This is a genomic window from Nocardiopsis coralliicola (genome assembly GCF_054779695.1).
The window spans coordinates 1-55,802 of record NZ_BAAGXT010000014.1 but is presented as its reverse complement, the minus strand read 5'-3'; the positions used below and the strand labels follow the sequence as shown (position 1 = coordinate 55,802).

General features: G+C 74.5%; 53 protein-coding genes and 1 pseudogene (1 of these 54 running past the window's edge). 21 read left to right on the top strand and 33 right to left on the bottom strand.

The annotated features are described in order from the left end of the window. Positions 1 to 112: the 5' portion of a HelD family protein gene (locus ACYVGT_RS12745; RefSeq protein WP_460857523.1), read on the bottom strand. Its footprint begins 2,102 nt before the window's first position; 112 of the gene's 2,214 nt are visible here — the first part of the coding sequence; it begins with the start codon at positions 110 to 112; its stop codon lies beyond the left edge, outside the window. Positions 113 to 440: 328 nt separating this feature from the next. On the opposite strand from ACYVGT_RS12745, the gene ACYVGT_RS12740 reads away from it, so the two are divergent. The 5 genes from ACYVGT_RS12740 (at position 441) to ACYVGT_RS12720 (ending at position 5,395) form a co-directional block, all read left to right on the top strand. Then, complete coding sequence (locus ACYVGT_RS12740) at positions 441 to 1,160, top strand: MIP/aquaporin family protein (protein WP_460857521.1); 720 nt, start codon at positions 441 to 443, stop codon at positions 1,158 to 1,160. Between the two features lie 194 nt (positions 1,161 to 1,354). After that, on the top strand, positions 1,355 to 1,720 hold the full coding sequence (locus ACYVGT_RS12735; RefSeq protein ID WP_460857518.1) for a hypothetical protein: 366 nt from the start codon (positions 1,355 to 1,357) through the stop codon (positions 1,718 to 1,720). Further along, positions 1,713 to 2,249, top strand: coding sequence for a hypothetical protein (locus tag ACYVGT_RS12730; RefSeq protein WP_460857516.1), 537 nt, complete (start codon positions 1,713 to 1,715; stop codon positions 2,247 to 2,249). The genes ACYVGT_RS12735 and ACYVGT_RS12730 overlap by 8 nt, the downstream gene beginning before the upstream one ends. 35 nt (positions 2,250 to 2,284) lie before the next feature. Further along, a complete protein-coding gene (locus tag ACYVGT_RS12725) occupies positions 2,285 to 3,181 on the top strand; it encodes a sulfurtransferase (RefSeq protein ID WP_460857514.1) in 897 nt (298 codons plus the stop codon). 273 nt (positions 3,182 to 3,454) lie between these two features. After that, positions 3,455 to 5,395, top strand: coding sequence for a S1C family serine protease (locus ACYVGT_RS12720; RefSeq protein WP_460857509.1), 1,941 nt, complete (start codon positions 3,455 to 3,457; stop codon positions 5,393 to 5,395). Positions 5,396 to 5,817: 422 nt separating this feature from the next. Here ACYVGT_RS12720 and ACYVGT_RS12715 read toward each other — a convergent pair whose 3' ends face one another. Next, a complete protein-coding gene (locus ACYVGT_RS12715; RefSeq protein ID WP_460857506.1) occupies positions 5,818 to 6,792 on the bottom strand; it encodes an AraC family transcriptional regulator in 975 nt (324 codons plus the stop codon). Between the two features lie 49 nt (positions 6,793 to 6,841). Between ACYVGT_RS12715 and ACYVGT_RS12710 the strand changes: the two genes are divergently transcribed. Both ACYVGT_RS12710 and ACYVGT_RS12705 read left to right on the top strand, forming a co-directional pair. Next, positions 6,842 to 7,588, top strand: a complete 747-nt coding sequence (locus ACYVGT_RS12710) for an SDR family oxidoreductase (protein ID WP_460857503.1) — start codon at positions 6,842 to 6,844, stop codon at positions 7,586 to 7,588. Positions 7,589 to 8,570: 982 nt separating this feature from the next. After that, a complete protein-coding gene (locus ACYVGT_RS12705; protein WP_460857501.1) occupies positions 8,571 to 9,800 on the top strand; it encodes a glycosyltransferase in 1,230 nt (409 codons plus the stop codon). Here the strand turns inward: ACYVGT_RS12705 and ACYVGT_RS12700 are convergent. From ACYVGT_RS12700 to ACYVGT_RS12690, 3 genes are all read right to left on the bottom strand, one after another. Continuing rightward, on the bottom strand, positions 9,767 to 10,657 hold the full coding sequence (locus tag ACYVGT_RS12700) for a DMT family transporter (RefSeq protein WP_460857499.1): 891 nt from the start codon (positions 10,655 to 10,657) through the stop codon (positions 9,767 to 9,769). The genes ACYVGT_RS12705 and ACYVGT_RS12700 overlap by 34 nt on opposite strands. Before the next feature lie 408 nt (positions 10,658 to 11,065). Next, entirely contained in the window at positions 11,066 to 12,121 is a 1,056-nt protein-coding gene (locus tag ACYVGT_RS12695) for a cation diffusion facilitator family transporter (RefSeq protein ID WP_460857495.1), read from the bottom strand. Between the two features lie 387 nt (positions 12,122 to 12,508). Then, complete coding sequence (locus tag ACYVGT_RS12690; protein WP_460857494.1) at positions 12,509 to 13,516, bottom strand: bifunctional helix-turn-helix transcriptional regulator/GNAT family N-acetyltransferase; 1,008 nt, start codon at positions 13,514 to 13,516, stop codon at positions 12,509 to 12,511. A 535-nt stretch (positions 13,517 to 14,051) separates the two neighbouring features. Between ACYVGT_RS12690 and ACYVGT_RS12685 the strand changes: the two genes are divergently transcribed. The 3 genes from ACYVGT_RS12685 (at position 14,052) to ACYVGT_RS12675 (ending at position 17,336) form a co-directional block, all read left to right on the top strand. Continuing rightward, complete coding sequence (locus ACYVGT_RS12685; protein ID WP_460857491.1) at positions 14,052 to 15,005, top strand: beta-ketoacyl-ACP synthase III; 954 nt, start codon at positions 14,052 to 14,054, stop codon at positions 15,003 to 15,005. A 338-nt stretch (positions 15,006 to 15,343) separates the two neighbouring features. Next, positions 15,344 to 16,198, top strand: a complete 855-nt coding sequence (locus tag ACYVGT_RS12680; protein ID WP_460857488.1) for a siderophore-interacting protein — start codon at positions 15,344 to 15,346, stop codon at positions 16,196 to 16,198. Between the two features lie 757 nt (positions 16,199 to 16,955). Further along, positions 16,956 to 17,336, top strand: coding sequence for a VOC family protein (locus ACYVGT_RS12675; protein ID WP_460857486.1), 381 nt, complete (start codon positions 16,956 to 16,958; stop codon positions 17,334 to 17,336). Positions 17,337 to 17,399: 63 nt separating this feature from the next. On the opposite strand, the gene ACYVGT_RS12670 is transcribed toward ACYVGT_RS12675, so the two are convergent. The 8 genes from ACYVGT_RS12670 to paaA all read right to left on the bottom strand — a co-directional run bounded on the left by ACYVGT_RS12670 (position 17,400) and on the right by paaA (position 23,906). After that, positions 17,400 to 18,629: an AGE family epimerase/isomerase gene (locus ACYVGT_RS12670; RefSeq protein WP_460857484.1), complete on the bottom strand. Its 1,230-nt coding sequence runs from the start codon at positions 18,627 to 18,629 to the stop codon at positions 17,400 to 17,402. Between the two features lie 105 nt (positions 18,630 to 18,734). Then, positions 18,735 to 19,400: a hypothetical protein gene (locus ACYVGT_RS12665; RefSeq protein WP_460857483.1), complete on the bottom strand. Its 666-nt coding sequence runs from the start codon at positions 19,398 to 19,400 to the stop codon at positions 18,735 to 18,737. A gap of 46 nt (positions 19,401 to 19,446) precedes the next feature. After that, positions 19,447 to 19,917 (bottom strand): Uma2 family endonuclease, encoded by a 471-nt coding sequence (locus ACYVGT_RS12660; RefSeq protein WP_460857481.1) that lies wholly within the window; start codon positions 19,915 to 19,917, stop codon positions 19,447 to 19,449. A gap of 62 nt (positions 19,918 to 19,979) precedes the next feature. Beyond that, complete coding sequence (gene paaE / locus ACYVGT_RS12655; RefSeq protein ID WP_460857479.1) at positions 19,980 to 21,119, bottom strand: 1,2-phenylacetyl-CoA epoxidase subunit PaaE; 1,140 nt, start codon at positions 21,117 to 21,119, stop codon at positions 19,980 to 19,982. 67 nt (positions 21,120 to 21,186) lie between these two features. Continuing rightward, complete coding sequence (gene paaD / locus ACYVGT_RS12650) at positions 21,187 to 21,663, bottom strand: 1,2-phenylacetyl-CoA epoxidase subunit PaaD (RefSeq protein ID WP_460857655.1); 477 nt, start codon at positions 21,661 to 21,663, stop codon at positions 21,187 to 21,189. Between the two features lie 107 nt (positions 21,664 to 21,770). Then, positions 21,771 to 22,580: a 1,2-phenylacetyl-CoA epoxidase subunit PaaC gene (paaC, locus tag ACYVGT_RS12645; protein WP_460857476.1), complete on the bottom strand. Its 810-nt coding sequence runs from the start codon at positions 22,578 to 22,580 to the stop codon at positions 21,771 to 21,773. Beyond that, the gene (gene paaB, locus ACYVGT_RS12640) at positions 22,577 to 22,903 is read right to left on the bottom strand and encodes a 1,2-phenylacetyl-CoA epoxidase subunit PaaB (RefSeq protein ID WP_460857474.1); all 327 of its coding nucleotides are present in this window, start codon (positions 22,901 to 22,903) and stop codon (positions 22,577 to 22,579) included. The genes paaC and paaB overlap by 4 nt, the downstream gene beginning before the upstream one ends. Positions 22,904 to 22,940: 37 nt before the next feature. After that, entirely contained in the window at positions 22,941 to 23,906 is a 966-nt protein-coding gene (gene paaA, locus ACYVGT_RS12635) for a 1,2-phenylacetyl-CoA epoxidase subunit PaaA (protein ID WP_460857472.1), read from the bottom strand. 247 nt (positions 23,907 to 24,153) lie between these two features. Here paaA and ACYVGT_RS12630 point away from each other — a divergent pair, with 247 nt between their 5' ends. The 4 genes from ACYVGT_RS12630 to ACYVGT_RS12615 all read left to right on the top strand — a co-directional run bounded on the left by ACYVGT_RS12630 (position 24,154) and on the right by ACYVGT_RS12615 (position 29,810). Then, positions 24,154 to 25,530, top strand: a complete 1,377-nt coding sequence (locus ACYVGT_RS12630; RefSeq protein ID WP_460857470.1) for an AMP-binding protein — start codon at positions 24,154 to 24,156, stop codon at positions 25,528 to 25,530. Positions 25,531 to 25,663: 133 nt separating this feature from the next. Further along, complete coding sequence (locus tag ACYVGT_RS12625) at positions 25,664 to 26,284, top strand: TetR/AcrR family transcriptional regulator (RefSeq protein WP_460857468.1); 621 nt, start codon at positions 25,664 to 25,666, stop codon at positions 26,282 to 26,284. A 184-nt stretch (positions 26,285 to 26,468) separates the two neighbouring features. After that, complete coding sequence (locus tag ACYVGT_RS12620; protein ID WP_460857466.1) at positions 26,469 to 28,919, top strand: hypothetical protein; 2,451 nt, start codon at positions 26,469 to 26,471, stop codon at positions 28,917 to 28,919. 531 nt (positions 28,920 to 29,450) lie between these two features. Next, a complete protein-coding gene (locus ACYVGT_RS12615) occupies positions 29,451 to 29,810 on the top strand; it encodes an STAS domain-containing protein (protein WP_460857463.1) in 360 nt (119 codons plus the stop codon). A 46-nt stretch (positions 29,811 to 29,856) separates the two neighbouring features. Here the strand turns inward: ACYVGT_RS12615 and ACYVGT_RS12610 are convergent, their stop codons facing one another. From ACYVGT_RS12610 to ACYVGT_RS12595, 4 genes are all read right to left on the bottom strand, one after another. Continuing rightward, positions 29,857 to 30,579 carry a M50 family metallopeptidase gene (locus tag ACYVGT_RS12610; protein WP_460857462.1) on the bottom strand — a complete coding sequence of 241 codons (723 nt, stop codon included), beginning with the start codon at positions 30,577 to 30,579 and terminating at the stop codon, positions 29,857 to 29,859. Positions 30,580 to 30,795: 216 nt separating this feature from the next. After that, positions 30,796 to 31,740 (bottom strand): DUF4097 family beta strand repeat-containing protein, encoded by a 945-nt coding sequence (locus tag ACYVGT_RS12605; RefSeq protein WP_460857460.1) that lies wholly within the window; start codon positions 31,738 to 31,740, stop codon positions 30,796 to 30,798. Between the two features lie 82 nt (positions 31,741 to 31,822). Beyond that, the gene (locus tag ACYVGT_RS12600; protein ID WP_460857457.1) at positions 31,823 to 32,482 is read right to left on the bottom strand and encodes a response regulator transcription factor; all 660 of its coding nucleotides are present in this window, start codon (positions 32,480 to 32,482) and stop codon (positions 31,823 to 31,825) included. Positions 32,483 to 32,484: 2 nt separating this feature from the next. Further along, a complete protein-coding gene (locus tag ACYVGT_RS12595; protein WP_460857455.1) occupies positions 32,485 to 33,831 on the bottom strand; it encodes a sensor histidine kinase in 1,347 nt (448 codons plus the stop codon). Between the two features lie 364 nt (positions 33,832 to 34,195). Between ACYVGT_RS12595 and ACYVGT_RS12590 the strand changes: the two genes are divergently transcribed. From ACYVGT_RS12590 to ACYVGT_RS12575, 4 genes are all read left to right on the top strand, one after another. Beyond that, positions 34,196 to 34,603: a TOBE domain-containing protein gene (locus ACYVGT_RS12590; protein ID WP_460857453.1), complete on the top strand. Its 408-nt coding sequence runs from the start codon at positions 34,196 to 34,198 to the stop codon at positions 34,601 to 34,603. After that, positions 34,596 to 35,435 carry a molybdate ABC transporter substrate-binding protein gene (modA, locus tag ACYVGT_RS12585; RefSeq protein WP_460857451.1) on the top strand — a complete coding sequence of 280 codons (840 nt, stop codon included), beginning with the start codon at positions 34,596 to 34,598 and terminating at the stop codon, positions 35,433 to 35,435. Before ACYVGT_RS12590 ends, modA begins: the two co-directional genes overlap by 8 nt. Further along, on the top strand, positions 35,432 to 36,301 hold the full coding sequence (locus ACYVGT_RS12580; RefSeq protein ID WP_460857449.1) for an ABC transporter permease: 870 nt from the start codon (positions 35,432 to 35,434) through the stop codon (positions 36,299 to 36,301). Before modA ends, ACYVGT_RS12580 begins: the two co-directional genes overlap by 4 nt. Before the next feature lie 173 nt (positions 36,302 to 36,474). Then, positions 36,475 to 37,485, top strand: a complete 1,011-nt coding sequence (locus tag ACYVGT_RS12575; protein ID WP_460857651.1) for an ABC transporter ATP-binding protein — start codon at positions 36,475 to 36,477, stop codon at positions 37,483 to 37,485. Between the two features lie 80 nt (positions 37,486 to 37,565). On the opposite strand, the gene ACYVGT_RS12570 is transcribed toward ACYVGT_RS12575, so the two are convergent. The 14 genes from ACYVGT_RS12570 to ectA form a co-directional block, all read right to left on the bottom strand. Then, the gene (locus tag ACYVGT_RS12570) at positions 37,566 to 38,018 is read right to left on the bottom strand and encodes an SRPBCC family protein (RefSeq protein ID WP_460857446.1); all 453 of its coding nucleotides are present in this window, start codon (positions 38,016 to 38,018) and stop codon (positions 37,566 to 37,568) included. Positions 38,019 to 38,078: 60 nt separating this feature from the next. Next, on the bottom strand, positions 38,079 to 39,110 hold the full coding sequence (locus tag ACYVGT_RS12565) for an NUDIX hydrolase (RefSeq protein ID WP_460857444.1): 1,032 nt from the start codon (positions 39,108 to 39,110) through the stop codon (positions 38,079 to 38,081). A 153-nt stretch (positions 39,111 to 39,263) separates the two neighbouring features. After that, complete coding sequence (locus tag ACYVGT_RS12560; RefSeq protein WP_460857442.1) at positions 39,264 to 41,351, bottom strand: RNA degradosome polyphosphate kinase; 2,088 nt, start codon at positions 41,349 to 41,351, stop codon at positions 39,264 to 39,266. Positions 41,352 to 41,607: 256 nt separating this feature from the next. Further along, positions 41,608 to 42,555: a CAAX protease family protein gene (locus ACYVGT_RS12555; RefSeq protein WP_460857440.1), complete on the bottom strand. Its 948-nt coding sequence runs from the start codon at positions 42,553 to 42,555 to the stop codon at positions 41,608 to 41,610. 85 nt (positions 42,556 to 42,640) lie between these two features. Beyond that, positions 42,641 to 43,576 (bottom strand): lysostaphin resistance A-like protein, encoded by a 936-nt coding sequence (locus ACYVGT_RS12550; protein WP_460857438.1) that lies wholly within the window; start codon positions 43,574 to 43,576, stop codon positions 42,641 to 42,643. 266 nt (positions 43,577 to 43,842) lie between these two features. After that, a complete protein-coding gene (locus tag ACYVGT_RS12545) occupies positions 43,843 to 44,301 on the bottom strand; it encodes a flavodoxin family protein (RefSeq protein WP_460857436.1) in 459 nt (152 codons plus the stop codon). 75 nt (positions 44,302 to 44,376) lie between these two features. After that, on the bottom strand, positions 44,377 to 45,183 hold the full coding sequence (ehuA, locus tag ACYVGT_RS12540; protein ID WP_460857434.1) for an ectoine/hydroxyectoine ABC transporter ATP-binding protein EhuA: 807 nt from the start codon (positions 45,181 to 45,183) through the stop codon (positions 44,377 to 44,379). Positions 45,184 to 45,202: 19 nt separating this feature from the next. Next, entirely contained in the window at positions 45,203 to 45,844 is a 642-nt protein-coding gene (gene ehuD / locus ACYVGT_RS12535) for an ectoine/hydroxyectoine ABC transporter permease subunit EhuD (protein ID WP_460857431.1), read from the bottom strand. After that, complete coding sequence (gene ehuC / locus ACYVGT_RS12530) at positions 45,841 to 46,590, bottom strand: ectoine/hydroxyectoine ABC transporter permease subunit EhuC (RefSeq protein WP_460857428.1); 750 nt, start codon at positions 46,588 to 46,590, stop codon at positions 45,841 to 45,843. Before ehuC ends, ehuD begins: the two co-directional genes overlap by 4 nt. A 13-nt stretch (positions 46,591 to 46,603) precedes the next feature. After that, positions 46,604 to 47,503: an ectoine/hydroxyectoine ABC transporter substrate-binding protein EhuB gene (ehuB, locus tag ACYVGT_RS12525; protein ID WP_460857427.1), complete on the bottom strand. Its 900-nt coding sequence runs from the start codon at positions 47,501 to 47,503 to the stop codon at positions 46,604 to 46,606. Between the two features lie 513 nt (positions 47,504 to 48,016). Further along, positions 48,017 to 48,922 (bottom strand): phytanoyl-CoA dioxygenase family protein, encoded by a 906-nt coding sequence (locus tag ACYVGT_RS12520; RefSeq protein ID WP_460857424.1) that lies wholly within the window; start codon positions 48,920 to 48,922, stop codon positions 48,017 to 48,019. A gap of 133 nt (positions 48,923 to 49,055) precedes the next feature. Further along, complete coding sequence (locus ACYVGT_RS12515) at positions 49,056 to 49,451, bottom strand: ectoine synthase (protein WP_460857422.1); 396 nt, start codon at positions 49,449 to 49,451, stop codon at positions 49,056 to 49,058. A gap of 182 nt (positions 49,452 to 49,633) precedes the next feature. Continuing rightward, positions 49,634 to 50,899 carry a diaminobutyrate--2-oxoglutarate transaminase gene (ectB, locus tag ACYVGT_RS12510; RefSeq protein ID WP_460857419.1) on the bottom strand — a complete coding sequence of 422 codons (1,266 nt, stop codon included), beginning with the start codon at positions 50,897 to 50,899 and terminating at the stop codon, positions 49,634 to 49,636. A gap of 91 nt (positions 50,900 to 50,990) precedes the next feature. Next, positions 50,991 to 51,515, bottom strand: a complete 525-nt coding sequence (gene ectA, locus ACYVGT_RS12505; protein ID WP_460857649.1) for a diaminobutyrate acetyltransferase — start codon at positions 51,513 to 51,515, stop codon at positions 50,991 to 50,993. 834 nt (positions 51,516 to 52,349) lie between these two features. Between ectA and ACYVGT_RS12500 the strand changes: the two genes are divergently transcribed. From ACYVGT_RS12500 to ACYVGT_RS12490, 3 genes are all read left to right on the top strand, one after another. Beyond that, positions 52,350 to 52,613, top strand: a complete 264-nt coding sequence (locus ACYVGT_RS12500; protein ID WP_460857417.1) for a WhiB family transcriptional regulator — start codon at positions 52,350 to 52,352, stop codon at positions 52,611 to 52,613. A gap of 81 nt (positions 52,614 to 52,694) precedes the next feature. Further along, positions 52,695 to 53,264 carry a hypothetical protein gene (locus ACYVGT_RS12495; protein WP_460857415.1) on the top strand — a complete coding sequence of 190 codons (570 nt, stop codon included), beginning with the start codon at positions 52,695 to 52,697 and terminating at the stop codon, positions 53,262 to 53,264. A gap of 141 nt (positions 53,265 to 53,405) precedes the next feature. Continuing rightward, entirely contained in the window at positions 53,406 to 54,116 is a 711-nt protein-coding gene (locus ACYVGT_RS12490; RefSeq protein WP_460857413.1) for a copper resistance CopC family protein, read from the top strand. Positions 54,117 to 54,287: 171 nt separating this feature from the next. Here the strand turns inward: ACYVGT_RS12490 and ACYVGT_RS12485 are convergent, their stop codons facing one another. Together ACYVGT_RS12485 and ACYVGT_RS12480 are read right to left on the bottom strand one after the other, a co-directional pair. Continuing rightward, positions 54,288 to 55,049, bottom strand: coding sequence for a PP2C family protein-serine/threonine phosphatase (locus ACYVGT_RS12485; protein ID WP_460857411.1), 762 nt, complete (start codon positions 55,047 to 55,049; stop codon positions 54,288 to 54,290). 260 nt (positions 55,050 to 55,309) lie between these two features. After that, positions 55,310 to 55,802, bottom strand: a pseudogene (locus ACYVGT_RS12480) (hypothetical protein); the annotation flags it as partial.

Below are 55,802 nucleotides of genomic sequence, written 5' to 3'. Positions count from 1 at the left end.
TCGCGCGCAGCGCCTCCCGCGCCGCGGCGAGGCGGGCGCGCTCCGCCCGCAGTTCCGGGGATGCGGTGCTGTCCGGCGGAGCAGCGGGCACGGCAGGAGAGGATTCGGTCACGGGACACCTCTGGATCGGTCCGGGCGGCGGAGCGTGGGTCCCGCCCCGGGACTGCCCCGGTTCGTTCCGATCCTCAGCGCGTCGGTGGAGATCCGCCGCAGCAAAAGAAAGACTTTACGCCGGAACGTGCTGCGCGACAAGAGCGGAATGCGCACCGCGGGGCAGGATGCAGGGACCGGATTCGGTCAGCGAACCGCCGCGGCATCCCCGGTTTCCAGGGCGCAGAGTGACCTGGATAACAATGGAAGAACGACGCCCTCCGCATCCAGGTTTCCGCGCCGCGGAGGGGTATCGGTCGGATATTTCCGGCTTTCGAACGGAGGCGACGGTGACACCCACGACCATCTTCGCGGGCGAGTTTTTCGGAACAGCGCTGCTGGTCCTCTTCGGCGGCGGCGTCTGCGCCGCGCTCAATCTCAACAAGTCCAAGGCCAAGGGGGCCGGCTGGGTCGCCATTGCCTTCGGCTGGGGCTTCGGCGTCATGGTGGGCGCGTATTTCGCCCTGCCGCTGTCCGGCGGACACCTCAACCCGGCCGTGACGGTCGGCCTGGCGGCGTCCACCGGCGACTGGGCCACGGCCCCGATCTACATCGTCGCCCAGATGCTGGGGGCGATGACCGGCGCGGTCGTCGTCTGGCTCACCTACATACTGCAGTTCCGCGAGTCGGACGGGCCCTTCCTCAGCATCTTCTCCACGGAGCCGGAGGTCCGGAACCCGGTCTACAACACGGTGACGGAGTTCGTCGGCACGTTCGCGCTGCTGTTCCTGGTGGTCGCCACCGGGCAGAACGACCAGCTCGCGCTCTCCGGCGTGGGCGTCCTGATCGTCGCGTTCACCGTGGTCGGCATCGGCCTCAGCCTCGGCGGGCCCACCGGGTACGCCATCAACCCGGCCCGCGACCTCGGCCCGCGCATCATCCACCAGCTGCTCCCGATCCGCGGCAAGGGCACGTCGGACTGGAGCTACGCCTGGGTGCCGGTCGTCGGCCCGCTGCTCGGCGGACTCGCCGGCGGCTCCCTCGGAGCAGCAGTGCACGGCATGGTCTGACCGCGGTGCGGTCGGCGACCGCAGCCCTGCGCCCCGGCCCCGCACGCGCTGCGTGCGGGGCCGGGGCGCGTCTGGGCCGAGGTGCGTGCGGGGCATCCTCCGCGCCGTACTACAGTCTGTAGTGCACGGATGTGTCCGGATCCGCCGCGGCTGCGCGGCCGGCCGGGCGGACAGCGATGAACGGGGAGCGGGACTTGGTCGCCTGGTTGACCACCGTGATCGAGGCGGCGTCGCTGGCGATGGCCGTCTGGTGCCTGATCCAGGCGTTCCGCGGCCGCGCCATGATGGTGCCGCACCTCATCGGCATGGGCGTGCTGTGGCTGCTCACCCTCGCCCAGGGGGCCGTCTCCATCACCCAGCTCATCGGCGGCGCGCGCCCCGAGGAGCTCCCCACCTTCATCGGCTACCTCGCCACCGTGGTGCTGCTGCCGCCGGCCTGCGCCACCTGGGGCTTCATGGAGCGCAGCAGGTGGGGGCCGGCGGTGATGGCCTTCGCGTGCTTCATCCTCCCCGTACTCATGGTGCGGCTCGAGCAGGTCTGGAGCGGACCGCATGTCTGACCGCACCGCCGGCGGCTCCGCATCCGGCGGCGCCGGGCGCGGGTCGGCGCTGGACCGGCTGGCCGGCCGCAGCGCGGGCGCCCCGGGCGGCGCCGGCCACTCGAGCCGGAGCGGGCCCGGCCGCGTCCTGGTGGCGGTCTACGCCGTGTTCGCCCTCGCCGCGACAGCGCGGGCCACCGTCCAGATCGTCGGCCGGTTCGACGAGGCGCCGCTGGCCTACCTGCTCTCCCTGGCTGCCGGAATCGTCTACATCGTCGCCACCGTGGGCATCGCGCGCTCCGACCGCACCTCGCACCGGGTCGCCTTCGCCTCCTGCGCGGTGGAGCTGGCCGGCGTGCTCATCGTGGGCACGCTCAGCGTGGCCGACCCCGCGGCGTTCCCGGACGACACGGTCTGGTCGTTCTACGGCAGCGGCTACCTCTTCATCCCGCTGGTGCTGCCCGTGCTGGGGCTGCTCTGGCTGCGCCGGGTCCGGCAGCTCGACGGGGAGCGCGCCGCCGAAGCAGCAGGCGGTTCGGCCGACCTCTGACGCGCCCGCCCCCGCGGGGTTCTAGGGTTTTCGGCATGACCGAGCAGACCGACCTCGCCCTCCCGCCCGTCGCCGCAGTCGGCGACCTGGAGCGGAGGCTGGCCGAACATCCCCTGGACACCGCAGTCGTCGACGTGCGCTGGTACCTCGACGGCCGGTCCGGCCGCGACGCCTACCGGGCCGGGCACATCCCCGGAGCCGTCTGGGCCGACATCGACACCGACCTGGCCGCGCCCGCAACCGCGGACGGCGGGCGGCACCCGCTGCCCGACCCCGAGGCATTCGCGGCTGCGCTGGGCCGGCTGGGCATCGGCGACGACACCGCCGTGATCGCCTACGACGACGCAGGCGGCTCCACTGCGGCCCGCCTGGTGTGGCTGCTGCGCGTCCTCGGCTCACCGGCGGCCGTCCTCGACGGCGGGCTGGCCGCCTGGACCGGCGCGCTGGAGACCGGGGACGCGGCCGCGCCGCTGCGGGCCCGCACCCCGCAGCCCTGGCCCGCGGAGCGGTTCACCGACACCGCCCGGCTGCGCGCCGAATCGGACGCGCGCAGCGCGGGCGGTGCGGGTGCACCGCTGCTGCTGGACGCGCGCGCCGATGGCCGCTTCACCGGCGCGGAGCCCGCCCCGGTCGACCCGCGGCCCGGCCATGTTCCGGGCGCCTCCGGCGCGCCCTGGCAGGGCAACCTGGACGCCGACGGGCGCTTCCTGGCACCCGCCGCACTGCGCGAGCGGTTCGCGGCCCTGGGCGCCGACACCGCCGGCACGGTCGCGGCCTACTGCGGCTCCGGGGTGACGGCCTGCCACGACCTGCTCGCCCTGGAACGCGCGGGCTACACCGGCGCCCGGCTCTACCCCGGCTCGTGGAGCGCGTGGGGCGCCGACCCGGAGCTGCCCGCCGAAACGGGCGACGGGCGGGGCCGGGCCGTCTGACGGGGCGGCTGCGTCCGCCGCGGGCCCGCTCGTCCAGCCGGGCGGATGTGCTGCAGGTCTGCACCGCGTGGCCTCGGGACCGTGGGTCGGTGAGCGGCCACGCGGTGGTCTATGCGGCAGGGTGCCGCGTTCACCATTGTTCGTCACCTTCGTTCCGCAATGAGCGCGGCGCGCCGAAGGCCCCTCGAAACCACGCCTATCCGGCGTCTCACCGGAATCTAACCCTGTCGTCGCATAATCGATGGAGGAAGGTACAGAGACCGGAGGGACACGATGAGCGCGACGGACGGTAGCGACCGCAGCGGGCGCGCCGGGGAGCACCCCGAGCCGACCGCGCCCGAGGGGGCGCCGCACGCCGAAGGGGCGGTCCCGGCGGAGTCCGCTGGGGCGGCGCCCGGCGGCGCCGGCCTCTCCGGGCCAGACGTTTCCGAGGCCGAGTCCGGGCCGCCGCAGCCGGCCGGGGCAGCGGCGTCCGCCGATGACGGGCACGCCGGGGAGCAGGCGGCCGGCCCGGCGCCTGAAGCAGAGGCGTCCGGGGACAGCGCGCCTGCCCCCAGCGGCCCCGAGGGAACCGGCCCCGCACCCTCCGCCGCGGAGCCCGCCCCGGAGACGGGCGCGGCAGCGGCGGGCCCGGCCCATCCGGGCACCGGTGCGGGTTTCCCGGCCGAGGAGCAGCAGCCTGGCGCGGGTGCCGCGGGGGCGCACCCGCAGGGCGGGCCCGGTGGTCCGGGCGCTCCCCCGCCGTGGGGAGCCACTGTTCCGGGCGGCGGCTCGGGGGCGCCGCAGCCGGGCGCCGCAGCCAGCACGGGAGTCTTCGCCGCCCCGGGCCCGCCCGGTACGGGCACTCCCCAGCACGAGCAGGCGTGGAGCGGTCCGCCGTCCGGAGCGCACGCGCACCCCGGCCACACTCCGCCTCCAGGCCACCCGGGCGGCGGCTACAGCCCCGGCCCCTTCGGCCCCGGACCCGCGCAGTTCGAGCAGGGCGGGTTCGGCCCGGCCGGCCCGCCGCCGCCCTGGGGCCCGCCCGGCGCAGCACCGCCGGGAGACGGCGGGGGCCCGAAGCGCTCCCGCTCCGGCACGATCGCGATCGCGGCCGTCACCGCCCTGGTGACCAGCCTCATCGTCGGCCCGGCCGCGGCGGTCGCGACCAGCGCCCTGGCCGGCGGGTCGTCCCCGATCAGCTCCCTCGCCGACGGCGGGCAGGCGGAGTCGGTCTCCACCGGCAGCGTCAGCAAGGTCGCCGAGAAGGTGCTGCCGAGCGTGGTGTCCATCGACTCCGGCGGAGCCGGCGGCAGCGGGGTGGTGATCAGCTCGAACGGGCAGATCCTCACCAACGCCCACGTCGTCGCGGGGGCCGAGGGCGACACGGTCGCCGTCCAGTTCAACGACGGGACCGAGGCCGAGGCGAAGATCCTCGGCACGGATCCGGTGTCCGACCTGGCGGTGATCGAGGCCAGCGGGGTCAGCGACCTGACGCCGGCCACCCTCGGCAACTCCGACAAGGTCGAGGTGGGCGCGGACGTCGTCGCCATCGGCTCGCCGCTGGGCCTGTCCGGCACCGTCACCTCGGGCGTGGTCAGCGCAGTCGACCGTCCGGTCAACACCGGCAACGCCGAGGGCGAGCAGCAGCCGCAGGACCCGTTCGGCGGTCAGGGCGGCGGCGGTGGCGGTGGCGGCGGCGGTCAGCAGGGCGAGCCGCAGACCCAGACGTCGACGGTGATCAGCGCGATCCAGACCGACGCCCCGATCAACCCGGGCAACTCGGGCGGCCCGCTGATCAACATGAACGGCGAGGTCATCGGCGTGAACACCGCGATCGCGGGCACCAGCTCCGGCCAGGGCGAGGCGGGCTCCATCGGGCTCGGCTTCGCCATCCCGGCCAACCAGGCCAAGCCGATCGCGGAGCAGCTCATCGAGTCGGGCACGTCGTCGTATGCGGCGATCGACGCGACGGTGTCCGGCGTTGAGGGCAGCACCGGGGTGCGCATCGTCGAAGCCGGCAAGGACGGCGCCGCGGCCGAGGCCGGGCTGAAGGACGACGACGTCATCACCACCCTCGAGGGCGCCAAGGTCGAAGGCCCGGACGACCTCATCGCAAAGATCCGCTCGCACCGCCCCGGCGACACGGTCGCCATCGGCTACGAGCGCGACGGCAAGGAGCAGGAAAGCGAGGTCACCCTCTCCGAGCAGTCCCTCGACAGCATCGGCGACTAGGGCGTATCGGGTGGGCACCCGTCCTGCTGCGCGCCACCCGCCCACCGCGGCCCCGACCAGTCGGCCCGCGGGCACCACCCGGAGGCCGGGCCCGTACGGGTCCGGCCTCCGCTGTGCGCTGTTCGCGGGCCGGGGCGGCTGGGGCCGGGCCCGGCCCGTGCTCTCCCCTCTCCTGGCGCGGATCGACCGGCAGTCGACCATGCGCGGGACCGGTCCAGCAGGGCGCGCCTGCCCCGCTCATCCGGCATCGTGCGGTGGATCGCGGGCCACAGGCCCTCTCGGTCCAGGCCGGAGACCAGCGGTGCGCGGTGGCACGGGTGGTTCCGGACAGGCCATCGGCCTTCCGCGGGGCACCCTGATGCCCGGACGGGCAGCACCGCAGCCGGCACGGCTCCGCAAAACGTCCGGTGTTCCACCGCGCCCTAGCGCGCTGCGAGGGCCGCTCCGTCGCGGCGGGCCTGCTCTCGGAACTGCCGCGGGGAGGAGCCGACGACTCGGCGGAACGCGGTACTGAAGGCGCTTTCGGACTCATACCCGGTCGCCGCGGCAAGCTCGGATATGGACGACGAGCCGCGGAGCAGGGCGTCGCGGGCCAGGCTCATCCGCCACTCGATCAAGTACTCCAGCGGCGGCCGGCCCACCCGCTGCTTGAAGGAGGCGGCGAATGCGGAACGGGACATGTTGGCCAGCCGGGCAAGTTCGGCGAGCGACCAACGCCGTGACACATCGGCGTGCATGGCGCGCATCGCCACGCCGATGCGGTCGTCGGTGAGCGCTCCCAGCCAGCCGACGGGACGCTCCGTCCGGTTCGCGTGCGCGCGCAGCATGTGCACGAACAGAATCTGAGCCAGATGGTCGAGGACCAGCGAGCTGCCGGGGCGGTTGGCCGCGAACTCGCTCACGAGCAGTTGGCTCAGATATCCGAGCAGTTCGCCCTGCGGGTCGGTCGCGCGGACGTGGACCAGGCGGGGAAGGGCGTCGACCACAACGGACGCGTCGGCATCGTCGAAGGCGAAGTGGGCCCGGCACACGTACGTCTCGGCTCCGCCGTCGTCCGCCACGGTCACCACCTGTGCTCCGGCCAGGTCGAGCGAGGCCGCGGCTCGCGGTTCGGCCCCCAGCCCGCTGGCCAGCGCGTAGGACGGGGGGTCGCCCAGCAGGTAGAAGTCTCCCTGGCGCAGCAGCACCGGCTCGCGGCCCTCGATGGCCAGCCAGCACTGGCCGATCGCGACCACGCCGATCTGGACGTGCGGGAACGGCTCGAAGCGCACCGCCCACGGACCCGTGCCCCTGAGGCCGCCATGGTGGAAGCTGCGCGGACGCAGGAGGCCGGCCGCATCCGCAATCGGGTCACCGGCGGCGGCACCGACCCGCCTGGACGGTCCGTAAAGATTCACGGACTAAACATTATGGAAGATACTTTCGGCGTCAAGCATGCTTGACTGCATGAACACCACCGCGAAGCGAACGGCCCTGGTCACGGGCGCCAACAAGGGCATCGGCCTGGAGACAGCCCGGCAGCTGGCAGAGGCCGGGTATTCCGTCTGGATCGGTTCGCGCGACCGCAACCGGGGACGCGCCGCAGCCGAGGAACTCTCTGCCCACGGCGCGGTGCGCGTCGTCGCACTCGACGTCACCGACGAGAACTCCGTCCGCTCCGCCGCGGCCGAGATCGGGGCGGCGCACGACTCCCTCGACGTACTGGTCAACAACGCCGCCACCGCTCAGGTCGAAGGCGAGGGGCCACCCAGCTCCGTTGCCCTCGAGACGGTCCGCGATGACCTCGAAGTCAACTTGTTCGGCCCGCTGCGGGTCACCCAGGCCTTCCTGCCCCTGGTCGAGAAGTCGCCCGAGGGCCGCATCGTCAACGTCAGCACCAAGATGGCCTCCCTGAGTCCGCTGACCGATCCCGAGAGCATCCAGAGGACCACCCAGAAGGCCTTCCCCATCTTCGCCTATCCGGTCTCCAAGACCGCCCTGAACAGCCTCACCGGTTGGCTCGCCGCCGAACTCGCAGACACACCGGTCAAGGTCAACTCGGTCTGCCCGGGCGTCAACCGGACCGACATGAACTCCGACCCCTCCGGCCAGCATCCCTCCGAGGGAGCCAGGGTCGCCGTGCGCGCCGCCATGCTTCCCGCCGACGGGCCCACCGGCAGCTTCTTCGACATCGACGGTCCCGCACCCTGGTGAACAGGGCCTCTGCCAGGTCCGGCGCTGTCAGTTCATTCCGAGTTCTTCATCGCGGGTGCAACCGCCCGGAGGCCTCGGGACACCTCAAGGGCTGGGCGAGCGCGCCAACGGCTGCCCGGGGGCCTCGTTTCTCCCGGGCGCGGCCTCAGCGGCCCCGCCGGCTTCAACGGCCGGCTCGGTTCGCGGCAGCCCCTGCGGAACCGGCCCTGCAGAGCCGCAAACTGCGCGGGAAAAGGCGCATCGGCCCGCGGGGAATCTCCCTCGGCGAGTACGGGGGTGATTCTGCGGATAATCCGCAGTGCGCATTTCCGGCAACCGCCCGGAAGCATCCCCCGGTTCCGCGGTCCCCGGACGCAGAAATCATGCGGTCACCCCGCACCCGGGGCGGGTGAGGCGGCGCGGCACCGGAATGCCCCGCAATTCTCCGGCGCAGCAGAAGCGTGCGAAGCCGCTGCGGGGCGGGAACTCCGCTGCACCCTCCGCCGTTCACCCCCTGACGGGCGCATGCTCCCGCCACGGCGCGGCCGCCCCGCCGGCGGGGCGCCCGGGGCGGCGGCGTGCGGATTCCTTCCTCGTCCGCATCCGCCGCCCGCACCGTCTCACATTCCCCACCCGGATACATCCGCATTCAGCCGCCTCCGTTCCGGGGGGCGCAATTCTCCGCAGGATTCCGACCGAATGCGGATAGCACCGGCCGGGCGCTTCCGGTTGGCCGCACCCGGCCGGAAGGCGGCGCCGCGGACCCGCCCTTTCCGCGGTGCGGCAGCCCCTCGGGCCGGCCGCACCGCTGGTCCTGGCGCCGCCGCGGTCCGGACGAGGGCGCTGCCGGGGCGGATCCGGCCGGTGAACGGTCAGTGTCACCTCGCGCAAGGCCCGGCGCAGCACCCGCCGGCCGCAGTACTGTGCCGGGGCCACGGCACCGTGGCAGCGCTCTGCCGCCCGAAGCGCACCCGCCGTCCGCGTCCCGCCCCCGGAGGCCATTTTGGACGCCCGCGACCCCCAGGACACCGCGCCCCGACTCCGCATCCTCATCGGCAGCGACACCTACCCGCCGGACGTGAACGGTGCGTCCTACTTCACCGCCCGGCTCGCCGACGGCCTCGCCGCGCGCGGCTACGACGTCCACGTCGCCGCCCCCTCGCCCACCGGCGCGCCGGCCGTCGTGCGCACGCCGGCCGGCGTCGTCGAGCACCGGCTGCGCTCCCTGACGTCGATCGCGCACCCCACGGTGCGCCTGGCGCTGCCGCCCGGAGCACCGGGCCACCTCGACCGGCTGCTGCGCCGGCTGCGGCCGCACGCGGTCCACGTGCAGAACCACTTCCTCATCGGCCGGCTGCTGCTGGGCGCGGCCCGCCGCAGCGGCACGGCCGTCATCGCCACCAACCACTTCATGCCGGAAAACCTGTTCGACTACGTGGGGGTGCCGCGCCCGCTGCGCGCTCCGGTGGCGCAGGCCGCCTGGGCCGACCTCGGGCGCACGCTGGCCGGCGCCGACCACGTCACCGCGCCCACTCCGATCGCCGCCGGGCTGATGGCCGCCCAGGGGTTCGGCCGGCCGGTGGAGGCGGTGTCCTGCGGCATCGACCTGGGCCGCTTCCGCCCGCCCAGGGACGGGGAGCGGGCCGCGGCACGCGCCCGGCTGCAGCTGCCGGACCGGCCCACCGCCGCCTTCGTGGGCCGGCTCGACGAGGAGAAGCGGGTCGAGGAGCTGGTCGCGGCACTCGCCCAGCACGGCTTGGAGCACGCGGTGCTGGTGCTGGCCGGGACCGGTGCGCACCGCGCCCGGATCGAGCGGCGCGCCCGCGAGCTGGGCGCGGCCGGACGGGTGCGGTTCCTCGGGTTCGTGCCCGACGCGGATCTGCCGCTGGTGTATCGCGCGGCCGACGTGTTCGCGATCGCCGGCACCGCCGAGCTGCAGTCGATCGCCACGCTGGAGGCGATGGCGAGCGGTCTTCCGGTGGTCGCCGCCGACGCCATGGCACTGCCGCACCTGGTTCGGCCGGGCAGCACCGGCTACCTCTACCCGCCCGGCCGCCCCGACCTGCTGGCCCGCCGCCTCGGCGCGCTGCTCGGCGACTCGGCGCAGCGGGCGGCCCTGGGGGCCGCGGGGCGCGCCGCTGCGTCCGAGCACGACCACGAGCGGTCGCTGAGCAGGTTCGAGGAGATCTACCGGCGGGCCTACCGGGACGGCGCCGGTGCCGCGGAGCCCTGACGGACCGCCCCGTCCGAGCGGGACGAGCGGGCCAGCGTGATCACGCCGGCCGCGCCGAGCAGGGCGGCCCCGACGGCCACCACCGCCGCGATGGGCTCAGTCGGCAGCGCCTCGCCGAAAAAGGCGACGCCGATGACGGTCGCGGCGATCGGATCGCTGATCAGCAGCGTCGCGTAGGCGAGCGCGAAGTGCCCGGCCCGGTAGGCGTTCTGCATGATCAGCCCGCCGGCGAGCCCGATGGCGAGCGCGATCGCGGTGAGCGGCTGCAGCAGCGCCCACGGGTCGCCGGCCGCTCCGAACATGGTGCTGCCGACGACGCGGCCGAACGCCGACGCCGCCGCATAGGCGACGCCGCTGGCCAGAGCCAGTGAGCAGGCGCGGGCGGCGCCGGACACGGCACGGCCCAGCGCGGTGCAGACCAGCATCGAGCAGCCCGCGAGCAGACCGATTCCGGTCAGCTCGCCGGAGTCGGGGCGCGGCCCGCCGGACCCGGGGATCGTGGACAGCAGGCCGGCCAGCGCGACGGTGACCGCGAGCGATCCGGTGACCTGGGCGGTGGTCAGGCGCCTGCGGCGGAAGAACGCCGACAGCATCACCGCGAACAGAAGTCCGCTGATCCCGATCGGCTGGATGACGACGAGCGGCGCGTGGCTGAGCGCCCACATGTGCGCCAGGATGCCCGCCACCGTCATCGACGTGCCCAGCACCCACATCGGGCGCCGCGCCACGGCCTTGAGCAGTTGCAGCTGGCCGACGCCGTTGAGCGGCGCGGCGGTGACCGCCCGCTCCTGGAAGGCGGCGCCTGCGGCGACCGCCAGGGCACCGGCGATGGCCGCGGCCACGGCCCACACGAGCATTGAACGACCGCCCTTCTTGACACCCGGGGGCGGGGCGTCGCAGTGCGCTGTCGGAATATCCGTATATCCGTCGGGACGCACCGCTCCGGCGCGTCGGCACCCTCGGGTGCACATCCGCCGCAGCGGCGGAGTGCAGACCGGCGCGCGGACGGCGCCGGAGGCGGGGGACGCGGTCGGGGGGAGGGCTCCACGAGGGTACTCCAGGTGGCGCGCGTTCGAGACATCCCGCCGCGCTCGGCCGGTGCCGAAGTGTCAGCGCACAGGCCTGCGCGCTGTTCGCCGCCGTGCCCGGCGGGAGCGGCGTCGGCAGCGGCGGCACGGGCGGGACGGCCGCGGGGCGGCGCCGGCTGCGACCGGGGCGGTGGAGCCGGCAGGGCCGGGCGGGCCGCTCAGCCCGGCGGCCGGTCGTCACTGCGCGGGGCCGGCGCCGGGGGCGGACGGGCCGCCGGGGCCGCCGGGGTCGGAGAAGGCGCGGCCGTAGCGGGCCCGGACGCGGGCGAGGACGTCGGGGTCGCCGCGGGGGACGGGCTCCAGGAAGATCTCGTCGAGCGCGGGGAACTCGGCGCGCAGGGTGGCGCCGAGAGTGACGCAGGTGCGCTCGAGTTCGGCGGCGCCGAGCCGGTCGTCGAAGTCGATGCGCACGCACAGCAGGACCCGGTCGACACCGACGACCATGGTCAGCAGGTCGACGACGCCGGTGACCTCGGTCCGGCCCTCCAGCAGCTCGCGGATGCCGCGGACCAGGGTGCTGTGCGCCTGCTGGCCGACGAGGAGCTCCTTGTTGGTGCGCGCCAGCTGGTAGGCGACCGCGACCAGGAGTATGCCGATGAGGACGGAGGCGAGGCCGTCCCACACGCCGGAGCCGGTGGCGTGGTGCAGGCTGACACCGGCAGCGGCCAGTGCGAGGCCGGTCAGTGCGGCGCTGTCCTCCAGCACGACGGTGGTGATGGCGGGGCTCTCCGGCCGCCGCAGGTAGTCGAGAGCGCCGCGGCCCTGCGCGCGCGCCTCGCTGCGCAGGGTGCGCACGGACTGCACCCACGACGTGCCCTCCAGGCAGGCGGCCAGTGCCAGCACGGTGTAGGCGAGCCAGGGCGCGGTCTGCTCGGCGCTCTGCCCTTCGGCGATGGTCCGCGCGCCCTCGTACAGCGAGAACATGGCACCGGAGGCGAAGATGCCGATCGCGGCGAAGAGCGCCCAGAAGTAGCCCTCCTTGCCGTAGCCGAAGGGGTGGCGCCGATCGGCGGGGCGGCCGGCGCGGGCATGCGCGGTGAGCAGCAGGATCTCGGTGACGGTGTCGCCGACGGAGTGCGCCGCCTCGGAGAGCATGGCCGCGGAGCCGGTGACGAGGCCGGCGATCAGCTTGAGCACACCCACACCGAGGTTGGCGGCGAGCGCGAAAACGATGGTGACGAGGGTGTGTCCACTGGACCGCGTCCGTCGCGGGCGGCGCCCCGGCGCGTTCATCGCGAGGCCGGCGAGGGGGTCGGGCGGGTTCCGCTCCCGGCCTGAGGATCACGCCGCGCGGGGCGTGCCGCGGCGCGCAGTGGGACGGTTCGCCACTGGACACGCCCCGGAGCGGATCCGTCCCGCGCGCGCCGTGGCGCCGGAACCCCGTCCATCCGCACCTCCCCTGCCCGGCTCCGACCATGGTGCCCGGATTCATCCGGTGCGCCCGGTACTGAACGGGGCGTGTCGCGGAGCGCTTGTGCAGGTCAGGGGAGACCTAGGGCGTGTCGAGTGGTCACCTGCCTTGCTGCGCGGCGCCCTGGGCGCGCACCGGCGGCTGTCCTGGCGCGGCGCGCGGGGGCCGGGCAGGGCGCCCGCCCCCGGGCGGCGCAGGGAGCGGCCGGCTCAGAGTTCGCGGTCCCAGGTCTCGGCGACGAGGTCGTGGCCGAAGCTGCGGTGCGGCTCTTCTGCGGTGCGGGTGAAGCCGGCGCGGGTATAGAGGGCGCGGGCGGCGGTGAGCGTGGACTGGGTCCACAGGGTGATGCGCCGGTAGCCGGCGCCGCGGGCGAACTCCAGGCAGGCGTCGACGAGGCGGCCGCCGACGCCGCGGCCGCGCGCCCACGGCTCGACCAGGAGCAGCCGGAGCTGGGCGGTGTCCGCTGCGGCGCGGGTGCAGGCGATGCTGCCGGCCCGCTCGCCGTCCACCTCGGCGATCCAGCCGGCCTCGGTGCGGCCGCCGGCGCGCTCGGCGAAGTCGGCGGCGATACGTGCCACCAGCGCCTCGTACTCGGTGTTCCAGCCGTATTCGCGGGCGTAGAGCTCGCCGTGCCGCTGGACGATCCAGCCGATGTCGCCGCTGCCCGGCGGGCGCAGCACCACCGCGGGCGCCGCCGGCGGGTCGAGCACGCGCCCCGCGGTGTCCAGGGCGGTGCTGAGGCGGTCCCGGTCCGCGGCGGACAGCCGGGACAGCAGCTCCCCCACCTGGGAGTCGGCGCGGGCCTCCATGAGGGCGGCTGCGCGGGCGCCCGCCGGGGTGAGTTCGACGGTGCTGCGCCGCCGGTCGCCGGGCGCCGGGGCGCGGGCCACCAGGTGGTCGGCTTCCAGCTGGGCGAGGACGCGGCTGAGCTGGCCCGCGTCGATGTCCAGGGCGCGGCGCAGGTCGGCGGTCTGGGTGCGGCCGCGGTGCAGGAGTTCGTAGAAGGTGCGGACTTCACTCAGCGACCAGGGCGAATCCAGGTAGGTGGGCCGGACCGCTCCAGCCGCGCGGGTGAAGACCCGGCTGAACGACCGGAAGCGGGCCACCTCGCCGGGGTGCACGGGAGCGGCGCCGGCCGGTTCTGCGCCGCCCTCCGGCGCGGCTTCAGTGCCCGGTCGCGCGGCGCGGGGCGCGTCGGCATTCGCAGGGTTTTCCATGACGGCCTCAATGGATTCGTTGACAGAGTCAAGTTCTTTCAGCATCTCCCGGGAGGCCGCGGATGGCAAGAGGCGCGGTCCCCGAGCGCTGAGCCGCGGCCGGCAGGCGCGGCGCCGAGGGCCGTTCCCCGGACGGCGGCCGCGGTCTAGGCTGGCGCGGAGCCGTCGCGCGGCTCGGCGTCCGGGCGTGTGCGGCCCGGAGGCGCTCTTCCCCTCGTCGGCCCTTGGGGAGGACGCCGGCGCGGCCCCCGCCGGCGGGTGCGGGGTCGCGCCCCAGCGCCGGCCCCTCCGTCCGCGCGCCGCGCACCGAACCGCAGGTGCGGAGCGCTGCGCTGCGTCGCCGGCCAGCGGCGGAGCGCCACGGAACCGACCGCGCGGAGCCTTCACCGGGCCACCCGGTCCGATCCCGGTTTCGACCGCTCTGAGCTGCAGGGATATCCGCGCGCGGGGTGCCGCATCCGTCCCAGCTTGTGCGACTCGCCAGTAACGCTGAAACTGACGGGGCCGAACGGGCCTGAGGAGCGGGGGAATGCCGATGCGCGGGTCACGAGTGCTCGCTCTGGGCCACTACCAACCCAGCACTGTGCTGACCAACGACGACGTCGCCCGGCTCACCGACACCTCCGACGAATGGATCCGGACCCGCGTCGGCATCCGCACCCGCCACGTGGCCGCCGACGGGGAGACCGTCGACGAGATGGCGGCGCACGCCGCAGCGAAAGCCCTGGCCGGTTCGGGCCGCGAACCGACCGACGTGGACATGGTCGTCGTCGCCACGTCAACGGCCCGCGACCGCAGCCCCTCGATGGCGGCGCGCGTCGCCGCCCGGATCGGGGCGCCCTCCCCCGCGGTACTCGACGTCAACGTGGTCTGCTCCGGGTTCCCGCACGCGCTGGCCACGGCGGACCACGCGGTCCGGGCCGGTGCCGCCCGCACGGCGCTGGTGATCGGCTCGGACGCGATGACCGACGTCGTGGAGTGGGCCGAACGCTCCACGTCCGTCCTGGTGGGCGACGGCGCGGGGGCCGCCGTCATCGAGGCCGACCCGGCCGCCGACCCCGCCGCGCCCGGCATCGGCCCGGTGTTGTGGGGGTCGTTCCCCGAACTGGGCAGCGCGATCCGGATCGGCGGCACGCCCACCCGGTTCGTGCAGGAGGGCCAGGCGGTCTACCGGTGGACCACCACCCGGCTGCCGGCGCTGGCGCGCGAGGTGTGCGAGCGCTCGGGTGTGGCCCCGGAGGAGCTCGGCGCCGTGGTCCTGCACCAGGCCAACCTGCGCATCATCGACTCGATCGCCCGGTCGCTCGGTGCGGTGAACGCCGTCATCGCCCGCGACATCGTCGAGTCCGGCAACACCTCGGCGGCCAGCATCCCGCTCGCACTCTCGAAGCTGCTGGAGCGCGGCGAGGTGGAGAGCGGCACGCCGGCCCTGCTGTTCGGCTTCGGCGGCAATCTGTCGTACGCCGGGCAGATCATCCGCTGCCCGTAGGCGGCGGCCGGCGCGGCCCTGCCCGCCGGGAAAGGCCAGAGGGAAGGGGAAGCGGCACCGGGCCGGAGGCGACTCCGGCCCGGCTGCCGCACTGCGCGGGCACCCGCCGCACGGGCCGCGCCACCAGTACCGCGGCGCCCGCCCCCGCTCACCCGGACTGACCTGCCCGCCCGCCCCGCCGCCGTGTCCGCCGAGGGCGGGCGGAATCGGACCGCCGGATGATTTTCCGCCGCACCCGATTGCGCGATCGCTAAAGTAAGCCTTACCTTAGGACGTGGCCGCGGTGCCCGAAACCCCATCGGGTGCCCGTTTTCCGCACGCTTTGAGGAGTGAGGCGCATGCCCGCGCAGACGGCGACCGCACCGCCGAAGGGGGCACACACCCCCCGCGCGGGATGGAGCACTCCCCTCCCCGATCCCGCGGCGCTGCCCGCGGCCCCCGCCTTCGAGGCGGAGGTCGTCCGCACCCGCATGGTCGCGCCGCACATGGTGCGCGTCACCCTCACCCACCCGTCGTTCGGCGACCCGGCGCGGTTCGCCCACCACGCGCCCGACCACCTCGTGCGGCTCCTGCTGCCCGGCACCGACGGACGGCTGCGCCTGCCGGAGTCCGCGATCGGCTGGTGGAAGGAAGCGCTCAGCTGGGACGAGGCGGAGCGCCCGGTGGTCCGCAACTACACGGTCCGCTCGCTGGACCGGGTGCGCTGCCAGCTCGACATCGACTTCGTCCTGCACCTTTCGAGCGCGGGTCCGGCCTCGTCGTGGGCGGCGGCCGCCGCCCCGGGGTCGACCATCGGCGTGCTCAGCGACCGGTCCGGGTTCGCCCCGCCGCCCACCGCCGAACGGCTGCTGCTGGTCGGCGACGAGACGGCCCAGCCCGCCCTCGCCGCGATCGTGGAGTCCCTGCCCGCCGGGGTCGAGGCCCTGGCCATCCTGGAGTCGGCCCCCGGCAGCGCACCGGAGATCCCCGACCGCCCGGAGGTGGAGCGGGTGCACCTCGCCCCCGCCCCCGGGGCCCCGGCCGGCACGGCCGCGCTGGCCCACCTGGCCGACCGCACCACCGTGCCCTGCTACGCCTGGGTCTCCGGCGAGTCCGCGCTCGCCACGTCGCTCCGCCGCCACCTCGTCTCCCGCGGCGTCGCCAAGGACCGCATCTACTTCTGCGGCTACTGGCGCCGCGGCACCTCCCACTAGGGCGTGCCGGGTGGGCACCTGTCCTGCTGCGCGGCGCCCTGGCACGCCCCTCGCGGCGTTCTCCTCAATCGACAGGGAAAACCCGCCCTGACTCATTCGTCGGCCTTGCGATGGGTGCACCAGGACCCCGCTCGCGACGAACGCCATCCACCCGACACGCCCCGGGCGTACCGGGTGGACAACTACCCTGCTGCGCACCGCCCTGGCACGCCCCTCGCAGCGTTCTCCTCAATCGACAGGGAAAACCCGCCCTGACTCATTCGTCGGCCTTGCGACGGGTGCACCGCCGACACCGCTCGCGACGAACGCCACCCACCCAACACGCCCGAGGACTACGCGCCCCGCGGCCCGGTCTCCGCCACGGACCGGGCCGCGCTGCTGCGCACCGGCGCCGCTCAGGGGCCCGCTGCGGAAGGCTGTGCCGCGGGCGCCCCCTCCAGGCCAGGGGCCGGGCCCCGACCGATCCTGCCTCCGCCGTCGCGGATCCGCGGTGCGCGCGGATAGCGGCCGGCTGGTCGCCCTGCCGGCCGCGGAGCGAGCCGTGGCGGGGCGGGAGAACCCGACCGCAGCGCCTGTGGGGCGGGCGGCTCCGCACCGCTCTCCAGCCGCGGGAGAGGGCGCGCCGCAGCGGGGTGACCGTGGGGCAGGCGGGGCAGCCGGGGTTCGGCGGGGGCCGGGTTCCGCTGGGTGGGCAGGTGGCGGGATCGCTGCCCGGATTCGGGTGCGCACTGTCGGTGCGGGCGGGGATGATCGGACCATGAGCGATTCCGACCCGCCGACCGGGGCGGCCAGCCGCCACCATGCCATCGACTACGTCGAGATCACCGTGCACGACCTGGAGGAGGCGAAGGGCTTCTACGCCACCGCGTTCGGCTGGAACTTCACCGACTACGGACCGGACTACGCCGGCTTCAGCGCGCCGGACGGGCCTGAGGCGGGCGGGCTGGCACGCGGGCGCGCCGGGCGGAGCGGCGGGCCGCTGGTCCTGCTCTACTCGGCGGACCTGGACCGGACCGTCGACGCCGTGGTGGCCGCCGGCGGCCGCATCATCCACGACCCCTACGCGTTCCCCGGCGGCCGCCGCTTCCACTTCGCCGACCCCAGCGGCAACGAGCTCGGCGCCTGGTCCGAGACCTAGGGCGTGCCGGCCGGCGCTCCGCCCGCCGTCGGGACGGGCGGAGCGGGTGGGCCTGCGCCCCGGTCAACTCTCTTCCGGGTGGTCGCGGAGGTGGGCGGCGGCCGGCGCTCCGGTGAGGGTGGGCAGGACGACTGCCTGGTAGGCGTGGTAGAGGTCGGGCTTGCCCTCCCAGACGCGGGTGGAGGGGCGGTTCTCCGCGTCGAGCTCGTGGTGCCAGCTGCCGTGCGCGCGGTCGACCAGATACCGGCGGATGTAGTCCCACCAGGTCCGGTACCAGTGCTCATAGCGCGGCTCACCGGTGCGGCGGCCCAGCGCCGCAGCAGCAAGCACCGCCTCCGCCGCCACCCAGTGCATGCGCTCCGCGACCACTGGGCGGTCACTCCAGTCGAGCGTGTAGATGAACCCGTCGGCGCCGTCCACCGCCCAGCCGTGCTCCACGGAGAGGTCGAAGAGGCGCTGCGCCGCCGGGAGGAGCCAGTCGGGCGCGCCGGCGCCCAGTGCCTCGTCCAGTTCCAGGAGCAGCCGGGCCCATTCCAGCCAGTGGCCGACGGTGGTGCCGTAGGGCCGGAACCGGTCCCGCGGCCGATCGGCGTTGTACTCGGGGTCGACCCTCCAGTCCGGGGTGAAGTGCTCGGGCAGCCGCCACCCGTTGTCCGCGGTGGCCCGCTGCACGGTGAATTCGGCGATGGTCAGGGCCCGCTCGGCCAGGGAGGGGTCGCCGATGGCGCCGGAGGCCGCGAGGAACGCCTCGACGAGATGCATGTTGGCGTTGGCACCGCGGTACTCCTCGGCCTGCGTCCACGCGCGGTCCCAGCTCTCCCGGGCCAGCCCCGTCGCGGGCTCGATGAACCGCTCGGTGACGGTAGCGAGCGCCTCCGCCAGCAGGTCGCGGGCTCCCGGCCGCCCCGCCGCGGTTGCCGATGCCGAGCCGAGCAGCACGAACGCGGTCACGTAGGCGCTCTTCGCGCTGTCGGCCGGAACGCCGCCGCCAGGGGCGGACTCGGCGTACCAGCCGCCGTGCTCGCCGTCGTGCAGGACGCCGCGGAGGCCGTCCAGAGCATGGTCGGCGAGGACCCCCGCTCCGGGCACCCCGCGCAGGTGCGCCAGCGAATAGACGTGTGCCATGCGGCCGGTGATCCAGGTCTCCGCGGTAGCGCCGGCGGGCCGCCCGCGCGCGTCCAGGGCACAGAAGCCGCCGCCGTCCAGTGCCGCCGCCGTACCGAAGTCCAGCAGCCGGAACTCCTCCGCCCGCAGCCACGCCCGGTGCCCGGCCCGGTCCACCCATCGGTCCATCCGCTGTCCGCCTATCCAGTCCGCACGCTCGCCGCGGCGCTCCGCCGCGACCCGCACGAGCCTGCCCGCCCGCGCCGCGGGAGACAACCCGCGACATGGAAGCGGTCAGCGGCCGCCGTCGCCCGCGCTCCCGCCCTCCGCCGCCCCCGGCCCTTCAGCGGCCGCGTCCTCGGCCACGCGGTGCACGTCCCGGAGCGTGCGCACCGCGGCGGGCATCAGCGCCAGGAGCACCGCGAACACGGGGAGCGGGGCGTAGTGGATCCACCCCGGGTCGCCGGTCGCCAGCAGCACCCACAGGTTCGCGCCCAGAGCGAGCACGAACACACCGCTCCCCCACCAAGCGAACGCGGTCGGCGAGTGCGCGCGCCCGCCCCCGGAGGCTGTCCGGCGCGCGAGGTGCACGACGACCCGGTCCGTCTCCGGGTCATCGGAGCGCGCGCCGCGGGCGAGCAGCCGCCGCGCGGCGATCACCCGGTCGGGGCCGGTGCCGGGCGGCAGCGGCCCGGGCGCGGTCCGCCGGATCCGCCTCCGCGCCGCCGCCCAGGACACCGCGGCGAAGCAGACACCGCCGGCCAGCCCGCTCACCCAGGGCACCCACCACGGGCCGCCGGCCCGGTCCGGCCCGGCCGCAGCGACCAGGGCCATGGCCACAGCGAACAGCGCCCCGCCGAGGACGGCACCGGCAGCGCTGGCCCGCTGCGGCTGCTGCTGGCTCCGGAGCTGCATCCGCACCCACCGGCGGTGGAACTCAGAGGGGGATGGTGGTTTCATGGCGCGGCTCTACCCGCGGCGGCACCGGTGATGCGGCCGGGTGCGGTCAGCGCGCGATGTCGCCGGCGGCGATCCCGAAGTCCATGGGGAAGGGCACGGCAGCCGCCAAGCGGCCGTGGTGGATCCCCACCGCGACGTACTGCCCGGTGGCGGGCTCGCGTTCGAAGGTGTAGACGGCAGCGCCGCCGTCCGCGGAACGCTCCACCCGCCAGAAATGCGGGATTCCCGCCTCCGCGTAGATCCGCGGCTTCCAGCGGCGGTCCCGCAGCAGGGTTTCGGGTTCGGACACTTTGACGGCGAGCAGCACGTCTTCGGCGTAGTAGTAGCGGTCCGGTTCGAGCCGGTGATACGAGGCGACAGTAACCGTGACAACGTCGGGCACCGGCATCTGCCGCCGCCCGGGTGCGAGCGCCATCTGGTGCTGGGCCAGGTAGCGGGGCCGGCCGTGCTGCCGGAGCTGAGCGCTGAACAGGTCGACCGCCGTGGAGTGCCATGACGACTGCGCAGCTTGCACCACCAGTCACCCTCAGAGGCTAGACCTCAGGAACGGCTGGCGCAGGCGGATCGCGCCCGCCGCCGTCACGCGTCGTAGTCCACCGTCACGTGCGGGCTGGTGGGGCGGGACTGGCAGGTGAGGACGTAGCCGGCGGCGAGTTCGGCGGGCTCCAGGGCGAAGTTGCGGGGCATGTCGACGGTGCCCTCGCGCAGCAGGGCGCGGCAGGTGCCGCAGACGCCGCCGCGGCAGGCGTAGGGGGCGTCGGCGCGGGCGCGCAGGGCCGAGGTGAGGAGCGGGTCGTCCGGGTCGGCGGGGGCCTCGGTGGTGCGGCCGTCGAGGGTGAAGGTGAGGCCGGACGGCTCCGGCGGCGGGCCGCCGGCGCGGCGCGGCGGCGGGACGTCTTCGACGTGGAAGAGCTCGAAGTGCACCCGGTCGGCGGGCACGCCGCGGCCGGCGAGGTCGGTGCGGAACTCCTGCACCAGCTCGTAGGGGCCGCACAGGTACCAGTGCGCCGCGGCCGGGTCGGGCGCGGTGGCGCCCAGCAGCTCGGCGCGCTTCCCGCCGTCGATGCGGCCGCTGGTGAGGGGCGCGTCGCCGGTCTCCCGGCTGAGCACGTGCAGCAGTTGGAACCGGTCGGGGTAGGTGTCCTTCAGGTCGGCGAGCTCCTCGGCGAACATGACGTCGCGGGCCGAGCGGTTCGCGTACACCAGGGCGAAGGTGCTCTCCGGCTCGTCCCGCAGCACCGTGGCGACCAGCGACAGGACCGGCGTGATTCCGCTGCCCGCGGCGACCGCGACGTGCTGGCGGGCGGTGCCGCCGGCCGGCGGGGCGGTGAACCGGCCCAGCGGCGGCATCACGTCGAGCACGTCGCCGGCGCGCAGCTCCTCGGTGGCCCAGGTGGAGAAGGCCCCGCCGGGCAGCCGCTTCACCGCGATGCGCAGCGGCCCGTCGGGCGCCCGCGAGCAGACCGAGTAGTTGCGGCGCACCTCGCCGGCCGAGCCGGCGGCCTCGGGTGCCTCCCCTCCGCCGCCTCCCGCGCCGGCCGGCCGGCGCACCGTCACGTGCTGGCCGTGCACGAAGCGGAACTCCTCGGCGAGCTCCGCCGGGACCGCGAAGGTGATGGCGACGGCGTCGCCGGTGAGCGGCTCGACGGATGCCACCGCCAGCGGGTGGAACACGCCGCGGCGCCGCGGCCGGACGCGCTCGTCGGGGGTCGCGGTCATCTTCGCCTCTCTCCGGGGTGGTCTGGTCCGGGTACCCGCGGGCGGAGCTGCTCCGCGCGCTCCCGCCTCAGAACGGCTTCATGTGGTCGAACGGCTCCCGGCAGTCGCTGCAGACCCGCAGCGCCTTGCAGGCCGTGGACCCGAAGCGGCTGAGCTCGCGGGTGGCGAGCGACCCGCAGTTCGGGCAGCGCACGGAGAGCTGCACCGGTACGGCGCCGCCGCAGACCGGTGCCGCTCCGCTCGGCGGGGCGATGCCGCCGGCTTCGAGCTTGCGCCGCCCTTCGTCGGTGATCCACTCGGTCGACCAGGGCGGTGCCAGCACGGTGCGCACCTCGGCGCCGGGGTGGCCCTGTGCGGCGAGCCGGCCGCGGATGTCGGCGGCGATGGCCTCGACGGCCGGACAGCCCGAGTAGGTGGGCGTGATCTCGACGACGGTGCGGCCCTCCTCCTGCCGCACACCGCGCAGGATGCCGAGGTCCGCCACGGTGAGCATGGGCAGCTCCGGGTCGGGGACACCGGCGGCGATGCGCTCGGCCTCCCGCAGCGGGCCGCCCTGCTCGGCGGGTCCGCCCTGCGGGGCCGCCGCGGGCTGCTCGTCCGGGCCGCCGCTGCGGCCTGCGGGCGGGCGGGCCGCCGCGTGCCCTGGCGGGGTCACCACGATGCCTCCGGGTGGGAGCGCGGGATGTGCTGCATCTCGGCGAGGAGGCGGCCGAAGTGCTCGGTGTGCAGGCCCTGGCGGCCGCCGAGCCCGGCCGGCCCGGTGATCGGGGCCGCGTCGGGCCACGCCAGGCCGGCCTCGGTGAGGGTGGCGTCCAGGAACGCCGCCCACGCCGGGTGCAGGTCCGGCGGATCGGCACCGACACCGGCGGCGGCGACGGTGCGCGTGACGGCGTCGGAGGCGAACAGCTCGCCGCCGTAGGGCCAGACCGCCTCCAGCGCGGCCGCCATCCGGGCCGTGCTCTCTTCGGTTCCGTCGCCGAGCCGGATGGTCCAGCCGGCGGCGTGGTCCCGGTGGTAGGCGGCCTCCTTGACCCCCTTGCCGGCCACCCCGGCGAGGGTGGTGTCGGCCGATCCCGCCAGCGCCGAGAACAGCTCCACGGCGTAGGCGGAGAAGAGGAGCTGGCGCGCCACCGTGTGGGCGAAGTCGGTGTTGGGCAGCTCCACCAGGCGCACGTTGGTGAAGGCGCGCTCGTCCCGGTGGAACGCGAGGTCGTCCTCCGTGCGCAGCACACCGCTCAGCTGCTCCTCCAGCCGGCCCGCGTAGGTGAGCAGCGGCCGCGCCCAGCCGAGCTGGTCGAGTGCGATGTTGGCGAGTGCGACGTCCTCCTCCAGCTGCGGTCCGCGGGCGGTGAGCTCGGCCAGCCGCTGGGCGCTGATCAGGGCGTCGTCGCCGAGCCGGAGCGCGTAGGCCGCGGTGGCGGTGTCCAGCTCGGCCTCCGGCGAGGCGCGGTGGCCGCTCACAGGTGCTCCACCCCTTCGGGCACGGGGTAGAAGGTCGGGTGCCGGTAGACCTTGTCCTCGGCCGGGTCGAAGAACGGGCCCTTGTCGCCGGGCGCCGAGGCGCTGATGGCGGACGCCGGCACCACCCAGAGGCTGACGCCCTCCTGCCGCCGGGTGTAAAGGTCGCGCGCGTTGTGCAGCGCGTGCTCGGCGTCGGCGGCGCGCAGGCTGCCGACGTGCACGTGGGACAGGCCGCGGCGGGCCCGCACGAAGACCTCCCAGAGCGGCTGCCCGCCGGCCCGCTGCCCGTCCGCGGCGCTCGCGGCGCCACCGCCGTCGCCCATCGGTGTCCTCCTCGCTCGGTGCGGTGCCCGGTCGGGGTCAGCCGCGTGCGGCGCGCTTCGCGGCGTGCGCCCGGGCCGCTTCGCGCACCCACTCGCCCTCCGCGTGCGCGGTGCGGCGGTGCTCGATCCGCTCCCGGTTACAGGGACCATTCCCCTCCAGGACCTGCGTGAACTCGTCCCAGTCGGGTGCGCCGAAGTCGTAGTGGCCGCGTTGGGCGTTCCAGCGCAGACCGGGGTCGGGCAGGGTGAGCCCGAGCGCCTCCGCCTGGGGCACGACGATGTCGATGAAGCGCTGGCGGAGCTCGTCGTTGGAGAAGCGCTTGATCTTCCAGGCCATGGACTGCTCGGAGTGCTGCGACTCGGCGTCGGGCGGGCCGAACATCATCACCGAGGGCCAGTACCAGCGGTCGACGGCGTCCTGGGCCATGCTGCGCTGGGCCTCGGTGCCGCGGGCGAGGACGTGCAGGATGTCGAAGCCCTGCCGCTGGTGGAAGCTCTCCTCCTTGCAGATGCGCACCATGGCGCGCGCGTAGGGCCCGTAGGAGCAGCGGCACAGCGGCACCTGGTTGGTGATGGCGGCGCCGTCCACCAGCCAGCCGATGGCGCCGATGTCGGCCCAGGTCAGCGTGGGGTAGTTGAAGATCGAGGAGTAGCGCTGACGGCCGGCGTGCAGCAGGTCGAGGAGTTCGTCCCGGTCGGCTCCGAGGGTTTCGGCCGCGCTGTACAGGTACAGGCCGTGGCCGGCCTCGTCCTGCACCTTGGCGATGAGCACGGACTTGCGCTGCAGCGACGGTGCGCGGGTGATCCAGTTGCCCTCCGGCTGCATACCGATGATCTCGGAGTGGGCGTGCTGGGCGATCTGGCGGATCAGGGTCCTGCGGTACCGCTCGGGCATCCAGTCGCGCGGTTCGATGCGCTCGTCGGCCGCGATGAGCGCATCGAACCGGGCTTCGTCGGATTCGGCCGCCGAGGCCGGCGGCGGGGCGGGCGCTGCGGTCGTCATCGCGGGTCCCTCCGGGGCTGCGGGCACGGCGGCACCGAATACTGAACGTTCATTCAGAAACTACGCGCGGCCGGGCACCGGGTCAATGCCTGCGCCCCGCGCACCGGCCGCAGCGGCGCCGGGCAGCCCGCACCCCCCGGAGCCGCCCCTCTTGACAGCGCTGCCCCGGGTGGCCTTCCCTGCACCTGACCGATCGTTCGGCGATCAGCGGCCCGGCCCGGTCCGGCCACTGGAGAAGGGCGGCACCGTGCCCGACGCACCCCCACCCGCGACCACGGCCGGCGGTGTCCCGCGGCCCCGGCCGGAACGCACTGCGCGGCTCGGCCCGGCCCCCGACCCCGCGCTGCTCGACCCGGCGGAGCGGGCCACCCGGGCAGAGCTGGCCGGACTCCAGCTGGACCGGCTGCGCCGCACGGTCGGCGCCGCCTACCGCGGCCAGGAGTTCTACCGGCGCAAATGCGAGGCGGCCGGCGTGGGTCCGGAGGACCTGCGCAGCCTGGACGACCTGGCCCGCTTCCCCTTCACCACGAAGCAGGACCTGCGCGACGCCTCGCCCTACGGCGCCATCACCGTGCCGCACGGGCAGCTGCGGCGGCTGCACGCCTCGTCCGGCACCACCGGCCAGGCCACCGTCGCCGGCTACACGCAGGCCGACGTCGACGCGTGGTCGGACCTGGTGGCGCGGGCGATCCGCGCGGCCGGCGGGCGGGCCGGCGAGAAGGTGCACGTGGCCTACGGCTACGGCCTGTTCACCGGCGGGCTGGGCGCGCACTACGGCGCGGAGCGGCTGGGGTGCACCGCGATCCCGGTGTCGGGCGGGCAGACGGCCCGGCAGGTGCAGCTGATCCACGACCTGCAGCCGGACACGATCATGGTCACCCCGTCCTATCTGCTCACCATCGCCGACGCGTTCCGCGCCGCGGGCCTGGACCCGCGCCGCACGTCGCTGCGCACGGCGGTCTGCGGCGCGGAGCCGTGGACCGAGGACATGCGCGCCGAGATCGAGGACGTCTTCGACCTGCACGCCGTCGACATCTACGGCCTGTCCGAGGTGATGGGGCCGGGCGTGGCGAGCGAATGCGTGGAGGCGAAAGACGGGCCGCACATCTACGAGGACCACTTCCTGCCGGAGGCGGTCGACCCGGTCGACGGCGCGGCCGTACCGGACGGCGGCGAAGGCGAGCTCGTGCTCACCACGCTGGCCAAGGAAGCCATGCCGGTGGTGCGGTACCGCACCCGCGACCTGACCCGGCTGCTGCCCGGCACCGCGCGGCCCGCGTTCCGCCGGATGGCCCGGATCACCGGGCGCAGCGACGACATGATCGTGCTGCGCGGCGTGAACCTCTTCCCCACCCAGGTCGAGGAGCAGGTGCTGCGGATCGGCGCGCTCGCGCCGCACTTCCAGCTCGTGCTGCGCCGGCCGGAGCGGCTGGACGAGATGACGGTGCGCGTCGAATGCCGCCCGGGCGCCGGCGCCCGCGACCGCGCGGCGGCAGGGGCCGAGCTGGCCGCGGCCCTGCGCGAGCACATCGGCGTGGCGGCGGCGGTCGAGGTGCTCGATCCCGAGGCGCTGGAGCGCTCGGTCGGCAAGGTCCGGCGCACCATCGACGAACGCCCGAGGTGACCCGGCGCCGCCGGGGACGCCCCACCGCGACCGGACACCCGACCGCCCCGCGCGCTGTGGCATCGGCCACCTGTGCGGCGCGCCCGCCGCTCAGCGGGCTGCAGGCGTGCGGGCGCCGGTAGATTCGGCGACTATGCCACGTCCGACCGACCACTCCGAGCCGGCGCGGCGCCGCGCCGGCCGCCCCGGCCACGACGCCGGCTCCGTGCTGCGCACCGCCGTGCTCGTGTTCAACGAGCGCGGCTACGACGGCACCAGCATGGAGGACCTCGCCCGCGCCCTCGGGGTGACGAAGTCGGCGATCTACCACCACTTCTCCGGAAAGGCGGAGCTGCTCCGCTGCTCGCTGGACCGGGCGCTGGACGCGCTGTTCGCGGTGACCCGCGAGGAGGGCGCGCTGGCCGGACCTGCGGTCGACCGGCTGGAGTACGTGCTGCGCGGCAGCATCCGGGTCCTCGCCGAGGAGCTGCCGCACGTGACCCTGCTGCTGCGGGTGCGGGGCAATACCGAGATCGAGCGGCTGGCGCTGGAGCGGCGCCGCGCGTTCGACCGGTTCGTCGCCGACCTGGTCCGCCAGGGCGCGCGGGACGGCGCCATCCGCTCCGACGCCGACCCCGACGTGGCCGCGCGGCTCATCTTCGGCATGGTGAACTCCCTGGTCGAGTGGTACCGGCCGGACCGCGGCCTCTCCCCCGGCGACCTCGCCGACCAGCTCACCGCCGTCGCCTTCACCGGCCTGCGCACGCCCGCCTGACCAGGTCGGCGCCCGTCCCGGTGCCGCACCGGCGGTGCGCTGCGGCACCGTTCTCCCCGGCACCCGATGCAGGCGGTTGCGCCCCGCCGCGCGTCGGCCGCGCCACGGAGCGGCCGCATATCGCTACCGTGTGCAGCACCCCCCGTTGCAGGTCCCCAGTTCTGCGCAAGCGGTGGAGGTCGCGATGGCGGATCCGGCAGGCGGCGCTCGCCGCGCACGCCGGCTGCGCACGGCCGGGGTGCTGGGCATCCTGGCCGCCGTGCTGCTGGGCACCGCGCCCGGACCGGCCGCCGCGGACGCGCCGGGGCGAAGCGGCCAGGTCGTGCTGGTCGGTGTGCCCGGCCTGCTGTGGGAAGAGGTGTCGCAGCAGACGACGCCGCACCTGTGGGACCTCGCCGCGGACAGCGCCATCGGCAACATGTCGATCCGGACCGCGACCTCGCGGACCTGCCCGGTCGACGGGTGGCTGAGCGTCTCCGCGGGCGAGCGCGCGTTCAGCGAGCGCCAGCAGTACGCGATCTGCGAGCTGCCGGTCCCGCCCGAGCCCGCCGGCGGCGCGGGCGCCGTGGTCGCGGACACCGCGGACCACGTGGCGGTGAACGCGGCATCGCCCTATGCAGCACAGATCGGCCTGCTCGGCGACACCGTGCACGCGGCCGGCGGCAGCACACTGGCCGCCGGCCCGGGTGCCGCGCTGGCCGCTGCGGACTCCGCGGGGCGGGTCGACCGCTACGTCGCCGAACCGGAGCAGCTCGACCGCTCGGCGATGGCCGGCGCGGCGCTGACCGCCGCCGACCTGGACGCCCTCGCCGACCTCTACCTCGACCCTCCCACCGACCCGGAGGCATCCGGGAGCGACGACGAGCACGCCACCGCCAACGGCGCCGAGGAGCCCGAGCCCGACCCGGTCCAGCACTCCACCCGCCGGGAGGCGCTGGCCACCATCGACGCCCAAGTGCAGCACATCCGCAGCGAGCTGCCGGCCGGCGCGATGCTGGTGGTGGCGGGCGTTTCGGTGGAGGCGGGCCCCTCCCGGCTGAACGCCGCCCTGCTGCACGGCCCCTCCCCGGGCGGCCCCGGCGCATCCGCGGGGGCGGAGAGCGCAGCGGGCACCGGCCGGGTGGCGAGCGCGGCCGGCTACCTCACCTCCGAATCCACCCGCCGGGACGGGCTGGTCACGCTCACCGACACCACCACGACGCTGGTGCGGGAGATGGGGGCCGAACCGCCGCGCGCCATGGTCGGCAGGGCGTGGGCCACCGAGGAGCGGCCCCGCGACCTGCCCGGCGCGGTGGACGGCCTGTCCGAGGTGAACACGGCGGCCACCGTCGTCGACTCCCTCACTGCGGGCTTCTTCACCCTGCTGGTGGCACTGCAGATCCTCATCTACGCGGCCGCCGCCTACGCGGTGCACCGGTACGGCCGGCACGACCGCACCAAGCGCTCGCAGGTGCTCGGGGTGACCCGCGCCGTCGCGCTCGGCGCGGCCGCGGTGCCCGTCTCCAGCTACCTGGCGAACCTGGTGCCGTGGTGGTCGATGCCGATGCCGCAGGTGGCGCTGCCGCTGTGCGTGCTGCTGTTCGCGGCCGCGGTGGTGGCACTGGCGGTGGGCGGGCCCTGGCGGCGCACCGTACTGGGTCCGATGACGGTGGTCGCCGGAGTCACCACCGCGGTGCTGTTCGCCGACATGTGCACCGGCGCGCACCTGCAGCTCAACTCGCCGACCGGCTACACGCCGATCGTGGCGGGCCGCTTCTACGGGCTGGGCAACATCGCCTTCGCGGCCTTCGCCACCGGCATGCTCATGTTCGTCGCGGGCCTGGCGCACGCACTCATCAGCCGCGGGCGGCGGCGCAGCGCGGTGCTCTGGGCGGCCGGGATCGGGCTGGCGACGACGGTCGTCATCGGCACACCGGGGCTCGGCACCGACTTCGGCGGGCTCATCGCGATCGTGCCCGGCCTCACCGTAACCGTGCTGATGATCGCCGGGGCGCGGGTGACGCTGCTCCGCCTGGGCGGGGTGTGCCTCGCGGGCGCCGCCGTGCTGGCCCTGGTCTGCTACCTCGACTACCTGCGGCCGCAGGCGGAGCAGAGCCACTTCGGGCTCTTCGCCGAGCAGGTAGTGCGCGGCGAGGCGGGCGCCGTCGTCGCCCGCAAGCTCGGCGCGATGCTCGGCACGCTCGGCAACTGGCAGCTCACCCTGCTGGCGGCGTGCGCGCTGGTGTTCCTGTTCGCGGTGCTCAACAATCCGACCGACTGGCGGATGGGTGCGCTGCAGCGCACCTACGAGTACGCGCCGACGCTGCGGGCGGGCGTCACCGGGTCGCTGGTGACGGCGCTGGCGGGGTTCGCCGCCAACGACTCCGGCATCGCCATCCCGGCGATCGCGCTGACCGTGGCCGTGCCGCTCACCCTGTCGGCCGCCCTGTGGGTGCTGCAGCGGGACGGCGCGGAGCCGGCGTCCCGGTCCGGTCCCGGGCGCACGGTGCCCGGCGGGGGGCCGGGCACGGGCGGCACCGGAGCTGCGGGCTCCCCGGGCGGACCGGGCGGCGCGGGCGGCCCGGGCGCATGCGGCGGACCGGCGGACGGCCAGGCTCCCGGCGGCGCGGTGGACGGGGCGCGCCCCGCCACCTGAGCCCCGCCTCCGCGCCCCGCGGGGCGGAGCCCGGCGGGCCGTTCCGCGGCGCCGGCTTCCGAGTCCCCAACGCATTCCGTTCATGTCTCGATACGGCCACAGCCGTGTGGTATGGTCCATGCCGGACGCTTGTTTTAAGCTCCTTAACACTGCGGAACGCACTGCGCGGCAGGGGTTCTGCACCGAACCGGGGACCGCGAGCACCCGAACTCACGGCCACAGCAGTACCGCCCGCTGACCGCAGTGCAGCACTGCCGTGCAGCACCGGGCCGCATCGCCCGCGGCGCACGCGGGCAGCGGTCCGCCACGGCGGGCGCATCCGAGCCGGCGGTGCGTGACGCGCCCCGCCACGCACCGCCGACGTCCGCCCGCCCCGGCGTCGGGCCACTCCGTACGGCGACAAGCATGCACGTGCCGCGGCGCAGCGCGCCCGCACAGGGGGTAAGCCAGACCATGAGACAGCAGTCCCGCGACGACCGTGCGCCGGCGCGCCCGGCATCGGCGCGCCCTTCCGGCGGTCTCGGAGGCGAGATGCCCACCCTGAAGATCATCACCCGTGAGCACGACGACGGCTGCGTCCTCGCGCTCTCCGGTGAGATCGACATGGCCACCGAGCAGCGCTTCCACCGGGAGGTCCGGGAGGCCGTCGAGACGCGTCCGCACGGCCGCGTCGTCCTGGACTGCACCCAGCTGTCCTTCATCGACTCCAGTGGCCTGCGGGTGCTGATCCAGGCGCACAAGCTCGCCAAGGAGCATTACACCGCGGTGCTCATCGCGGCGCCGAACGACCGCGTCGCCCAGCTGCTCCGGGTCACCGCGATCGACACCCGCATCCCGGTGCTGCCGGGCGTGGCGGCGGCCCTCGCCGCCCCGGTCGACCCCCGGAGCTGACGCCCGCCGCGGCGCCGCCCGCGGGCCGCGCTTCCCGCCTCCCGCGCTACAGGCCCGCCGACGTCCACAGCAGCCACACGCCCAGTGCGAGCACGCCCAGGTTGATGGCGCCGAACACCATCACCCACACCGTGCCGGAGACGCCGGTGAGGCGGTGCAGCTGGTCGGCGTCGGAGTGCGAGGAGGGCTGGCGGCGGCGCTGCGACTGGAGCTCGAAGACCGGCCGCACGCTGGCGAACAGCATGAACCAGGTGAGGAAGTAGGCGAAGCCGGCCTGCACCTCTTCCGGGGTGAACCAGGACACGCCGAACATCAGCGCGCCGGTGGCCACCACCGAGATCACGCCGTAGACGTTGCGGATCAGCAGCAGCATCGCGGCGAGCAGCACGATCGAGATCCACAGCGACGCGGTGATGCGGCTGTTGAGCAGCAGGAAGACGCCGAAGAGCCCGACGAAGGCCGGCGCGATGTAGCCGGCGAAGACGGTGAGCACCATGCCGATGCCGTCCGGCCGCCCGCGGGACACGGTGACGCCGGAGGTGTCGGAGTGCAGCCGGATGCCGGTGAGCTGGCGCCCGCTCAGCAGCGCGACGACCGCGTGCCCTCCCTCGTGCGCGATGGTGACGATGTTGCGCGCGATCCGCCAGGCGCCGCCGGCCCCGACCACCGCGAGGGCCGCGACGGCGGTGGCGATGACCAGCCACAGCGGCGGCGCACTCTGGGTCGAGAAGACCTGGTCCACCACCTGCTCGAAGGAATTGCCCTCCATAGCCCGCTTCCCGTCGCTGCGATGCTCCGTGCCCCAGGAAGCGTAGGCCATCGCGCGCCCCGGCCGCACCGGCCGGCCGCACCGCTTCCGGCCCGCCGCCCCCTCCCGGTGGGCTTCCGGAAGGCCACCGGGAGGGGGCGCCCGCAGGGCCCTGCGCGCATTGGACCGACGGGCCGGCGCCGCCGGGCGGGGCCCTCCCGGCGGCCGCCGAGCCGGTCAGTCGTCGTCGGTGTCGGTGCCGGTGCTGCCGGAGCGGATCTCCACCGAGCCGCTGACGCTCTCGGCGGTGATCCGGGCGTCGGCACCGGGGGTGTCGGGGACGTCGGACTCGACCGAGCCGCTGGTGCTCCCCGCGCTGACCGTGTAGGCGCCGCCGGGGACACGCAGCTCCAGCGAACCGGAGGTGCTGTGTGCGGACAGCTGGCCGAACGGCCGTGCGGCCGCCACCTCGACCGCCCCCGAGGTGGACTCGACGACCGCCTGGTCGAAGCCGCCCTCGACGCTGACCTCGCCGGAGGTGCTGGTGGCCTCGATCTCGTCGAGGTCGAGGCCGGTGGCCTCGATCTCGCCGGAGACGGTGTTCAGTGCGAGCCGGCCGCCCGCGGCCCCCTCCACCTCGATCCCGCCGGAGACGGTGGACAGCTCGGCGGCACCGGTGAGGCCGCGCGCCTCCACCTCTCCGGAGGTGGAGTGGGCCCGCACCCCGGCGGCGCCTTCGACGGCCACCTCCCCGCTCCGCGCCTCGACGTCGACCTCGGTGCCGGCCGGCACCTGGACCGCGTAGTCCACCGCGCAGCCGTCCAGGATTCCGGTGCAGGCCGCCTCGGCGAGCAGCGCGCTGCCGCTCTGGGTCAGCGCGTCGTCCACATCGGCGGCGAGGGAGCGGCTCCGCTCCGCCACCACCGAGACCTCGTCGGCGCCCTCCGGGGCGGCTACCACCCGGATGTCGCCGCCGGTCTCGTTGCGCACCTCCACGCGCTCGACGCCGGCGAACGACTCCCGCCGGTCGTCCAGGTCGGCGCGGACCCCGTCGGCCACGCCGACCACGGCGATCAGCACCGCGACGGCCCCGACGAACGCGCCCAGCCACAGCCAGCGGATCCGCCGCCGCGGCGGCTCCTTGCTCGATCGGGCGTAGAGCCCCCGGGCGGTGAACGTCATGCTCCTGCCTCCTTCCGCGGCGCCGTGGCCGCTCGCCGGGGCGCTTGGGCCCGCTCCTGGTGCCGCACCCGCTGCTGCAGCGTCATGCCGGTGCCTCCGTTCCGCGCAGGTATTCCAGGACCGCGCGGACCCGGCGGTGGTCGTAGTCGTCGTGGCCGAGGTCGAGCTTGGTGAAGATCGACCGGATGTGCTTCTCCACTGCGCGCTCGGTGATCACCAGGCGCGCGGCGATGCCCGCGTTGTTGAGGCCCTCCGCCATCGCCGCGAGCACCTCGGACTCCCGCGGGCTGAGCCGGTCGACGGCGCTGCCGCCGCTGCGGCTGAGCAGCTGGGCGACGACCTCGGGGTCGATGGCCGCGCCGCCGCCGGCGACCCGGCGGAGCGCGACCAGGAACTCGTCGATGTCGGCGACCCGGTCCTTGAGCAGGTAGCCGACCCTGTCCGAGCCGCCGCCGAGGAGTTCGGCGGCGTAGCGGCTCACCACGTGCTGGGAGAGCAGCAGCACCGCGATACCGGGGTGGGCGCGGCGGATCCGGATAGCGGCGTCCATGCCCTCCTCGGAGTAGCCCGGCGGCATCCGGATGTCGACCAGGCACAGGTCGACGCCGGGGTCGCGCTCCACTTCCGCCAGCAGGGCCTCGGCGTCGCCCACCGCGGCGGCGATCTCGATGCCCTCCTCTTCCAGCAGCTTCACCATGCCGCTGCGCAGCAGCACCGAGTCCTCGGCGATGATGATCCGCATCGCTATGCCTCCCAGGGGATGTCAGCGGTGAGGACGGTCCCTTCGCCCTCAGGACTGTGCACGCGCAGGGTTCCGTCCACGGCCTCGACGCGGTCGGTGAGGCCGTGCAGCCCGGTGCCGCGGTCGGGGTCGGCGCCGCCGCCACCGTCGTCGGCCACTTCGAGCCGGAGCACGTCGCCGGCGCCGGTGCGCAGCCGGTGCGCCGAGATCCGGGCGCGGCCGGCCGCTGCGTGCTTGGCGATGTTGGTGAGCGCCTCGCTGGCGACGTAGTAGGCGACGCCCTCGGCCCGCGGCGAGGGGCGTTCGGGCAGGTCCGCGTCGACGCGGACCGGCAGCGGCGACCGGCCGGCCGCGACCGGCAGGGCGGCGGGCAGCCCGTGGTCGGTCAGCACCTTCGGGTGCAGGCCGCGGGCGACGTCGCGCAGCTCGTCCATCACCGACCGGGCTTCGCGCTGGGCCTGCTCGACGAGGGTGCGCGCCTGGTCCGGATCGCGGTCGAAGGTGGCGCGGGCCCGGGTGAGGGTCAGAGTGACGGCGAGCAGGCTCTGCTGTGCGCCGTCGTGCAGGTCGCGTTCGATGCGGCGGCGCTCGGCCTCGGCGGCGTCCACCATCCGGGACCGGCTGTCCTGCAGGTGCGCGAGGCGGCGCCGGGCCCGGACCTCGGGGGCGTCGAAGAGCAGGCGGCGGGCGACCGCGACCTCCAGGGTGACCAGCGACGGCGCGATCCACAGGCCCACTGCGCCGCCGACCGCCCCGAGCGCGAGCTGGAGGAGCTGCTGGCTGGGCGCCGCCGCAGTGGTCCCGGAGAGCCCGATGGCGCCGCCGAGGAGCATGAGCACCAGGCCGAGGGCGGCGCCGAGCGCGTTGACCAGGAGGAACAGCGCGAGCGCTCCGGCGATGAGAGCCTGCACGCCGGCGATGGTGGAGTAGAGCAGTGCTGACCAGGCGCCGGGCCCGATAACGAGGTCGACGGCGCGGCCGACCGGGGTGCGCGGCCGCAGCGGGTCGGGCGGCGTGGACTCGACCATGCCGAAGGTGTCGCTGAGCCGGGCGCGCTGGATCCGGCAGCAGAGCCGGGCCAGCAGCGTCGACCCGAGCAGCAGGCCCAGGGCGAGGGCGACCTGTCCGGGCAGCAGGCCCTTGGCGGTGTCCTGCAGGCCGATCCAGGGGCCGAACAGCGGCAGCACCAGCGCAATCACGGCGACCGCGATCATCACCGCGGGCATGCAGAACACGATGGCCAGGGCGACCGAGGTGAGCAGGTCGAGCAGCGCGGTGACGCGCGCGCCCCAGCCGATCCGCGCCGTCAGGGCCGCGCCGGCGGCGCGGAGGCCGACGGTGTCCGCCATGGTGGCCTCCCGCCTCCACTCGTTCCCATCCCACGGGTCGGCCGCGGCCCGCCCCGGCGCACCCGGGTCCCGCCGGTCCCCGCGCCGCGGCGTCCGGGCGCCGGCCCCTGGTCCTGCGACCGTTCTCCAACCTACGGCGGCGGCCCCCGCCGCACCATGGCGAAGACACGTGACCTGGGGGTAGTGCCAGCACGCACCGGCCCGGCGGCGTCCCGTGCGCCCCGCTCACCCCGCCCGGCGGCCCGCTGCGCGGGCGGCGGCTCGGCGGGTGGTGCGATCGCCCAGCAAAATCCCGGAAACGGGTCGCATCTGCATGCCATCAACCTATTCCCTCCTGGTATCTGCGGACGGTAGATTGCCCGCCATGCCGACGTTCCGGATCAGCGAAGTGGCGGCGCTCGCCGGGGTCAGCCCGGATACGGCGCGCCGGTGGGTGGACGCGGGCCGGCTGCCCGCCGAGCGCGACGAGCACGGGCACCGCCGGGTGGTAGGTGCCGACCTGGCCGCGTTCCTGCGCACCGACGCCGACGACCCCGCGCGCCGCACCGTCTCGGCGCGCAACCGGCTGCGCGGCCTAGTGACCGATGTCCGCCGCGGCGACGTCATGGCCCAAGTGGAGATGCAGGCCGGTCCGCACCGGCTGGTCTCGCTGATGAGCCGGGAGGCCGCCGACGAGCTCGGCCTGGACGTCGGTTCGGCCGTCACCGCGGTCGTGAAGTCGACCAATGTGATCGTGGAGAGCGACACGCAGAGAGGCATCCGCCATGACTGACCGACGGCGCCGCGCCGGCGGCTCCCCCGCCCGCCGCCCCCGGTCCGCTCCGCGCAGCGGGGCCCGGCCTGCCGCCGCGGCCGGGGCCGCCGCACTGCTGCTGGTATCCGCCTCCTGCTCGCCGGGCGGCGGAGCGGGCGGAGGCGGTGCGGGCCCGACGCTGACGGTGTTCGCGGCGGCGTCGCTGACCGGGGTGTTCGAAGGGCTCGCCGCGGACTTCGAGGAGGAGACCGGTGCGCGGGTCGAGTTCTCCTTCGCCGGCAGCTCCGACCTGGCGCGCCAGATCACCGACGGCGCCCCCGCCGACGTCTTCGCCTCGGCCGATACCGCCACCATGGACCAGGCGGTGGACTCCGGCTCGGTCGCGGGCGAACCGGAGACGTTCGCGCGCAACATCCTGCAGATCGCCGTTCCGCCGGACAACCCGGCCGGCATCGAGGACTTCGGCGACCTCGCCGAGGACGGCACGGCGGTCGCGGTCTGCGCCGAGGAGGTGCCGTGCGGCGCCGCGGCCCGGGAGCTGATGGGCGCCACCGGGGTGCAGGTGCAGGCCGCCACCGAGGAGGAGGACGTCAAGGCCGCGCTGACCAAGGCGTCGCTCGGCGAGGTCGATGCCGCCCTCGTCTACGCCACCGATGTGAACGCGGCCGGCGGCGACGTCGAGGGCATCGGCATCGACGGCGCCGAAGAGGCGGCCAACGACTATCCGATCGCGCCGCTCGCCTCCGCCGCCGACGCGGAGCTCGCCGAGCGGTGGGTGCAGCTGGTCCTCTCCGAGACCGGCCAGGACGCCCTGGCCGAGGCCGGGTTCCTCCCGGCCGGATCGGCATGACGGGAGCCCCTCCCGACCAGCGCGCCCCCGGCCCCGGCGGCGCCGGAGCCGTCCCGGCGGCCGGCCGGGCAGCCCGCGGCGTCCGGCGCGGCCGGACGCCGTGGGCGCTGCTCGTCCCGGCCCTGGCCGGGCTGGCATTCCTGGTGCTGCCGTTCGCGGGGCTGCTGGCGAGCACACCGTGGACCCGGCTCGTGCCGCTGCTCACCGCACCGGAGGTGCGCGGGGCGCTGCTGCTGTCGCTGACCACGGCGACCGCCGCGACGGCCGTGTCGGTCCTCTTCGGGGTGCCGCTGGCCTGGCTGATCGCGCGCACCGAGTTCCGCGGCCGGCGCCTGGTCCGGGCGCTGGTCACGGTGCCGCTGGTGATCCCGCCGGTGGTCGGCGGGGTTGCGCTGCTGCTGGTGCTGGGCCGCAGCGGCCTGCTGGGCCGGTACGTGTTCGAGTGGACCGGCTTCTCCCTGCCGTTCACCACTGCCGCGGTGGTGGTGGCGCAGGTGTTCGTGGCGATGCCGTTCCTGGTGATCAGTGTGGAGGGCGCACTGCGCGGCGCGGACCGGCGCTACGAGGAGGCCGCGGCGACGCTCGGCGCGACCCGGTGGACGGCGTTCCGGCGGGTCACGCTGCCGATGGTCGCCCCCGGCGTGGTGGCCGGCGCGGTGCTGGCGTGGGCGCGGGCACTCGGCGAGTTCGGTGCCACGATCACCTTCGCCGGCAACTTCCCGGGGACGACGCAGACGATGCCGCTCGCCGTCTACCTGGCCATGCAGAACAGCCCGGAGCAGGCGATCGTGCTCTCTCTGGTCCTGCTGCTGGTGTCGCTGGCGATCCTGGCAGGGCTGCGGGACCGCTGGGTGGGCACGCCGTGACCCCCGGCGCGGAGCGCGGGCCGGTGCCTCCGGACCCGCCCGGGGGCTCAGGCGCGGCGGCGGCCGGGGGACGGCGCGCTGGCATGGGGCCGGACGAGCGGAGCGGGGGAACGGCGGTGCAGGAGGTACAGCGCGCGGACGGCGGCGGCCCGGTCCTGGACGCCCGGCTGCGGATGGAGCGCGGCGGATTCCTCCTGGACGCGCACGTCACTGCCGGTCCGGGCGAAGTGGTGGCGCTGCTCGGCCCCAACGGTGCGGGCAAGTCCACTGCGCTGCGCGGGCTGGCAGGGCTGCACCCGCTGTCCGGCGGGGGCGTCGTGCTGGACGGCCGGGACATCTCCGGCGACCCGGTGGAGCGGCGGCCGATCGGCGTCGTCTTCCAGGACTACCTGCTGTTCGGGCACCTGAGCGCGGTGGAGAACGTCGCCTTCGGCCTGCGCTGCCGCGGGGTGCCGCGGCAGGAGGCGCGCGACCGGGCGGCCGAACTCCTGGCCGGGATGGGGCTGGGCGGGTTCCTGCAGTCCCGGCCGGGGCGGCTGTCCGGTGGGCAGGCGCAGCGGGTCGCGCTGGCCCGCGCGCTGGCGGTGCGGCCGCGGCTACTGCTGCTCGACGAGCCGCTCGCCGCACTGGACGCGCACACCCGGGTGGACGTGCGCGCCGCGCTCCGCCGCCGCCTGGAGGAGTTCGACGGCGCCGCGGTGCTGGTCACCCACGACCCGCTGGAGGCGATGGTGCTCGCCGACTCGGTCACCGTGCTCGAGGGCGGCCGGGTCGTCCAGCAGGGGGCACCGTCCGACGTGGCGCGGCGGCCGCGCACCGAGTACGTGGCCCGGCTGGTCGGGCTCAACCTCTACCGCGGTGAGCGCAGCGGCACCCGCGTCGACCTGGAGAGCGGGGCCGGCTTGGAGACGGCCGAGCGCGGCTCCGGTCCGGTGTTCGCGGCCTTCCCGCCGCGCGCGGTGGCGCTGTACCGCGCGGCGCCGGGCGGCACGCCGCGCAACGCCTGGGAGCTCACCGTGGCGGGGGTGGAGCGCTTCGGCGACCAGGTGCGGGTCCGGTTGGACGGCGCGGTGCCGCTCAGCGCCGACATCACCGCGGCCGCGCTCGCCGAGCTCGGCCCCCGGCCGGGCGACCGGCTGTGGGCGGCGGTGAAGGCGTCCGAGGTGGAGTGCTATCCGGCGTGAGGCGCGCCGCGGCGCGGCGGCCCGGGGGACGGCGCGGGGGCCCGCACGGCAGCGGGGCAGCCGTTGCGCTGAGGCCCGCACTATCCCCGGTGCTCCTCCTCCGCGAGGGAGCGGAAGCGCAGCAGCGAGTCCTCGATCGCTCGGGCGTTGCGCCCCGGGATGCCGAGCACGATGAACGCCCACGCCATCGGGAACGGCACGAGCGAGTAGTCGAAGGTCTCGGTGACGCGGGTGCGGCCGTCCTCCTCCGGTTCGAACGTCCACCCCCAGCGGTGCGGGCCGGCGGTGCGCCAGGCGATGTGCCGGCCCTCTTCGAACTCGACGACGCGGTTGCCCATCCGGTAGGGCACGCCGAGCCGCATGCTCATCCCGAACTCGGACCCCATCGCGAGGCGGCCGGAGCCGCTCTCGCTGCCGCGGACGGTCCCCGAGCCGTCGAAGTCGGCGTGGCGCGCAGGGTCGGCGACGAGCGCGAACAGCCGCTCCGCGGGCGCGTCGACCACGATGCTGCGGGAGACTCTCTTCTCTGCCATGGCCGCATTCTGCCACCAGCGCTGTCCCGGCTGTCCCGCGCCCGGCCCGGGGCCGGGAGGTCAGCCGGTGGCGGAGTGGCGCTCGATCGCGGCGAGCGTGCGGCCGGGGCCGAGGTGCAGCACCCAGAAGTCGCCCTTGCGCAGGCTGGGCTGCTGGGTGGCCGGGGCGCCGAGCAGGCCGAGCAGGTGCCGCAGCAGGGTGGGGATGAGCTCCCCGTGCGTGCACACCAGCACCGGCCGGCCCGCGTCGAGCAGGCGGCCGGCCTCGGAGGCCGCGCCGGCCGGGTCGACCGATGACGGGTCTCCCTGTAACCCGGCGGTCAGCGCGTTGGCCGTGCGGACCTCGGCGGCGTTCCCGACGGCGTAGGGCAGCACGGTCTCGGTGCAGCGGGCGGCGGCGGAGGTGACGACCCGCATCGGGGCGAACGCGGCGAGCACGCCGGCGAGCCGCTGGGCGTCCTCGCGGCCCTGGGCGTCGAGCGGCCGGAGCAGGTCGCTGCCGGTCCAGCCGCGCTTGTCGCCCGCCGACGTGTGCCGCAGCAGGACGAGCGGCACGGTGTCCAGCGGGCCGGAGACGAGGGTGTCGAGGACCGCCACGTCGTGGTCGTAGGTGAGCCGCTCGCGGGCCTCGGCCGGGCTCAGCCACGCCACCCCGTCGACCTCGTCGCCCGGGATGAACCCGGTCTCGGCACCGGCGCGCGCCGCCCACCAGTCGACGAGTTTGGGCCAGCCGTCGCGGAGGTAGCGCTGCGGCGGGAGCCGGCGGCCGAGGACCGGGCGCACCCCGGCCTCCTCCTCGGTCTCCCGGACCGCGGCGGTGACCAGGTGCTCACCGCCCTTCACCTTGCCCTTGGGCAGGCTCCAGTCGTCCCTGCTGGGCCGGTGGACGAGAGCGATGTGCACGCCGCCTCCGGGCGCGGGCCGCCACACGACGGCCCCGGCCGAGCGGATGGGCTCCATGTAGCCGGCCGGTGCGGTGTCCCGCGGCGGCCAGGCGCTGGCGACGGCCGCCCGGTGGAACGGGTAGTCGGGCACCTCGGGTGCGCCGTGCCCGGTGCGGGGCCGGGTATTGGGGGGTCGGTTCTCGTCCACCATCGCTCCCTCGGTTCGGTGCGCCTGGCCGGCGCGCCTGCTGCGCGGTCCGGTACCGCGCTCCTGCCCTCCCCTGTTCCTGCCCGGTACTCGGCCGCTGCCGCACGCCGCGGCGGTCCCTGTTGGCGGGTGCAGGTCCGGGCCCGGGACCGGTCAGGTGGGGCTGCGGTCCTTGCGCAGCACCCGCTGCAGGTCGGCCAGCGGCTCCCCGTCCTCGCCGCGCGTGTGCCGGGTCCAGGAGCCGTCGGAGCGCAGGTGCCAGGAGGAGGTGCCGTCGCCGGTGCCCCGGTCCAGCAGGTCGATGAGGCGGCGGCGCTGCGCGGCGTCGGTGATCCGGACCAGCGCCTCGACCCGGCGGTCGAGGTTGCGCGGCATGAGGTCGGCGCTGCCGATCCACACGTCGGGCTCGCCGCCGTTCTCGAAGGCGAACACCCGGGAGTGCTCCAGGAACCGCCCGAGGATGCTGCGCACGCGCACCGTCTCGGAGAGCCCCGGCAGGCCCGGGCGGAGCACGCAGCTGCCGCGGACCCACAGGTCGACGGGCACTCCGGCCTGGGAGGCCCGGTACAGGGCATCGATGATCTCCTCGTCGACCAGCGAGTTCACCTTGATCCGGATGTGCGCGGGCCGGCCCTCGGCGGCCGCGCGCGCCTCGGCCCCGATCCGCTCGGTGAGCCGGGGGCGCAGTCCGTCGGGCGCGACGAGCAGGCGCCGGTAGTCGACCTTGCGGGAGAACCCGGTGAGCCGGTTGAACAGGTCGGACAGGTCCTCGCCGACGTCGAGGTCGGCGCTGAAGAGGCCGAAGTCCTCGTAGACGCGGGCGGTGGAGGGGTTGTAGTTGCCGGTCCCGACGTGGCAGTAGCGGCGCAGCCCGCCGTCCTCTTCGCGGCGCACCACGAGGGCGATCTTGCAGTGCGTCTTGAGGCCGACGATGCCGTAGACGACGTGCGCGCCGGCCTCCTCCAGCTTGCGCGCCCAGGCGATGTTGTTCTGCTCGTCGAAGCGCGCCTTGATCTCGACGAGGACGACGACCTCCTTGCCGGCCCGGGCCGCCTCCATCAGCGCCTCGACGACCGGCGAGTCGCCGCTGGTGCGGTAGAGGGTCAGCTTGATGGCGAGTACCCGGGGGTCGGCGGCGGCGCGCGCGAGGAACCGCTCGGTGGTGGCGGTGAACGCTTCGTAGGGGTGGTGCACGAGGATGTCGCGATCGGCCACCGAGCGGAGCAGGTCGCCGCGCTCCAGGCCGGACGGCTCCACCGGCACCATCGGGGAGAAGCACAGCTCGGACCGGTCGAGGTCGGCGATGCGCGCCAGGCCGGCGAGGTTGAGCGGACCGGGCAGCCGGTAGACCTCCTCCGGCTCGGCGCCCAGCTCGCGGCGGAGGATGTCCAGCACTTCGGGGGTGATGCTGTCCTCGACCTCCAGGCGCACCAGCGGCCCGAACCGGCGGCGCAGCAGCTCCTTCTCCAGCAACTGCACGAGGTCGTCGGTCTCGTCCTCGTCGACTTCCAGGTCGGCGTTGCGGGTGACGCGGAACGCGTGGTGCTCCAGCACGTCCATGCCGGAGAACAGCTGCGGGAGGTGGGCGGCGATGACGTCCTCGACCGGAACGAACGCCGCTTCGGCGTCGCCGAGGCTGCCGTCGCCGAGGCGCACGAAGCGGGGCAGCGCGGAGGGCACCTTGATGCGGGCGAAGGCGGTGCGGCCGTTGCGCGGGTCCCGGACGGTGACGGCGAGGTTGAGCGAGCGGCCGGAGATGTAGGGGAAGGGGTGGGCCGGGTCGACCGCGAACGGGGTCAGCACCGGGTAGGCGCTGCCGCGGAAGAAGAGCTGCATGCGCTCGCGGTCCTCGGGGCCGAGGTCGTCCCAGCGGACGATGCGGATGCCGGCCTCGCCCAGAGCGGGTGCGATGCTGCCGTGGAAGGCCCCGGCGTGCCGCAGCATGAGCTCGTGGCTCACCTCGGAGATGCGCTCCAGCAGCTCGCGGGGCTGGTGGCCGCTGGCGGTGGCGACCGCGATGCCGGTGGCCAGGCGCCGCTTCAGGCCGGCCACCCGGACCATGAAGAACTCGTCCAGGTTGGAGGCGAAGATCGACAGGTAGCGGACGCGTTCGAGGAGCGGCACGGAGCGGTCTTCGGCGAGCTCGAGCACGCGCTCGTTGAACCGCAGCCAGCCCTCTTCGCGGTCGAGGAAGCGGCCCTCGGGGAGCTGCTCCGCCCGCTGCTGGGGACCTTCGGCCATTGTCGCGCCCTTCCCCGCCCCGCCGGCGCAGCACTGCCCGCAGCGCGCCATCGACATCGGACACGCAGGGCGACCGATGGATCACCCTCCGCCGGCCTTCCATTGTTGCCCACCGAAACAACGCCACAAAAGCGACACGGAGAACTAAAGCCATAACTCTGAATGAACGGCGGCACACCGGATTCCCGGGCTCTTCGGGCTGCCACGCACCACCGCGGCGCGGGGCCCGGCCGGGGCCGTCGGGGGCCGACAGGGGTCAGCCGGACAGCGAGGTCAGGTTCTCCGACACCACGGGCAGCGAGGCGACGGTGACGGTGATCCCCTGCTGGAGCAGGGTCACCCAGAGGTTGCGGTAGCGCGACCAGACGTAGGCGCCCAGGAGCGCCCCCGCCCCGAGGGCGGCCAGCGCCTCCGCCCCCCGGCCGATCGCCTCCTCCGGCGCAAAGGCGATCCCGACCAGGGAGAACAGCGGATAGATGGTGCCCATCGCCAGGACGGCGGGCCAGCGCCCGAAAAGCACCTCCAGCCGCGTCTGCAGCAGCACCGCGAAGAAGTACACCTCAATGAAGACGCCGAACAGGAACGCAGCGGCGAGCACCAGGAACACCGTCTGGTCGGCGGGCAGGCCGCCGGGCATCGCGATCGTCGGCGTCCACGGCACCGCGAACAGGACCGGGACCAGGAAGGCGACCGGCAGCCCGCCCCACCGCCAGCGCTCGCTGACGCGCAGGCCGAAGCCCGCGACGTCGGGGCCGTGCCAGTCGCGCATGATGCCGGTGCGGCCGACCAGCAGCGCGGGAAGGAGCAGCAGGAAGATGATCTTGGCGGCGTAGTAGGCGATCGGGGCGCCCCCGACCGTGGCCGCCCCGACCAGGTCGAGGAGGCGGTCGAACAGCACGTCGGAACCGGCGAAGGCGGCAAGGCACACCGCCAGGGCGACGACTTCCGCGGTCAGCGTGTGGCCGGCGAGCGCCCGCATGAGGCGGCGCCGCATGTCGGCCTCCGGCGTACGCGGCGGGCAGCAGCGCACCAGCAGGAAGCCGGCGCCGGTACAGGCCCACAGCACGGCCAGACCCGGAGCTTCGCGGCCGGAGTAGTGCACGGCGACGGCAGCACAGATCAGCAGCGCCGCCGCCGCGAAGACGGCGCGGCCGGCTCTCGGATAGGCGGTGTCCCCGGGCGCGGGGACCGGAGTCGACGGCATGTCACCCTCCGTCGGTCGGGGCGGCGCGGTGCGCCGCCGATGGGCGTCCGGCGCGAACCGGCGGCCCGCGGGTGGCCCCTGCCGGTCAGACCGGCAGGGATCCGGTGGACAGCACCGGCACCAGGCCCCCTCCGATCATCACCGCGTGCAGCAGCGTGTTGACCCAGGTGTTGCGGTAGCGGATCCAGATGTAGCCGAGCAGGAGGCCCTGGACTCCGTAGGTGAGAACCGCGGTCGCGGTGCCGTGCAGGAAGCCGTCGGCGCCGATGCCGGAGGAGGCGTCGATCGGGCCGACGAGCGCATGCGCGAAGGAGTACAGCAGTGCAGTGCAGACGACTGCGGGCGCCGGGCCGAGCAGCAGCTCGATCCGGGTCTGCACCATGCCGCGGAAGAAGACCTCCTCGATCGCAGCGGAGCCGAGCAGCAGCACCGCGACCGCCGCGATCAGCAGCGCGGGGGGCGGCCGCACGTCGGGGAGGTCGACGGCGGTGATGGCGGCGGAGGCCGCCACGGCCGCCAGCCCCCACCAGCGCCACGGCTCGCGCACCGCAAGCGCGACGAGCGGCATGCGGGTGGACTGGCCGCTGATGGTGAGCCCGCCGCGGTCGACCAGCAGCACCGGGATGACGAGCAGGAAGAGCAGCGCGGAGGCGGGCAGCGCGATCGCGGCCGTCGTCGCGCTGGTAACCACGCTGATGACCTGGTGGATGACGACAGCACCGAGGAGGTAGCCGACCACGCAGAGGAAGAGCAGGACGCAGAGCTCGCGGACGAGCGGGTGGCCGCGCAGTGCCTCGGCCACGTTCCGGTCGAGTTCGGCGGAGCCGACGCGGCTGCCGAGCAGGAACGTGAGCAGCCCGCCGACCGCCGCGGGGAGCCAGACCCCCCACAGGGCGCCGACGCCGTACCACCGGGTGTCGGCCACCGCTTCCGGCCGGAACACCAGGGCGCCGCCCACCGCGGCCACCGCCGCCCCAGCCAAAGCGAGCGCCCCGGCCCACAGGACCCACCTGTACGTCACCGTCACCCCTCGCCCCCCCCAATCACCACCCAGTGTGACCGCCCGCGCCCCGTTTGCCCGCGATCGACCCCGGTATGTCGCAAGGTGAAGATCGACCCGCAGTAAAGGACGCCGGCGGCCGGGCGAGGGGCGGACCGCCGGCGGAGGGCTCTGCCGGCCGCGGGAGGCGGCTCAGGCGCCCGAGGCCCGTCCCGGGTCCGCGCGCCCTCGCGCCTCCGCGCCCTGTGCCTCCGCGCCTCGGTACCTCCGTACCTCCGGCTCGGCGGCTACAGCTCGCCGGCCGCCGCGAGCGCCGCCACGGCGCCCAGTTCCCAGCAGGCGTCGCGGGTGTCCTTGGTGACGGGGCCGACGGATTCGACCGGGGGCCGGATCGGCGTCCAGGACATGCCCTTGGCGATGCGGGCGACGGCGGTGGACGCGCCGGCCGTGTCGTCGTTGCCGTGGACGTAGAGGGTGTAGGGCAGGCCCGCGGTGTCGTTGAGGCAGGGGTAGTAGACGTTGTCGAAGAACACCTTGAGCGCCCCCGACATGTAGCCGATGTTCGCCGGGGTACCGAGGATGACGGCGTCGGCGGCCAGTACGTCGGCCGGCGAGGCGTTCAGTGCCGCCCGCACCTCGACCGCGACGCCCTCGACACCGTCGGTCGCGGTCCCCGCGCGGACCGCCTCGAACAGCTCCTGCATGGCGGGCGAGGGCGTGTGGTGGACGATCAGCAGTCGGGCCATGCCGCCACCCTGCCACACCGGCACAGCGGCGCCCCGCTCCGATCCGCGTGCGGCCGGGGCGGGGCGCGCCGGGTCCTACTCGCTCTCGAGGACGGCCTTGAGGAAGGTCTTCGTGCGGTCCTCCTGCGGGTCGCCGAAGATCTGGTCCGGCGGTCCCTGCTCGGCGATGCGGCCCTGGTCGAACATAAACACGCGGTGCGACACGTCGCGGGCGAAGCCCATCTCGTGGGTCACGCAGAGCATCGTGATGTCGGTGCTGCGGGCGATGTCGCGGAGCACGTCCAGGACGCCGGCCACCAACTCCGGGTCGAGGGCCGAGGTGACCTCGTCCAGCAGCAGGATCTCCGGCTGCATGGCCAGCGCGCGGGCGATCGCCACGCGCTGCTGCTGGCCGCCGGAGAGCTGCGTGGGGTGCGCGTCGACCTTGTCGGCCAGCCCCACCATGTCCAGCAGCTCCACGGCACGCTCGTCCGCCTCGTCCTTCGACTTGCCGAGCGTGTGCACCGGGCCTTCGGTGATGTTCTTGCGCACGCTCATGTTCGGGAACAGGTTGAACTGCTGGAACACCATGCCGATGGACTTGCGGCGGGACCGCAGGTAGGACTCGCTGGCCGGGACCAGCTTGCCGCCCTTGTCCATGTGGCTGAACGGCTCCCCGCCGACGGTGATCAGCCCGCTGTTGATCCGCTCCAGAGTCATCAGCAGGCGCAGGATGGTGGTCTTGCCCGAACCGCTGGGGCCGATGAGCGTGACCCGCTCGCCGGCCTTGATGTCCATGTTGAGCCCGTCCAGCACGACGTTGTCGCCGAACTGCTTGACGACGTTGTCGAACTGGATGAGGGGCGCGCCCCCGGCGCCCTGCGACGCGTCGGCCCCTGCCATGTCGGGGGCTCCTTCCTTGTCAGACTGCTGCATATCGACGCTCCAGACGGCGGATCACCACGGCGGACGGCACGCTCACCAGCAGGAACGCGACACCCACCAGGGTGAACGCCTCCAGCGAGCGGAAGTACTGGCCGCCCAGCCCGTTGGCCACCGAGAGCATCTCCGGGACGCTGATCGCGAAGAGGAGCGGGGTGTCCTTGAACATGGCGATGAGGTAGTTCCCCAGCGCCGGGATGACCTTGCGGACGGCCTGGGGCAGGATGACCGCCCCCCAGGTCCGCGAGGCGGGCAGGCTCAGCGCCGTACACGCCTCCCACTGGCCCTTGGCCACGCCCTCGATACCGGACCGGTACACCTCGGCGGTGTAGGCCGAGTAGTGGATACCCAGCACGATCATGCCGATGATCAGCGCAGGAACGTTCGACAGCGCACTCAGCGAGAAGATGAAGACGAGCTGCACCAGCAGCGGCGTGGTCCGGATGAACTCCATGACCACGAACAGCACGCCGCCGATGAAGCGGACCCTGCGCAGAATCGCGATGGCCAGGCCCAGGACCAGGGCGAGCGCGTAGCCGACGACGGTCGCCTGCACCGTCACCCAGAGGCCCTTGAGCAGCGCCGGGACGAGGATCGCGGTGAATTCTGCATCCCACGTCATCGCGCACCCCCCGTCGTCGTTCCGATCGAGGGCGGCGTGAGCAGCGCCAGCAGCCCTCCGGGGCCGGTGATCCGGCCGAGCTTGCGGTTGGCGCGCCGCTCCAGGACCCGCATGAACAGGATGAGCACCTGCGCGATGACGAAGTAGAGGAGCATCGCGACGAGGAACACCGTGATGGTGTCCGCGGCCGCCGAGGCGCGGAGGTCCTGGGCCACCTTGGTGAGGTCGGTGACGCCCAGGATGGAGACGATGGCGGACGCCTTCATGAGCTCGATGACCTGGTTGCCGAAGGTGGGCAGCATCTGCGCCCACGCCTGCGGCAGGACGACCAGCCGCATCCGGCGGAACCACGTCATGTTCAGCGCGATCGTCGCCTCGACCTGGGCCTTGGGGACCGCGTTGATGGAGGCGCGGACCACCTCGGCGCCGTAGGCGCCCAGGTTGAGCCCGAGCGCGATGATCGCCGCGGCGGTCATCTCCAGTTCGTAGCCGGTCAGCTGCGGCAGGCCGTAGGCCATCCAGAAGAGGATGACCAGCGCCGCGATGCCGCGGAAGACCTCGGTGTAGACGGTGGCGACGGCCCGCGCGAACGGGTTGGCCAGCGTGCCGAGGATGCCGATGGCCATCGCGAGGACGAAGGCGAGCGCTGCACCGCCGACCGTCAGGACGACGGTGGTCTGCGCGCCTTCGAGATATTGGGGAAGCCGACTGACGAAGAAGTCGACCCGGTCAGTAATGAAGTCCACGAGGCCCTTCCGGTCAGCCGGCGCAGAGCTCTTCGGTGGTCAGGCCCTCCGGGTCGGAGGTCTCGTCGAAGCCGAACGGCTCGACGGTCTCCCGCAGGGTGCCGTCCTCCTTGAACTGCGCGAGCACGGTGTTGAACTCGTCGCGCAGCTCGGTGCTCTCCTTGGAGAAGGCGAACCCGCCCGCAGGCTTCTCGTCCTCGCCCTCCTCGTTCTTCGGGATGAAGCCCTCGGTGACGGCGTAGTCCTCCTCCATCCCGCGCTGCTCGAGCTGGTAGTTGAGGGAGAAGGTGCTCAGGCCGACCGCGTCGACGCGGCCGTTCTCCAGCAGGTCGATGAGCTCGGTGGCGCTGCCCGCGAGCTCCATCTGGTCTTCGGAGACGCCGGCGGCGCGCGCGTAGCCCTGCTCGACCGAGGCGTTCAGCACGGCGACCTTGGCCTCGCCGTCCTCGGCGACCGCGGCGAAGTCGGGCAGCTCCTCCTCCTGGCCCTTCTCCACCATCATCGCCTGCTGAACAGCGTAGTCGGGCTCCATGAACGACACCTCCTCGCAGCGCTCGGGGGTGATGTACATGCCGGAGGCGACCACGTCGAACTTGCCGGAGTTGAGGCCCGGGATCAGGGCGTCCCAGGCGACCGACTCCGCACGGACCTCGTCGACGCCGAGCTCGGCGGCCATCTCGCGGAGCAGCTCCGGCGCCGCGCCGGTCGTCTCGCCGTCCTCGTCGATGAAGCCGAACGGCGGCTCGTTGTTGATCGCCGCGTTGATGTAGCCCTGCTCCTGGAGGTCGGCCAGCGTCTTCGCGCCGTCGTCCGCCTTGGAGCAGGCGACCAGCGACGTGGCGCCGAGAACGGCGGCGGTGCCGATCGCTCCCATGCGGGCCAGCCGGCGGCCCATCGGCTTCGTGGTGCTCATCGGGTTCTCCTCATCGGGGGGCATCGGGGAATGGGGCGGCGCTTCCCGCGCGGACCGGGCCCCGGAAACGGGACCGGTCCGCGCGGGAAGCACCTGGCGGAGGGGGTGCCCGCCCGCCGCCCTGATCCACGGGCCGGCGGACCGCCGCATTCCTGAGCGCAGCGCCCCCGGCGGACCGGGGGCTTATCTGACCGCTCAGTCCCCACGATTCCTGGGGACCTAACGGCGGGGGAACGCGGCGTTATCCGTTTGTTTCACCATTCGGTGGCCACGTGCGGCCCCGTAACGATCGCGTCGCGGCACACATCACCCGAGGGGTACTCCCCGGTCACGGGGGGTGGTGCGGGGCGCCACCTCTCCTGCGGCCGGGCGCACAGCGCGCGGGGGCGGGAGAGCGGGCCGGCGGGCCCGGGGCGGGGTCCGCAGCGGCAGCGGCCGGCGTGCGGGCACGAACCGGACTCCGGCCCGCATGAATGCTGCGGGCCGGAGTCCGGGGTCTGCGGGGTCAGCGCGTCAGCGCACCGGCTCGGGGTCGCGCGCGCCGAGGAACTCCGGGCGGGGCTCGTCCGCGGAGAACGGCGAGGCGCACCCGTTCTCCACGCTGTTGAACACGACCAGCAGGCTCGAACGCGGCGTGGGGGCCATGTTGCCGCCCGCGCCGTGCATGCTGTTGGCGTCGAACAGGGTGGCGCCGCCGGCCGGCCCGGTCATCGCCTCGATGCCGTACTTGGCGGCGAGGATCGACAGGCTGGAGCGGTCCGGCAGGCCGGCCTCCTGGCGCTTCTCCGGGTCCAGGTAGTGGTCCTCGGGGGTTTCGCCGACGCAGGAGACGTAGGTCTTGTGCGAGCCCGGCATGACCATGAGGGCGCCGTTGTGCACGGTCTCGTCGGTCAGCGCGATGGAGAACGCGACGGCGCGCGGGGCCGGCATGCCGTCTTCGGCGTGCCAGGTCTCGAAGCAGGAGTGCCACGGCACCTCGCCGCCGCCGAAGGCCGGCACGAAGGTGGCGCGGGTCTGGTGCACGGAGACGTCGGAGCCCAGCATCTGCCGGGCGCGGCCGACGATGCGGGGGTCGCGGACGAGTTCGGCGAAGGCGTCGCTGATGCGGTGCACGTCGTAGACGGAGCGGACGTCGCCGTCGTCGTCGATCGCGGTCAGGCCCTGCTCGGCGAGGCGCTCCTCACCGCGGAGGCGGCGGAACTCGTCGGCGTAGCGGCGGGCCTCGTCCGGGCTCAGCAGTTCCGCGAGGCGGAGGTAGCCGCCGGCGGCGTAGGAGTCGACCTCTTCTGAGGTGCAGGGGCCGTCGTCGGCGGGGCCCCACACGGTCGGGTGGGTCCGGTAGAGCAGGGCGGGTGCTCGGTCCTTGCGGGTCGGGTACTCGTCCATGGTCGGCTGCTGAGCTTCCGTCAACGCAGTCATGGCGTCCCCCCGGTGCGGGGTTCTCTCCTTCGTGTTCGCGTTCTTCTGCTCGCTGGATGTCGTGGTGGTGCCGCGGGAGCGGACGGGTCCGCCCGGGCCGGGCGGGGCGCAGCGGCCCCGCCCGGCTACCGGGTCAGGCTCCGGCTTCGGTGAGCAGCGGGTACACGCCGTCCTCGTCGTGGACCTCGCGCCCGGTGACCGGCGGGTTGAACACGCACAGCACCCGGAAGTCCGTCTTCGGGCGGACCGTGTGCTTCTCGTGCCCGTTGAGCAGGTACAGGCTGCCGGGGACGATGGTGTGGACCTCGCCGGTCTCCTCGTTGGTGACCTCGGCCTCGCCCTCGATGCAGTGCACCAGCTCAATGTGGTTGGCGTACCACATGGTGGTCTCCGTGCCCGCGTACAGCACGGTCTCGTGGAACGAGAAGCCCACGCCGTCCTTGGCGAGGACGACCCGACGGCTCCGCCACGTCTCGGTCTTGATGTCCGCGTCGGTGTCGTCGACGTCCTTCAGGCTGCGCACGATCACAGTTGCCGCTCCCTCGTCATTCTCTGCTGCAATGGCCCGCGGATCCGGCCCTGCGGCCCCCGCAGTGCGCGGGCCGCAGGCCGTTCCGGATGATGCAACCCGGTCTTATCAGGGGCGGGCCGTCCCCGAAAGCGGTTCCCGCGCAGGGGTTCGGTTTCTCCCGCGCACGGTTTCTTCGCCGGTCAGGCGAGCTGCAGCGTTTTCACCGCGGCCCGCGCCGACTCGCCGATGATCTCCAGGCCGCGCTCCAGGTCCTCGGTGGGCGTGGTGAGCGGCGGCAGGAGCTTGGCGACCTCGTCCTCGGGACCGGAGGTCTCCAGGAGCAGGCCGCGCTCGAACGCCTCGCGCGCCACCGCCTGCGCCGCGCCCTCCTGCTCGAAGGCCAGGCCGCGCGCCATTCCCCGGCCGCGGACGTGCGCGCCGGCGCCGGCGTGCTCCTCGGCGATCGCGGAGAGCCGGGCCTCGATGATGCGGCCCTTCTCCAGCGTGGACTTCTCCAGCTCGCCGTCGCTCCAGAAGGTGCGCATGGCGGCCGCACCGGTGACGAACGCCGGGTTGGGTCCGCGGAAGGTGCCGTTGTGCTCGCCCGGGCCCCACACGTCCAGCTCGCGCTTGAACAGGGTGAGGGCGAGCGGCAGGCCGTAGCCGCTGATCGACTTGGACAGGGTGACGATGTCCGGGGTGATGCCGGCCTCTTCGAAGCTGAAGAAGCCGCCGGTGCGGCCGCAGCCCATCTGGATGTCGTCGGCGATGAGCAGGATGCCGTACTCGCGGCAGAGCGTCTCCAGCCCGCGCAGCCACTCCGCGCTGGCGGCGTTGATGCCGCCCTCGCCCTGGACGGTCTCGACGATGACCGCGGCCGGCTTGTCCAGGCCGCTGCCGCTGTCCTCGAGCAGGCTGCGCAGCCAGAGGAAGTCGGGCGTCTGGCCGTCCATGTAGTTGTCGTAGGGCATCGTCGCGGTGTGCCCGAGCGGCACGCCGGCGCCGCCGCGCTTCATCGAGTTGCCGGTGACCGCCAGTGCGCCCAGCGTCATCCCGTGGAAGCCGTTGGTGAAGCTGACGATGGTCTCGCGGCCGGTGTACTTGCGGGCCAGCTTGAGCGCCGCTTCGACCGCGTTGTTGCCGGCCGGGCCGGGGAACTGCACTTTGTAGTCGAGCCCGCGCGGCCCCAGGATGTGCGACCCGAAGGTCTCCAGGAAGTCGCGTTTGGCCGTGCTGTAGGTGTCGAGGCTGTGCACGACGCCGTCGGCCAGCAGGTAGTCGATGAGTTTGGCTTTCAGCTCCGGGTTGTTGTGCCCGTAGTTGAGCGAGCCGGCGCCGGCGAAGAAGTCGAGGTAGGGGCGGCCCGATTCGTCGTAGAGGTAGCTGCCGCGCGCCTCGTTGAAGACGACCGGCCAGCTCCGGCAGTAGCTGCGGACTTCGGATTCGAGGCGGTCGAAGATCTCCATCGTGGGTTCCTTGGGTCCTTTCCCCAGTGTGGGTGACGGCCTGTTCGGGAGCACGGGTCGCAGGTCGGGTCTCGTCGTGGTCGGGTGCCGGTCAGGGCGCGGGGCTGTCGGAGCCGGGCGCCGGGCTGTGCGGTCCGGCCAGCGGGCCGATCCGGACGAGGTCTTCGGGTTCGTGCCCCTCGCCTTCGCTCGGGAAGTGCTCCATGGCGAAGAGGGGGCTCCACTGCGCTTCGGCGCCGTGCGCCGCGGCGAACGAGCCGAACAGGGCCCGCGAGGCGGCGTTGTCCGGGGTGACCGTGGCTTCGAGGCGGGTGACACCCTGGGCGGGGAAGCGCTCGGCGAGGTGGTCGAGCATGCGGCGGGCGAGGCGGCGGCCGCGCATCCGGCCGGCGACGCCGACCTGCCACAGGAAGTAGGTGCCGGGTGCGTCCGGCCGGCGGTAGCCGATCACGTACCCGCACGGCGCGCCGCCGGCGTCGTGCGCGATGACGCTGGTCTCGGCGAAGTCGCGGCACCACAGGGTGTACGCGTAGGCCGAGTTGAGGTCGAGTCCGCAGTCGCGGGCGAGCCGCCACAGGTCCGGGCCGTGCTCCAGAGCCGGCCGGGCCAGGGTGATGCCGTCGCCGGCGCTGCCGCTGCCGCCGCTCCGCGACCCGGTCGCTGCATCCGCGGAGGATGCACCCGGGGTCACTCCCGGCTGGGAGGCGGTCGGTTTCGGTGCGTCGGTCGTGGGCTCGCTGCTGTGATGGGGCACGTCGATGGAACTTAGCGAACCTGGCTGAGCAGCGTTTTTCCGGGATTCGGCCGAAGTGTTTCGACGGAGTTTCGCCGGGTAGGACTTGCCCTTTTAGCGCTCGCCGTCACTTTGCGTCGCAGCTGGGCGGGGGCCCGGACGGCCCCCCGGAGGCGGACGGCACTCCAGGCCAGACAGCGGTTTGCGCCCTGCGGCGGACGCGCGGTTCGCGGGGTGCACGGCGGGGCGCAGAGCCGCCGATCAAGCGCGCACGGGGCAAACATACGCTACCGGCCGCACTTTTTACGAGTGGCTTACATCACAGCAATCCGGTTGAATCCTCGCGACATACCCCCAAGCCCGCACCAGGCCCCGTCCGGCGGCACCCGGGGACGGCGGGCAACAGGCCGGACACCCGGCCGTTCACGGGCGATTGCGCAGGCCGAGCGGGAGCCCGCGGCCCCCCGGCACCGCCGCGGGCTCCGCCGCGCAGCCTGACCGGGGTGCGCCCGCGATCACTCCCGCCCGGGGTTGCCTCCACCGGGGTTTTTTAGCAGACTCCCTGTAGTACGACTCGCTGTAGTACTACGGTGGGTCGATTCTCGGTGAAGCGCACCCCCGGCGTCGTCGCCCTTCACCCGAGGTCCCGGCCGGCGGCCCCTCCGCCGGCGCCCCGCCGTGCCCGGCGGGGCAGGCACAAGGGAACGGAGGCTTCCGGTGAACCGCCTTTACCACGACAGCGAGGACTGGGTCCGCAGCGGTGCGTGCCGCTCCTACGACCCCGAGCTCTTCTTCCCGGTCAGCAGCGCGGGCCCGGCCAGCGAATCCACCGACCTGGCCAAGGCCGTCTGCCGCAGCTGCCCGGTTGCGCAGGAGTGCCTGCAGTGGGCCCTGCGCGCCGGCGAGGCCGACGGCGTCTGGGGCGGCACCACGCCCGAGGAGCGCCGCTACCTCCGCCGGAACCTCGTCCCCGCCGGCTGACCCGCCGCCGGCGGCGGCGCGCAGGCGCTGCCGCCTTCCCGCCCCTCCGCGGAATCGGTAGTTTCGAGAACCGTGCACACCATGTCCAGGGGCCCGCTCCGGGCCGTGCGCGCCGCCGTCCTCGCGGCGGCGTGCGCCGCCGTCGCCTGGTCCGGCCATGCCTTCGCGGGGGCGGACGCGGTGCACCCCTGGGCACTGGCCGCGGCAGCGGCGGCGCTGTGGCCGGCGATGCTGGCCTTCACCCGGGCGCGGCGGGGCTTCACCGGCATCCTGGGGGCGCTCACCGCAGCGCAGATCCCGCTGCACCTGCTCTTCACCGCGGGCGGGACCGCCGCCACCGCCGGCCTCCCCGCACCGGCGCACGCAGCGCACACCACCCCCGCCGACCATTTGGCCGCGCTCTCCTACGACCCGGCCATGCTCTGTGCGCACCTGTGGGCCGCCCTGGTGGCAGCGGCGCTCATCGCGCGCGGCGAGGACGCGCTGGCGATCCTGGTCTGGCTGCTCACTGCCACGCTCCCCCGGCTGCTGCGCCCTGCGGCACTGCCGGCAGCCGCGGTTCCGGCCCGCCGCGCCCCGGCCGCCCCGCCCCGGCCGCCGCACCGGTCCGGACACCGGCCGGACCGGCCGCGCGGGCCCCCGGTCCGCTGACCGGCCCTCCCCTGGTCCACCTGCCGCTGCGCTGCCCAGCACGGGCTGCACCGGCGCTGGCGGACGGCGAGGGCCCGCGAGGACAGGCGGGCCGGGCCGATGCCCGCCCCGCAGGAGAACCGGCCGAAAGGGCTCACCCACATGACTGCTCCTCCCACCCGCCGGACGGCTGACCGCGGCTGCGCCGGCGCAGCTTCCGGCCGGCGGCTGCGCCGCGGCGCGGCGCTGCTGGCCTCCGCGGCTGCCGCCGCACTGCTGGGCACCGCCGCCGCCCCGGCGGCGCTCGCCCACGACCAGCTCATCTCGTCCGACCCCGAGGGCGGCGCCGAGCTCGACACGGCGCCGTCGGAGATCCTGCTGACCTTCAGCGCCGACATCGGCGACGGCGGCAACGCGGTCGTCGTCAACGGCCCGGACGGAACCGACCACGCCGAGGGCAGCCCGGAGGTCGACGGCCCGGACGCGACCGTGCCGGTCGGCCCGCTCACCGAGGCGGGCGAATACACGGTCGCCTACCGGATGGTGTCCTCCGACGGCCACGTGGTCGAGGACGACTTCGCCTTCACGCTGACCGACGCCGCCGTCGCCGGCGCCGAGGAGGCCGGCTCGGAGGCGAGCCCGGCCGCCGAGGAGGGCTCCGGCAGCGGCAGCGACGGGGCCGGGAGCGACGCGGCCGGCGAGCAGCCGCCGTCGTCGGACCCGGTGTCGCTGTTCGGCCCGGTCGGCGGCGTGATCGCCGGCATCGCCGGCGTGGCCGTGATCGCCGTGGTCGCGATCACCCTGTGGAGCCGCTCCCGCCAGAACAGGGGAGGCGACGGGGACAGCGGCCCCCGTTCCGGCTCCGAGGGCTGATTCCCCCGGTGCAGTGCACCGGAGGCAGACCGCCGGCGCCCCCCGCACGGCCGTCCGTGCGGGGGGGCGCCGGGCGCTCCTCGGGGCGATGCGGCCGAGGACAGCCCGGAAACGCGGCAGCGCCCGGCACGGGCCGGGCGCTGCGGGGGCGGCGGGCGGGTGCCGGAGCCGTCAGCTGCGGCGGGCCAGCAGGATGCTGATGTTGTCCCTGCCGGAGGCGTCCATGGCGGCGCGCCAGAGGGCGAACACGGCGCCTTCGTCATCCGGCGCCTCGGCGATGATGCGCTCCATGTCCTCCTGAGCGACCAGGTCGCTCAGGCCGTCGCTGCACATCAGCCAGGCACTCGGGTCGGCCTCGGGGTCGCGGCCCACGTGCGGCGCCATCGCCGTCGCGCCGCTGCCGCCGAGCGACTGCGTGATGAAGTTCGTGGTGACCGGCTTGCCGTCCTCGGAAGGCGGCAGCGGCGGCGAGTCGTCCTGGGAGAGCTGGCGGAGCCGGTTCCCCTCCAACCGGTAGGTGCGCGAATCGCCGACGTTGAACCAGAAGTTGCCGTCGGCGTTGAGCAGCATCCCGGCCACGGTCGTGCCCATGCCGGAGAACTCGGCGTGCTGCGTCGCGTGGTCCTTGATCTCCTCGTCGATGTTCTTCAGCAGGACATCGACGTCGTCCGGACCGGCGAGGCGCGGACTGGTCTCGGCCATCCGGTGCACCGCGTGCTCGGAGGCGATCTCCCCCGCCGCGTGCCCACCGAGTCCGTCGGCGACCGCCACGATCACCGGCTCGGTGAGGGACATGACGCAGCGGACCGGGACGCTCATGTTCGCGCTGGCGACGGTGAGGGCGCCCATGACGACGGCGTCCTCGTTGGCCGGGCGGACGGCGCCACGATGCGTGAGCGCCGTGACCACGAGTTCCCCACCAGCGACACCCATGCGCCCTACCTCCACTCTCCTCGGCGCGGACGGCCCGGTTGGCCGCCCCGTCGGCGGTCCACGACCGTACAACGCCCGCGCAGCGCCCCGCTCCGCGCGGGCGCGGAGGCGCGATGATCAAGCAACCGTATCGGGATAGCGCACCCTCTGGCCAAAGTAGATCCCGCAGCGGTTCCCGGGGTTGCCGAAATCAGCGGAATCTCTTGCGGCGCCGGGCCGGAGGGAGCCGGACGCCGCCGGGCGACAGCCCTCTCCCGCTTCTACGCGCGGGGGGCCGGACGCGTTCCCGCCACCGCCGCTCGCGCTGCGGGGACGGCGCCCGCAGCGCCGGGCGCCGGGGCTCCGCCGGCGGCTGCCGCGGCGGCGCGGCCGAGGGCGGACGGCTCCGGGCCGCACCGGACCACCGCGAGCCCCTGCCGGAAGACCCATTCGGCCAGCAGATCGGCGGTGCCGCGTGCGGCGGGAGCGGTGCCCACCAGCAGCACGGCTGCGCCGGCGTCGAGGAAGCCCGCTGCGGCGCCGACGAGCCGGCGGACTGCGGCGGGCCGGACCGAGCGCCCCCGCGGCGCGCAGACGGCGAGCAGGTCGACGCCGCCGAACTCCAGCGCCGTGTGCGCGACCGCCGTGCGGTAGGCGGCGCCGCTGGCCGGGTCGCAGTGCAGCGCCAGCGCGGCCACGCCGTGCCCGGCGGCGCGGCGCGCTGCGGCACCCACCGGGTCCGGCGCATCGAGCGGTAGCGCGGCAGCGGCGGCC

Coding starts and splice junctions, on each gene's coding strand:
- ACYVGT_RS12730 (WP_460857516.1), top strand. CDS start 1,713: ATGTCTGACCGCACCGCCGGCGGCTCCGCATCCGGCGGCGCCGGGCGC.
- ACYVGT_RS12725 (WP_460857514.1), top strand. CDS start 2,285: ATGACCGAGCAGACCGACCTCGCCCTCCCGCCCGTCGCCGCAGTCGGC.
- ACYVGT_RS12720 (WP_460857509.1), top strand. CDS start 3,455: ATGAGCGCGACGGACGGTAGCGACCGCAGCGGGCGCGCCGGGGAGCAC.
- ACYVGT_RS12710 (WP_460857503.1), top strand. CDS start 6,842: ATGAACACCACCGCGAAGCGAACGGCCCTGGTCACGGGCGCCAACAAG.
- ACYVGT_RS12700 (WP_460857499.1), bottom strand. CDS start 10,657: ATGCTCGTGTGGGCCGTGGCCGCGGCCATCGCCGGTGCCCTGGCGGTC.
- ACYVGT_RS12695 (WP_460857495.1), bottom strand. CDS start 12,121: ATGAACGCGCCGGGGCGCCGCCCGCGACGGACGCGGTCCAGTGGACAC.
- ACYVGT_RS12690 (WP_460857494.1), bottom strand. CDS start 13,516: ATGGAAAACCCTGCGAATGCCGACGCGCCCCGCGCCGCGCGACCGGGC.
- ACYVGT_RS12685 (WP_460857491.1), top strand. CDS start 14,052: ATGCGCGGGTCACGAGTGCTCGCTCTGGGCCACTACCAACCCAGCACT.
- ACYVGT_RS12680 (WP_460857488.1), top strand. CDS start 15,344: ATGCCCGCGCAGACGGCGACCGCACCGCCGAAGGGGGCACACACCCCC.
- ACYVGT_RS12675 (WP_460857486.1), top strand. CDS start 16,956: ATGAGCGATTCCGACCCGCCGACCGGGGCGGCCAGCCGCCACCATGCC.
- ACYVGT_RS12670 (WP_460857484.1), bottom strand. CDS start 18,629: ATGGACCGATGGGTGGACCGGGCCGGGCACCGGGCGTGGCTGCGGGCG.
- ACYVGT_RS12665 (WP_460857483.1), bottom strand. CDS start 19,400: ATGAAACCACCATCCCCCTCTGAGTTCCACCGCCGGTGGGTGCGGATG.
- paaE (WP_460857479.1), bottom strand. CDS start 21,119: ATGACCGCGACCCCCGACGAGCGCGTCCGGCCGCGGCGCCGCGGCGTG.
- paaB (WP_460857474.1), bottom strand. CDS start 22,903: ATGGGCGACGGCGGTGGCGCCGCGAGCGCCGCGGACGGGCAGCGGGCC.
- paaA (WP_460857472.1), bottom strand. CDS start 23,906: ATGACGACCGCAGCGCCCGCCCCGCCGCCGGCCTCGGCGGCCGAATCC.
- ACYVGT_RS12625 (WP_460857468.1), top strand. CDS start 25,664: ATGCCACGTCCGACCGACCACTCCGAGCCGGCGCGGCGCCGCGCCGGC.
- ACYVGT_RS12620 (WP_460857466.1), top strand. CDS start 26,469: ATGGCGGATCCGGCAGGCGGCGCTCGCCGCGCACGCCGGCTGCGCACG.
- ACYVGT_RS12615 (WP_460857463.1), top strand. CDS start 29,451: ATGCCCACCCTGAAGATCATCACCCGTGAGCACGACGACGGCTGCGTC.
- ACYVGT_RS12610 (WP_460857462.1), bottom strand. CDS start 30,579: ATGGAGGGCAATTCCTTCGAGCAGGTGGTGGACCAGGTCTTCTCGACC.
- ACYVGT_RS12605 (WP_460857460.1), bottom strand. CDS start 31,740: ATGACGTTCACCGCCCGGGGGCTCTACGCCCGATCGAGCAAGGAGCCG.
- ACYVGT_RS12600 (WP_460857457.1), bottom strand. CDS start 32,482: ATGCGGATCATCATCGCCGAGGACTCGGTGCTGCTGCGCAGCGGCATG.
- ACYVGT_RS12595 (WP_460857455.1), bottom strand. CDS start 33,831: ATGGCGGACACCGTCGGCCTCCGCGCCGCCGGCGCGGCCCTGACGGCG.
- ACYVGT_RS12590 (WP_460857453.1), top strand. CDS start 34,196: ATGCCGACGTTCCGGATCAGCGAAGTGGCGGCGCTCGCCGGGGTCAGC.
- modA (WP_460857451.1), top strand. CDS start 34,596: ATGACTGACCGACGGCGCCGCGCCGGCGGCTCCCCCGCCCGCCGCCCC.
- ACYVGT_RS12580 (WP_460857449.1), top strand. CDS start 35,432: ATGACGGGAGCCCCTCCCGACCAGCGCGCCCCCGGCCCCGGCGGCGCC.
- ACYVGT_RS12575 (WP_460857651.1), top strand. CDS start 36,475: ATGGAGCGCGGCGGATTCCTCCTGGACGCGCACGTCACTGCCGGTCCG.
- ACYVGT_RS12570 (WP_460857446.1), bottom strand. CDS start 38,018: ATGGCAGAGAAGAGAGTCTCCCGCAGCATCGTGGTCGACGCGCCCGCG.
- ACYVGT_RS12560 (WP_460857442.1), bottom strand. CDS start 41,351: ATGGCCGAAGGTCCCCAGCAGCGGGCGGAGCAGCTCCCCGAGGGCCGC.
- ACYVGT_RS12555 (WP_460857440.1), bottom strand. CDS start 42,555: ATGCCGTCGACTCCGGTCCCCGCGCCCGGGGACACCGCCTATCCGAGA.
- ACYVGT_RS12545 (WP_460857436.1), bottom strand. CDS start 44,301: ATGGCCCGACTGCTGATCGTCCACCACACGCCCTCGCCCGCCATGCAG.
- ehuA (WP_460857434.1), bottom strand. CDS start 45,183: ATGGCAGGGGCCGACGCGTCGCAGGGCGCCGGGGGCGCGCCCCTCATC.
- ehuD (WP_460857431.1), bottom strand. CDS start 45,844: ATGACGTGGGATGCAGAATTCACCGCGATCCTCGTCCCGGCGCTGCTC.
- ehuB (WP_460857427.1), bottom strand. CDS start 47,503: ATGAGCACCACGAAGCCGATGGGCCGCCGGCTGGCCCGCATGGGAGCG.
- ACYVGT_RS12520 (WP_460857424.1), bottom strand. CDS start 48,922: ATGACTGCGTTGACGGAAGCTCAGCAGCCGACCATGGACGAGTACCCG.
- ectB (WP_460857419.1), bottom strand. CDS start 50,899: ATGGAGATCTTCGACCGCCTCGAATCCGAAGTCCGCAGCTACTGCCGG.
- ACYVGT_RS12495 (WP_460857415.1), top strand. CDS start 52,695: ATGTCCAGGGGCCCGCTCCGGGCCGTGCGCGCCGCCGTCCTCGCGGCG.
- ACYVGT_RS12490 (WP_460857413.1), top strand. CDS start 53,406: ATGACTGCTCCTCCCACCCGCCGGACGGCTGACCGCGGCTGCGCCGGC.
- ACYVGT_RS12485 (WP_460857411.1), bottom strand. CDS start 55,049: ATGGGTGTCGCTGGTGGGGAACTCGTGGTCACGGCGCTCACGCATCGT.